This is a genomic window from Aeromonas sobria, from assembly GCF_050266975.1.
Lineage (GTDB): Bacteria > Pseudomonadota > Gammaproteobacteria > Enterobacterales > Aeromonadaceae > Aeromonas > Aeromonas sobria_B.
In genome coordinates this window covers 57,672-113,134 of the sequence record NZ_JBKISU010000005.1, presented here as the reverse complement: position 1 = coordinate 113,134, position 55,463 = coordinate 57,672, and the positions used below count along the sequence as shown (strand labels likewise).

Genomic DNA, 55,463 nt, shown 5'->3' with positions numbered 1-55,463 from the left:
TGCAACCCCAGTTCTGGCCGGTGATCCGCAAGGTGGCCAGCTTGCTCAAGGATGTGCCGGGGGAGATCACCGTCTCCGGCCACACCGATGATGTCGCGACCGAGAATGAACTGTTTCGCTCCAACTGGGAGCTCTCCTCCCAGCGGGCGGTGGCGGTGGCCCATCAGATGATCAGGGTGGAAGGTTTCGACCAGAGCCGACTCGTGGTGCAGGGCATGGCCGATTCCCAGCCCTTGATGCCGAACGATTCGACCGAGCATCGCCGCGCCAACCGCCGGGTCGAGATTGCCATCATGCAGGGCAAGGCGAGCGTATCGGACCCGATAGGAGTACCGAACGACTCGCAATAAACGAGGCTGAAGCGGGGGCCGCATCACGGGGGTACCATGGATTTTCCCCCGGCTTCATATTAAGATGCCCCATCCGAACCGATAGCTGCGGCTCTCTTTGATTGCCGCAGCTTCTCTTTATAAAGCAACCCAGGTTTCGACTATGAATCAAACTCCGATGACTGTGCGCGGCGCCGAGAAGCTGCGCAAAGAGCTCGAGTATCTGAAGAGCGAGCTGCGTCCGCAGATTATCGAAGCGATTGCAGATGCCCGTGAACATGGTGATCTGAAAGAGAACGCCGAGTACCATGCCGCCCGTGAGCAGCAAGGCTTTTGCGAAGGGCGCATCCAGGAGATTGAAGCCAAGCTCTCCAATGCCCAGGTCATAGATGTCACCAAGATCGCCAACAATGGCCGCATCATCTTCGGTGCCACCGTCAATCTGCTCAAGTCAGAGACGGAAGAAGAGGTGACCTATCGCATCGTGGGTGACGACGAGGCCGATATCAAACAGAACCTCATCTCGGTCAACTCCCCCATCGCCCGTGCGCTGATCGGCAAGGAGGTGGACGATGTGGCCATCGTCAAGACCCCGGCCGGTGATGTGGAATATGAAGTGTTGAGCGTCGACTACCTGTAACGGGTGGCTGGCAACGAAGAGGGGAGCCCGGGCTCCCCTCTTGTCATTTGCGGGCATCACTGCTCGGGCGGAGCATAAGCCTGGGTAAAGGTGCTCTGATGATGCTGGAATATCCAGCCCCGCAGCCGCTCCTGATCCGCCTCGCTCATCTGAAACTGAACGGCCCAGCCGATGACGATCTGACCCTTGCATACTTCCCTGATGAGGATGCCGCTGAGGGTGAGTGGCGCCAGTGCATCGAGCAGCAGGCTGGCATGGAGGACATCGCCCCGTTTGAGGGTTTCGGGCAGACGCTGGACGATGAGGCCGTTGAGGGAGAGGCTGGTGACCGGGTAATCGTTCCCCTTCAACTGCAGTGTCCCCTCCGTGGCCAGGCGCCAGGCCCTGGGGTGATCGTGGCTGAGTTCCTGAATGACGGGGGCGGCAATACGAGGTTCGAGGAAGCCATCATCCCCCTGGGTGAAATAGAGGGGGAAGCTGAGCTGATGCCCGGCGAAGCGTGCCTCCAGGGCGAGCATGTCCGCCCGTTGCAGCAGGCCAAGCAGGGGGGTATCCAGGTAGCCGCTCAGGGATTGCCCGGCGGCCGAGCCCTGGTCTTTCCCCAGCTCCCGCAACATGGTCAGTTCTTCGTCGGTGAGTATCTGCTGATGGTCCATGGTCGACACTTCCAAGTATTCATCGCAGGTTAAGGCCCTGACGACTACTTTGGCAAGCGACTTGGGAAGAGGGGAAACGGAAGGAGAGAGCGGCGCTCTCTCTTACTTGCGGGGCAGCTGGATCTTGGGTTCGTTGGCCTTGCGATAGATGGTCAGCACGTGGCCCATGCTCTGCACCTTGATGGCACCGGTCTCACGGACGATGGCATCCATGACCAGTTGCTTCATCTCGCGATCTTCGGCGGCGACTTTCACCTTGATCAGCTCGTGATGAGCCAGAGCGAGATCGATCTCGGCCAGTACGCCTTCGGTCAGACCGTGTTGTCCCAGCAGGACGACGGGTTTCAGGCTGTGGGCCAGGCCTTTGAGGTACTGTTTCTGTTTGTTGTTGAGCGTCATGGCAAAATTCTTCATAAGTCAGGGTTGAAAGGGGCGTATTCTACCCCCACTTAGCCCTTAATACTAATAACCCTTGTGGTTTTTTAAAGCCGATAACCATGACCCAGAAAAAACGTTCCCCCAGTTCAACTCGCTGGTTGAAAGAGCATTTCGACGATCAATATGTCAAGAAAGCCCAGAAACTTGGACTGAGATCCCGCGCCGTGTTCAAGATTGACGAGATCCAGGACAAGGACAAGCTGCTCAAGCCCGGCATGACGGTCGTGGATCTCGGAGCCGCACCCGGTGGCTGGTCCCAGTTTGCCATCGATCAGGTGGGTGACAACGGCCGCGTCATCGCCTGCGATATTCTGCCGATGGATTCCATCGCCGGAGTCGATTTCCTGCAAGGGGACTTTCGGGAGGAGACTGTGCTTGCCGCACTGCTCGAACGAGTGGGGCCGAACAAGGTGGATGTGGTCATGTCAGACATGGCGCCCAACATGAGCGGGACCCAGCAGGTGGATCAGGCGAGAGCCATGTATCTGGTCGAGCTGGCGCTGGACATGTGCAACCAGGTGCTGCGTACGAATGGCAGCTTCGTGGCCAAGGTGTTTCAGGGAGAGGGCTTTGATGCCTATCTCAATGAAATTAGACAACTTTTTACAGCAGTCAAGATACGCAAGCCGGACTCATCAAGAGCCCGCTCGCGCGAAGTGTACATTGTGGCTACCGGTTTTAAACTGTAGTACCCTACCTTTTAGCGTTAACTGTCAGTCTGCGAGGTTACTGATTTGAGTGACATGGCGAAAAACTTAATCCTGTGGCTGGTCATCGCCGTCGTGCTGATGTCGGTGTTCAATAGCTTCAGCCCCAGTGATACCACCAGTCGCCAGCTGGACTATTCCAGCTTTGTAAAAGAAGTGACCCAAGAGCAGATCCGCGAAGTGCGGATGGACGGTAAGGTCATCCATGGCGTCAAACGCACCGGTGAACGTTTCCAGACGATCATCCCGGCGCAGGATCCTCAACTGCTCAACGACATGCTCAACCACAACGTCAAGGTTGAGGGGATCAAACCGGAAGAGCCTTCCCTGATCACCTCCATCTTCATCTCCTGGTTCCCGATGTTGTTGCTGATCGGTGTCTGGGTCTTCTTCATGCGTCAGATGCAGGGCGGCGGTGGCAAGGGTGCCATGTCGTTCGGCAAGAGCAAGGCTCGCCTGATGAGCGAAGAGCAGATCAAGACCACGTTCGGTGATGTCGCAGGCTGTGACGAAGCGAAGGAAGAGGTCAAAGAGCTGGTGGATTACCTGCGTGATCCGACCAAGTTCCAGAAGCTGGGTGGCAAGATCCCCACCGGCGTACTGCTGGTCGGCCCACCCGGTACCGGTAAGACCCTGCTGGCCAAGGCCATCGCAGGTGAGGCCAAGGTCCCCTTCTTCACCATCTCGGGTTCCGATTTTGTGGAGATGTTCGTGGGTGTCGGTGCCTCCCGGGTGCGCGACATGTTCGAGCAGGCCAAGAAGTCTTCTCCTTGCATCATCTTCATCGATGAGATTGATGCGGTCGGTCGCCAGCGTGGCGCCGGTCTCGGCGGTGGCCATGACGAGCGCGAGCAGACCCTGAACCAGATGCTGGTCGAGATGGATGGTTTCGAGGGTAACGAAGGCGTCATCGTCATCGCCGCCACCAACCGTCCCGACGTGCTGGATCCGGCTCTGCTGCGTCCAGGTCGTTTCGACCGTCAGGTCGTGGTCGGCCTGCCGGATGTCCGCGGTCGCGAGCAGATCCTGAAAGTGCATATGCGCAAGGTCCCCTTGGCCGATGACGTCAATGCCGCCGTGATTGCCCGTGGTACCCCAGGCTTCTCCGGTGCCGATCTGGCCAACCTGGTCAACGAGGCGGCCCTGTTCTCCGCTCGCGAGAGTCGCCGCGTGGTCTCCATGTCCGAGTTCGAACGGGCCAAGGACAAGATCATGATGGGGTCGGAACGTCGCTCCATGGTGATGCAGGAGTCCGAGAAGGAGATGACGGCGTACCATGAGGCGGGTCACGCCATCATTGGTCGCGTGGTGCCGGATCATGATCCCGTCTACAAGGTCTCCATCATTCCCCGTGGCCGTGCCCTGGGGGTGACCATGTACCTGCCCGAACAGGATCGCTGGAGCCACTCCAAGCAACATCTGGAGTCCATGATCTCCAGTCTGTATGGCGGTCGTCTGGCGGAAGAACTGATCTACGGTGCCGAGAAGGTATCGACCGGTGCATCCAACGACATCGAGCGTGCCACCGACATCGCCCGCAAGATGGTGACCCAGTGGGGCATGTCCGAGCGCCTCGGTCCCATGCTCTATGCGGAAGAAGATGGCGAGGTGTTCCTCGGTCGCAGCATGGCCAAGGCCAAGCACATGTCCGACGACACCGCCCGCGTCATCGATGCCGAGGTCAAGCTGGTGATCGACCGCAACTATGATCGTGCCAAGCAGATCCTGATGGACAACATGGACGTGCTGCACTCCATGAAGGATGCGCTGATGAAGTACGAGACCATAGACGCCAAGCAGATCGACGATCTGATGGCCCGTCGCGAAGTGCGCGCACCGAGCAACTGGCATGACGAGCACGGCGATACGCCAAGTGGCGGCAGTGCCACCAAGACCGAACCTGAAGAGGTGAAGGTCGAGGAGCCGAAAGAGGCGAGCGTCGATATCGACAAAGCCAACGACGTGCCGGCCAAATAAGATCATTCACTCTGAAACCCCGGGCTTGCCCGGGGTTTTTTTCATTGATGCAAGATGGACCCTACCATGCAGTTGACCAGCAAGGGGCTCAGCCTCTCCCTCGAACGCCCCCACGTCATGGGGATCCTCAATGTCACCCCTGACTCTTTCTCGGACGGCGGTCGTTTCCATCAGGTAGAGCAGGCCCTCGCCCATGCTCGCCAGATGGTGGCCGATGGCGCCACCCTGATCGATGTGGGAGGGGAATCGACCCGGCCCGGTGCCCCGGATGTCGGCGAGCAGGAGGAGCTGGATCGGGTGGTGCCCGTGGTGGCGCGGCTCGCCCGTGAGTTGGAGGTGATGATCTCCCTCGATACCTCCAAGGCCGTGGTGATGCGCGAGGCCTGCGCCGCCGGCGGCCACCTCATCAATGATGTGCGGGCCCTGCAGGAGCCGGGGGCGCTCGACGCCGCTGCAGAGGCGGGCGTCCCCGTCTGCCTGATGCACATGAAAGGGCAGCCGAGGACCATGCAGGTGGAGCCACACTACGACGACTTGCTGGGGGAAGTGAGGGCCTTCTTCGACGAGCGGATCGCCGCCTGCCTCGCGGCAGGCATCCCCCGCGAGCGGCTGCTGCTGGACCCGGGTTATGGCTTTGGCAAGAGCTTGAGTCACAACTACCAGTTGTTGGCCTGGCAGCAGAAGTTGCTCGATTACGGGATGCCGCTCTTGGTCGGCATGTCGCGAAAGTCTATGATAGGTCACCTGCTCGGCCGCAGTGTCGATGAGCGCCTCGCCGGCAGTCTGGCCTGCGCCCTCATCGGGATGCAGCATGGCGCCCGCATCATACGGGTGCACGACGTGCGAGAGACCATGGATGCCCTGCGCGCCGGCTGGATGGTCATGACGGGACAAGATTTCATCTCCAGATAACAACGAGAACAGACAATGGCAAGAAAGTATTTTGGCACCGACGGTGTCCGCGGCAAGGTGGGGGAATACCCGATCACTCCTGATTTCGTGATGAAGCTGGGCTGGGCCGCCGGCAAGGTGCTCTCCAAGAAGGGCACCAAGAAGGTGCTGATCGGCAAGGATACCCGCATCTCCGGCTACATGCTGGAGTCGGCGCTGGAGGCGGGCCTCTCCGCCGCCGGCCTCAAGGCCATACTGATGGGCCCCATGCCCACCCCGGCGGTGGCGTATCTGACGCGCACCTTTCGTGCCGAGGCGGGCATCGTCATCAGCGCCTCCCATAACCCCTATTACGACAACGGCATCAAGTTCTTCTCCGCCGACGGTACCAAGCTGCCGGACGAGGTGGAGCTCGCCATCGAGGCCGAGCTGGACAGCGAGCTCAAGTGCGTGGAGTCTGCCGAGCTTGGCAAGGCCGTGCGCATCGAGGACGCCGCCGGGCGCTACATCGAATTTTGCAAGAGCACCTTTGCCTCCCATCTGAGCCTGGAAGGGCTGAAGATGGTGGTGGACTGCGGCCATGGCGCCACCTATCACATTGCCCCGTCCGTCTTTCGCGAGCTGGGGGCCGAGGTGATCGCCATGGGGTGCAGCCCTGATGGTCTCAACATCAATGACGGTGTCGGCTCCACCGCCCCCGAGGCCCTGGTGGCCAAGGTGCTGGAGTGCAAGGCGGATCTGGGCATAGCCTTCGACGGTGATGGTGATCGCCTGGTGATGGTGGACAGCACAGGCTACATCATCGACGGAGACGAGATCCTCTACATCATCGCCCGCGATGCGTTGCGCAATGGTCGCCTCAAGGGGGGCGTGGTTGGCACCCTGATGGCCAACATGGGCCTGGAGCTGGCGCTGCAGACGCTCGGCATTCCGTTTGCCCGGGCCAAGGTGGGTGATCGCTACGTGCTGGAGATGCTCAACGAGAAAGGCTGGCGCATCGGTGGCGAGAACTCGGGTCACATCATCTGCCTGGATCAGACCACCACGGGGGATGGCATCGTCGCCGCGCTGCAGGTATTGACCGCCATGCGCAGTGCCGAGATGCCGCTGGCCAAGCTGCGCTCAGGCATGAGCAAGTTCCCCCAGATCCTGATCAATGTACGTTTCTCCGAAGGGGGAGATCCCCTGACATCCGAGGCCGTGCTGAGCGAGGTGACCGCAGTGGAGCAAGAGCTGGCAGGCCGTGGTCGCGTCTTGCTGCGCAAGTCCGGGACCGAGCCGCTGATCCGGGTCATGGTGGAAGGGGAACATGAGGCTCAGGTGCGTGACATGGCAGAGCGCATCGCCCAGCGGGTAAAGTCGGCGTTTTAATGAGCTAACAGGGCGGTATTTATACCGCCCTGGTTGTATCTTGTTCAAACAATTCAAAAAATCAAAAATAGCGCTTGTCAGTTCAATGTCCTCTGGATATTATCTGCCTCGCTTTCGCAAGGGAGTTCGCCGATGGGAAATCGGAAGCCGTTTGTAGCAGCCAACTGGAAGCTACACGGTAGCAGGTCGCAGTTGGAGCAGTTCACCACCGCTTGCCTCAAGGGGTTGGATGACAAGGTTGATACTGTGTTGTGCCCGTCCCATGTGCATCTCGACTTCGCGTCGCGTCTGCTGAGTGATCAGCGTGTGATGAAGTTGGGGGCTCAGAACATGAGTCAGCACCAATCTGGCGCTTATACGGGGGAGATCTCGTGTGAGATGCTGATTGAGGCAGGGTGTCGTTACGTCATAGTAGGGCATTCCGAGCGCAGGCGTCTCTTTGGAGAGACCAGTTTCATCGTGGCGGAGAAGTTCGCTGCGGCCAGGTCGGCAGGTCTGATACCCATACTCTGTCTGGGGGAGTCAGGCGCTGCGAGGCAGGCAAGGCGCACCTTTGAGGTGATAGCCGAAGAGCTGGACATCGTCATAGAGAAGAATGGCGCGATGGCTTTCGATAATGCTATCATCGCCTACGAGCCGATTTGGGCAGTAGGCACAGGTAAATGCGCCACACCCGAGCAGGCACAAGAGGTTCATTCCTTTATTCGTGGTCGCTTGGCGGAGGATACTCCGGTAATAGGTGAGAACGTTAGAATCATCTATGGTGGGAGCCTGACACCGGCCAATGCGAGAGATTTGTTTGCCCAGCCCGACGTTGACGGCGGCCTGATTGGCGGAGCAAGCCTCGATGACCAGGCGTTTTTAGGAATTGTTGAAGCGGCAAAGGGTGCAAGTTAAATGTACGAGATTCTTTTAGTCGTTTATCTGCTGGTTTCCTTGACCCTCATCGGTCTGGTGATGATTCAGCAAGGTAAAGGGGCTGACATGGGCGCCTCCTTCGGCGCGGGGGCATCGAATACCGTATTCGGCTCCAGTGGTTCAGGCAACTTCCTGACCCGAACAACAGCGATTTTGGCAACTCTGTTTTTTGTCATCAGCCTGCTGCTGGGTTCTATGTCCAGCAACAAGGTAAAACAGGGAAGCGAGTGGGAAAATCTGCAACAAACCCAACAGGTTGAGCAGGTAGAAGCGCCGGTGAAGAAAGATTCCGACGTTCCCAATTGAGTGAGTTTTGCCGTGGTGGTGGAATTGGTAGACACGCTATCTTGAGGGGGTAGTGCTCTAGGGTGTGCGGGTTCGAGTCCCGCCCACGGCACCAATTAAGCAGTGAGCCTGGGTAACCAGGTATATTATGGCTCTTCATTCTTGTACGAAAAGTTTGATAAGGCTATAATCTCGCACGATTTCGGACGCGGGGTGGAGCAGCATGGTAGCTCGTCGGGCTCATAACCCGAAGGTCGTCGGTTCAAATCCGGCCCCCGCAACCAAATTTCACGCATTCCTTCGCTCAGGAAAGCGGTCGCTGCGAGGCGACAATCAGGGTAAAGCGCCAAGCCCCGATTTGACATCGGGGCTTTTTGTTATGTGCAATTTACTCTGAGTTTGTACTTCATCTGGGCTATATGCCCTTTTTTTGTTTTTTCGGAGGGTAACTTTGGCTACGTTGGAACAGCGTTTGACCGATCTGCTCGAGGCGCCGATCAAAGCCTTGGGTTTTGAACTTTGGGGTGTGGAGTTTATCCGTGCGGGTAAACACTCGACCCTGCGTGTCTTCATCGACAGCGAGCAGGGTGTGACCGTTGAACATTGCGCCGAAGTGAGCCGTCAGGTCGGTGCCATCATGGACGTTGAAGATCCCATCACCGAGGAGTATTACCTGGAAGTCTCCTCACCCGGTCTGGATCGTCCCCTGTTCAAGGTTGCCCAGTTCGAAAAATACGTTGGCCAGGAGGCGGCGGTGCAGCTTCGAATGGCAACAAATAACCGCCGCAAGTTCAAAGGCGTAATCAAAGCCGTGCAGGGGGATACCATCACCCTGACGGTAGACGGTAAGGACGAGCTGTTCGCTTTCACCAATATCCAAAAAGCGAACATAGTGCCGAACTTTGGTTAACGAGGCTATCGGATATGAATAAAGAAATTTTGCTGGTCGTTGACGCAGTGTCAAACGAGAAAGCCGTGCCCCGCGAGAAGATCTTCGAGGCGCTGGAAACCGCGCTGGCGACGGCGACCAAGAAGAAATACGAAGGCGAAATTGAAGTGCGGGTCGAAATCGACCGCAAGACCGGTGATTACGACACCTATCGCCGCTGGGTCGTGGTGGCCGATCAAGCCTCCATGGAGAACGCTTACGGTGAAATTACCCTGGAAGCGGCCCAGATCGATGACCCCGAGATCCAGGTCGGTGACTATGTAGAAGATCAGATTGAATCTGTGACCTTCGATCGCATCACCACCCAGACCGCCAAGCAGGTTATCGTGCAGAAAGTGCGCGAGGCCGAGCGTTCCCAGGTCGTTGACCAGTTCAAGGACAAGGAAGGCACCATCATCAGTGGTGTGGTCAAGAAGAGCAACCGTGACAATGTCATCCTGGATCTGGGCAGCAATGCCGAGGCGGTGATCTTCCGTGACGACATGCTGCCGCGCGAGACCTTCCGCCCCGGTGACCGCATCCGTGGCCTGCTCTACGCCGTGCGTCCCGAGGCCCGTGGCTCCCAGCTGTTCGTCAGCCGCTCCAGCCCGGACTTCTTGAAAGAGCTGTTTCGCATCGAAGTACCGGAGATCGGCGAAGAGATGATCGAAATCATGGGCGCCGCCCGTGATCCGGGCTCCCGCGCCAAGATCGCGGTCAAGACCAACGATCGTCGCATCGACCCGATCGGTGCCTGTATCGGCATGCGCGGTGCCCGCGTTCAGGCGGTTTCCGCCGAACTGAGCGGTGAGCGCGCCGACATCGTGCTCTACGATGACAACCCGGCCCAATACGTGATCAATGCCATGGCGCCGGCCGATGTGGCCTCCATCATCGTCGATGAAGACAACCACACCATGGACATCGCCGTGGAAGCCGCCAACCTGGCCCAGGCTATCGGCCGCAACGGTCAGAACGTGCGTCTGGCTTCCCAGCTGACCGGTTGGGAGCTGAACGTCATGACCGTCGAGGACATGCGTGCCAAGCACCAGGCCGAGAACGACCGCATCATGAACCTGTTCACCAGCACCCTGGACATCGACGACGATTTCGCCGGTCTGCTGATGGAAGAGGGCTTCTCTACCCTGGAAGAGATCGCCTTCGTCCCGGTCAACGAGCTGCTGGCCATCGACGGTCTGGATGAAGACATGGTCGAAGAGCTGCGCACCCGTGCCAAGGATGCCCTGACCACCAAGGCCCTGGCCAAAGAAGAATCGTTCGAAGGCGTCGAGCCTTCCGAAGAACTGCTCGGTCTCAAAGGCCTGGATCGCGAACTGGCCTATGCTCTGGCTGCTCGCGGTATCGGCAATCTGGAAGATCTGGCAGAGCAAGGCATCGATGACCTTGCCGACATTGAAGGGCTGACGGCTGAGAAAGCCGGTGAGCTGATTATGGCTGCTCGCAATATCTGTTGGTTCGGGGAAGAGCAGTCCAGTTAAGATCAAACGGAGGAAAATGAATGGCAGAAGTATCAGTCAAACAACTTGCCACTGACATCGACACACCGGTTGATCGTCTTCTCCAGCAGTTTGTCGATGCCGGTATCAGCAAGAACAAGGCCGACGATCTGGTCAGCGAGTCCGAGAAACAGACTCTGCTGGCCCATCTGAAGAAACAGCATGGAGGTGACGAGGTCACCGCACCTGCCCGCATGACCTTGCAGCGCAAGACCAAGAGCACCCTGAGTGTTCAAGGCACTGGCGGCAAGAACAAGGAAGTGCAGGTAGAAGTGCGCAAGTCTCGCACCTATGTAAGACGTTCGGCGCTGGAAGATGAACAGCGTCAGGCGGAAGCCGAGGAAAAAGCGCGTTTGGAAGCAGAAGAAAAAGCCCGTCACGAGGCCGAAGAGAAGGCTCGTCGTGAGGCTGAGGAGAAGGCTCGCCTGGCGGCTGAGCAGGCTCGTCGTGAAGCTGAGGAAAAGGCGCGCATCGAGGCACAATCAAAGGCCAGGCAGGCTCAGCAGCCCGCCAAAGCAGCCGGTAGCACAGCTCAGCAAGAGGCAGAAAAGATGGCCAAGCGCGAAGCAGAAGAACTGAAGCGCCAACAGGAACAAACAGCTTTGCAAAAAGCTGAGGAACTCGCCGCTCAGAAAGCCGAAGAGGCTCGTCTGATGGCGGAACAAAATGCGGCCCGCTGGGCCGAGGAAGAAGCCGCTCGCGCCAAAGAGAGCAGCGACTACCACCTGACCACCAACAAGCATGCTCAGGCAGCCGAAGACGAACTGGATCGCAAAGAAGAGACCAGCCGTCGCACCGCCGCCGCCGCCAAGGGTCCGAAGAAACCGGGCCGTCGCGAGGATGATCGCAACTCCCGCGATCCCCGTGCCCGCAAGGGCAAGCGTGGCAAGATGGCCATGCCCAACGCCATGAAGCACGGCTTCAACAAGCCGGCCGCCGTGGTCAACCGTGACGTCGTCATCGGCGAGACCATCACAGTGGCGGAGCTCGCCAACAAGATGGCGGTCAAGGGTGTCGAAGTCATCAAGGCGATGATGAAGATGGGCGCCATGGCCACCATCAACCAGGTCATCGACCAGGAGACCGCTCAGCTGGTTGCCGAGGAGATGGGCCACAAGGTGGTGCTGCGTCGCGAGAACGAGCTGGAAGAGGCGGTACTGTCTGATCGTGACGAGACCTCCGAAGCCAAGCCGCGCGCGCCGGTCGTGACCATCATGGGTCACGTCGACCACGGCAAGACCTCGCTGCTGGACTACATCCGCAAGGCCAAGGTCGCCGCGGGCGAAGCCGGTGGCATTACCCAGCACATCGGTGCCTACCACGTCGAGACCGACAGTGGCATGATCACCTTCCTGGATACCCCGGGTCACGCCGCGTTCACCTCCATGCGTGCTCGTGGTGCCAAGGCGACCGACATCGTCGTGCTGGTGGTGGCTGCCGATGACGGCGTCATGCCGCAGACCATCGAAGCCATCCAGCACGCCAAGGCGGCGGAAGTGCCCCTGGTGGTGGCGGTCAACAAGATCGACAAGCCCGAAGCGGATCCGGATCGCGTCAAGACCGAGCTGGCCCGTTACAACGTCATGTCCGAGGACTGGGGTGGCGATTGCCAGTTCGTTCACGTCTCCGCCAAATCCGGCGAAGGCATCGACGAGCTGCTGGAAGCTATCCTGATCCAGTCCGAAGTACTGGAATTGAAAGCGGTGGTCGATGGCATGGCCAACGGCGTCGTGATCGAGTCCTTCCTGGACAAGGGTCGTGGCCCGGTTGCCACCGTGCTGGTACAAGAAGGTACCCTGCGCCAGGGGGACATCGTCCTCTGTGGTCTCGAGTACGGCCGGGTGCGCGCCATGCGTGACGAACTGGGTCGCGAGATCAAGGAAGCGGGTCCGTCCCTGCCGGTAGAGATCCTGGGTCTGTCCGGGGTGCCGTCAGCCGGTGACGAAGCCACCGTCGTGCGTGACGAGAAGAAGGCCCGCGAAGTGGCGCTCTATCGTCAGGGCAAGTTCCGCGAAGTCAAGCTGGCTCGCCAGCAGAAGGCCAAGCTGGAGAACATGTTCGCCAACATGACCGAGGGCGAAGTGTCCGAAGTGAACGTGGTGATCAAGGCCGACGTACAGGGCTCAGTGGAAGCGATCTGCGATGCGCTGGTCAAGCTCTCCACCGAAGAGGTCAAGGTCAAGATCGTGGGCTCCGGCGTGGGTGGCATCACCGAAACCGACGCGACCCTGGCTGCCGCCTCCAGCGGCATCCTGGTGGGCTTCAACGTCCGTGCCGACGCCTCTGCCCGCAAGGTCATCGAGGCCGAGAACCTGGATCTGCGCTACTACTCCGTCATCTATGACCTGATCGACGAAGTGAAGCAGGCCATGAGCGGCATGCTGGCTCCCGAGTATCGTCAGGAGATCATCGGTCTGGCTCAGGTCCGCAGCGTGTTCAAGTCGCCGAAATTCGGCGCCGTGGCGGGCTGCATGGTCACCGAAGGTGTGGTCAAGCGCTCCAACCGTATCCGTGTTCTGCGTGACAACGTGGTCATCTATGAAGGCGAACTGGAATCCCTGCGCCGCTTCAAGGATGACGTCAACGAAGTCAAGAACGGCTACGAGTGCGGCATCGCGGTCAAGAACTACAATGACGTACGCGAAGGCGACCAGATCGAAGTTTACGAGACTGTTGAAATCCAACGGACTCTGTAAGCCGAGAGCAAGACAAAATAGGGGGCTGAGGCCCCCTTTTATCGCAGGATAGAATATGGCCAGAGAATTCAGCCGGACCAACAGGGTCGGCCAGCAGATCCAGCGCGAAATCGCGCTCATTCTGCAGCGCGAGGTGAAAGACCCGCGCATCGGCATGGTAACCGTCTCGGACGTGGAAGTGTCCAAGGACCTCAACTATGCCAAGGTATATGTCACCTTCTTGCAGCTCGACAGCGATGCCGATCGCATCAAGGAAGGGCTCAAGGGCCTGACCGAGGCGGCCGGTTACATCCGCAGCCTGCTGGGCAGCGCCATGCGTCTGCGGGTGGTGCCCGAGCTGCGTTTCTACTACGACCAGACCCTGGTCGAGGGGATGCGTCTCTCCAACCTGGTGACCAACACAGTGCGTGACGACAAGCGTCGCATGGCCGAAGCCGGCCGTGAAGACGAAGCGCCCGCCGCCGATGACAAGACAGAGGATAACGCCTGAGATGTCTCGTAGACGTCGTTTCAAGGGCCGTGACGTACACGGCATCCTGCTGCTGGACAAGCCGACCGGGCTGACCTCCAACGATGTGTTGCAGAAGGTCAAGCGCATCTACAATGCCGCCAAGGCTGGTCACACCGGCGCCCTGGATCCCCTGGCGACCGGCATGCTGCCGATCTGCCTGGGCGAGGCCACCAAGTTCTCCCAGTACCTGCTGGAGGCGGACAAGCGCTATGAGGTGACCGCCAAGCTGGGCGAGCGCACCAATACCAGCGATTCCGACGGCGAAGTGGTCTCCACCCGTCCGGTGAACGTGGCCGTTGGCACCCTGATCGAGGCCCTGGACCAGTTCCGCGGCCCCATCATGCAGGTGCCGTCCATGTATTCGGCCCTCAAGCACAACGGTCGCCCCCTCTACGAATATGCCCGCGAAGGCATCGAAATCGAGCGGGAAGCGCGCCCCATCACCATCTTCGAACTCAAGCTGATCGGCTTCGAGGGGGACGAGGTGAAGCTGGAGGTGCACTGCAGCAAGGGCACCTACATTCGCTCCCTGGTGGACGATCTGGGGGAAGTGCTCGGCTGTGGCGCCCACGTCACCGCCCTGCGTCGCACCCAGGTGGCCCAGTATCCGTACGAGCGGATGCTGACCCTGGGGCAGCTCGAGTGCATCTTCGAGCAGACCAAGGCCGAGAGCGTGCCGCCCCGGGAGCAGCTCGATCCCCTGTTGCTGCCGATGGACACGGCGGTGGCCTCCCTGCCCGAGGTGAACATGCTGGCGGTGATCGCCGCCTATGTGAACCAGGGTCAGGCGGTCCAGGTGCCGGGTGTCCCCGCCAGCGGCCAGGTCCGCATGACGGTCGGCCCCGAGCGCGAATTCATCGGCGTGGGCGAGATCGACGACGAAGGGCGGGTTGCCCCCAAGCGTCTGGTTCGTTATCACGACGAGGAGTAATGGCGGCAGGGCGGCGGGCGAGTTAGCCATTGCGTTACGGGTCCGCTGCGATTATGATACCGCCCTCATTTCACGGCTGAATTAGAGATTGGCTGTGAACCTTTAAACACTCTATCGGAGTAATACCATGTCTCTAAATGCTGAGATCAAAGCTCAAATCGTTGCTGACAACGCTCGTTGCGCCAACGACACCGGCTCCCCCGAAGTGCAAGTTGCCCTGCTGACTGCCCAGATCAACCATCTGCAAGGTCACTTCAAGGAGCACTCCAAGGATCACCACGGTCGTCGCGGTCTGCTGCGCATGGTTTCCCAGCGTCGCAAGCTGCTGGACTACCTGAAGCGTAAAGACGTTCAGCGTTACGCTGCTCTGATCGCCAAGCTGGGTCTGCGTCGTTAATCGACCACAGATTTTGCGAAAAGGGGAACCGCGAGGTTCCCCTTTTTTTTTGGTCTTGCCAAGTGGTTGTCTTGTCACTCAATTCATGTAACCGCTTACGTTTTGGTTCGGATCAAGTATACTTGCACGCGAATTTAAAGAGCCAAATTGTCAAAAGGAAATTCACGTGAATCCTATTGTAAAGTCATTCCAGTACGGTCAACACACCGTCACACTGGAAACCGGTGTGATGGCCCGTCAAGCCACTGCGGCCGTCATGGTCAGCATGGACGATACCTGCGTATTTGTGACCGTTGTCGGCAAGAAAGAGGCCGACCACGGCCGCGACTTCTTCCCGCTGACCGTCAACTATCAGGAGCGTACCTATGCTGCTGGTCGCATCCCGGGTGGTTTCTTCCGTCGTGAAGGCCGTCCCAGCGAAGGCGAGACCCTGATCTCCCGCCTGATCGACCGCCCCATCCGCCCGCTGTTCCCGGAAGGCTTCCTCAATGAGGTTCAGGTGGTTGCCACCGTCATGTCCGTCAACCCGGCCGTGTCTCCCGATATCGTTGCCATGATCGGTGCCTCCGCGGCCCTGGCCATCTCCGGCATCCCGTTCGGTGGCCCCATCGCCGCCGCCCGCGTCGGTTACATGAACGGCCAGTACGTGCTGAACCCGACCACCACAGAACTGCCCCAGAGCGATCTGGATCTGGTGGTTGCCGGTACTGCCAACGCGGTGCTGATGGTGGAATCCGAAGCGGCCATCCTCTCCGAAGAGGTGATGCTGGGCGCCGTGGTCTTTGGCCACGATCAGATGCAGGTGGTGATCAACGCCATCAACGAATTCGCCGCCGACGTGGGCACCCAGCCCTGGGATTGGACCCCGCCTGCCGTCAACGAGGCGCTGAAAGCCAAGATCGCCGAGCTGGCCACCGCCGAACTGGGTGAAGCCTACCGCATCACCGAGAAGGCCGTGCGTTATGCCGCCATCGGCGCCATCAAGGCCCGCGTGGTTGAGCAAGTCATCGCCTCCGGCGTGGAAGAAGACGCCAAGAAGATTGGCGAAGAGTTCCACAGCCTGGAGAGCCGCATCGTCCGTGGCCGCGTCGTCCGTGGCGAGCCGCGTATCGATGGTCGCGATCCCGAGATGATCCGTGCCCTGCACGTGGGCACCGGCGTGCTGCCGCGCGCTCACGGCTCCGCCCTGTTCACCCGTGGCGAGACTCAGGCCATGGTCGTCGCTACTCTGGGTACCGAGCGTGACGCCCAGAACATCGACGAGCTGACCGGCCACCGTGCCGACCGCTTCATGCTGCACTACAACTTCCCGCCGTACTGCGTCGGCGAGACCGGCATGATGGGCAGCCCCAAGCGTCGCGAAATAGGTCACGGCCGTCTGGCCAAGCGCGGCGTGGCCGCCGTGATGCCGAGCGCCGCCGAGTTCCCGTACGTGGTGCGTGTGGTCTCTGAGATCACCGAATCCAACGGCTCCTCCTCCATGGCTTCCGTCTGTGGTTCCTCCCTGGCGCTGATGGATGCCGGTGTGCCGATCAAGGCGTCCGTTGCCGGTATCGCCATGGGTCTGGTGAAGGAAGAAGAAGGCTTCGTGGTGCTGTCCGACATCCTGGGTGACGAAGATCACCTGGGCGACATGGACTTCAAGGTGGCCGGTACTACTCAAGGTATCACTGCGCTGCAGATGGACATCAAGATCGAAGGCATCACCAAAGAGATCATGGAGATAGCCCTCAAGCAAGCCCGTGGTGCTCGCCTGCACATCCTGAAGGTGATGGACGAAGCCATCCAGGCTCCCCGCAGCGAGATCTCCGATTTCGCCCCGCGCATCCATACCATCAAGATCAATCCCGAGAAGATCAAGGATGTCATCGGCAAGGGCGGGTCCGTGATCCGCGCCCTGACCGAAGAGACCGGCACCAACATCGAGCTGGATGATGACGGTACCGTCCGCATCTCCGCCGTGGCCAACGAGGCCGCCATGGAAGCCATTCGTCGCATCGAGGCCATCACCGCCGAGATCGAAGTGAACCGCATCTATGAAGGCAAGGTGGTGCGTCTGGCCGACTTCGGCGCCTTCGTCAACATCCTGCCGGGTAAAGACGGTCTGGTGCACATCTCCCAGATCACCGACGCCCGCGTCCAGAACGTGGCCGACCACCTGGCCATCGGTGACGTGGTCAAGGTGAAGGTACTGGAAGTGGATCGTCAGGGCCGTGTGCGTCTCTCCATCAAGGAAGCGAATGCACCGACCGAGGCCGCCGCACCGGTTGCCGAGGTGGCCGTTGCCGCCGCCGAAGAGCCTGCCGCCGAATAAGGCGAGTCCATGGTGAAGAAGCCGACCTCAGGGTCGGCTTTTTTTTGTCCGGATGTGGCTGGCGTCTTCTCGGTGCCGGATGGGTTGTTTCTTTTGAGACTCATTGTTATAAGGGACGACCGCCTTCAGCCGTCATAAGGAGATGCACCATGTCGTGGGCCTATCTCAGGCAGTTCCCCATCCTGGTCTGGATCGTCATTCTGGGTACCTTCATGGTGCGCACCAGTTTCTTCATGGTGTGGCCCTTTCTCTCCATCCTGCTCTACCGTGACCATGGGCTCTCGGCGACCCTGATCGGCCTCATCCTGGGGGCCACGGCGGCGCTCTCGACCCTGGTCAGCTTCTATGGCGGCTGGCTCTCTGACAAGTGGGGGCGGCGCAACATACTGCTTTTCGGCTGTCTGGTCTCGGCGGCGAGTTTCGTCCTGCTCGGCCTCTCCCATCAGGTGAGCTGGCTGGCGCTGGGGGTGATCGGCAGCGGCCTCTCCTACGGTCTCATCGATTCGCCGGGCAAGGCGCTGATGGCCGACAACCTGGCCGAGCCCAAGGCCCGCGAGCTGGCCCTGCACCTGCGCTACTTTCTGCTCAACCTGGGGGCCGCCCTCGGCCCCCTGATCGGGGTCAGCTATGGCCTGAGCGCCCGCCAGGAGACCTTCCTGCTGCTGGGGGCCAGCTATCTGCTGCTGGGCTTGCTCTTTGTCATGGGATTCAGACTGACCCCTCGTCAGGTGGCGAGTCCGGTGGGTCCCGGCATGCGCGCCGTGCTGCGGGTGCTCGGGCGAGATCGCGCTTTCCTGCTGCTGACCCTGGCCAACCTCCTGCTGATGCTGGTCTACGCCCAGTTCGAATCGCCGCTGATCCAGTACCTGACCCGGGCCGGCACCCCCGAGGTGGCGCGGCTGGTCGGTCTGCTGGTCACTGCCAATGCGCTCACCATAGTGCTGTTGCAGTTTCCGCTGCTCCACCTCACCGCGCGCTGGTGCAACAAACGCAGGTTGCAGCTCGGGGTGGCGCTGTTTCTCGGTGCCCAGCTGCTGTTCGCCCTCGGAGATACCGCCATCTGGTGGCACTGGATAGTGGCGGTGATCCTGCTGAGCGTGGGGGAGTGCATCCTTTTTCCCTTGCTCAATGTGCTGATCGATCAGATGGCACCGGCGCACCTCAAGGGCAGCTATTTCGGGGCGGCCTCCCTGTCCGGGCTCGGTGTGGCCATGGGGGCCCTGTTGGGGGGCTGGATGATAGCCCACTGGGGCGGCGGCTGGCTCTACGGACTCATGACCCTGCTCTGTCTGGCCATCCTGATCCTGTACGAGGCCAGCGCCCGGGAGCCTCGCCCCGAGGCGGTCAGCCCCTGTCCCGGGGAGGGATAGCGGGCGGCGGTGCCGGCATGGGACAGCCCGCAGGAGTCTGTCAGAAGGTGAGTACCTTGTCCGCCGCCAGGGTCCACTGGGCCAGCAGAGGCAGGCTGCCAATCTCGATGCCCTCGATGAGGGGCAGTGCCGTGATGCCGCGCGCATCGGTGCAGCTCTTGCACAGGCGAATGGTGCTGCCCTGGGCCAGCAGGATCTCCAGCATCTGGCGCAGGTTGTAGCCCTCGGCCGGGGCCTGGCCCGCGAGGGCTGCACCGACCGCATCGGACATCAGGAAGAGTTGCAGGCTGGCACCGCCCTGCTCGCCCAGGGCAATGGCGAGACGCAGGGCATTGAACAGGGATTCGTTGCCGTAGGGGGCGCCGTTGGCAATGATGAGGATATGTTGGGTCATGTGGGTCTCCTGATTGGAAGGGCCATTGTAGCCCGGCCGGATTGGGGTTGACGTGATGTCGCACAAACTCTGTCGTAGCGCTTTTCCCGTGGCTTGACCCTGGCGAGTGGGTGCGGTCTGATAGGCGACCATCAAACATGACAGAGGAGTGAGGTCGTTATGTGGAAGCTTGCGGGAGTCGGCATGCTGCTGTTGGCAGGTCAGGCTTATGGCAACCAGGAGGTGTGGTGTCAGGCCCGGCAGCAGGCGGTGGCAGAGCAACTGGCCAGTGCCCGTGCCCACGGCAACGGGGAGCAAGTGGCTGGGCTGGAGCGGGCATTGCGCAACATAGAGACCCATTGCACCGATGCCGGGCTGCTCGAGGAGAGCGACGAGCAGCTGGTTGAGCTCAAGGCCAAGGTGGATGAGCGCCTCAGCGAGTTGCAGAGCGCCAGGGTCACGGGCAAGCCGGACAAGATTGCCAAGAAACAGGGCAAGCTGGATGAGGCTCAGGCCAAGTATCAGCAGGCGCTGATCCACAATGGCGCGCTGCGTGCCCTTGTCGAGTCCAAGGGCAAGTAGGCGGAGCTATCTGTTGTCATCGGCAGATAACAATCAGGCCGGGCATGAGCCCGGCCTGATTGTTGATGCCATGGCGGATGGCATCAGCTGCGATGCAGCTTCACACACTGTTCATCAGCTGCGCTGCCTCTCCATATAAGCAGGCAGTCCGTGGGTCGCAGATGCTGATGCCGGTGTTACTGCCTGTGCAGCGTCACAAACTTGTCCATCAGCTGCTCTTGCGTCTCTACGTGAGCGGGATCCCAGATGATGCAGTCGATCGGGCAGACGCTGATGCAGGTGGGCTTCTCATAGTGGCCGACGCATTCGGTGCACAGATCGGGATTGATCTCGTAGATGGCCTCTCCCAGGCTGATGGCCTGGTTCGGACACTCGGGATCGCACATGTCGCAGTTGATGCACTTGTCGGTGATGAGCAGCGCCATCTCAGGCCGCCGAGTGGGGCTGGCGAGTATCCTGACGCTCTCCCAGATTGCGCAGCAGTATGCCGTAGTTGATGTCGACCTCTTTGGGGACGGGCACATAGACCACATGGCCGTTGCCCGGCGCGGTATCGATAAGTTCCCCCTTGCGGTTCTGCATCTGCTCCAGGTTGAAGCTGACGTTGCCCTGCGGCGTCATCAGCTCCAGGCTGTTGCCCACCAGAAACTTGTTCTTCACTTCCACTTCCACCATGTCGCCATCGCGACCGGTGATCTCGCCGACGAACTGCTGGGTGTCGGAGACGGAGTAGCCATAGTCGTAGTTCTGGTACTCGCTGTGGTTGTGGCGGCGCAGGAAGCCCTCGGTGTAGCCACGGTGGGCCAGGTTCTCGAGGGTGCCCATCAGGGTCGGATCGAACGGACGACCGGCGACTGCATCGTCGATGGCCTTGCGATAGACCTGGGCGGTACGGGCGCAGTAGTAGAAGGACTTGGTGCGCCCTTCGATTTTCAGGGAATGCACGCCCATCCTGGTCAGGCGCTCCACGTGCTCGACGGCGCGCAAGTCCTTGGAGTTCATGATGTAGGTGCCGTGCTCGTCCTCGAACGCCGTCATGAACTCGCCCGGACGGTTGGACTCTTCCAGCAGCACCAGGGCATCGGTCGGCTTGCCGGCGCCAAGGGTCGGATCCACTTTCTGCACGGCGATGGGCTCCTGACGGTGCACGATCTGGCCCACGTCATCTTCCTTGCCTTCGTGCACCTTGTACTCCCAGCGGCAGGAGTTGGTGCAGGTGCCCTGGTTGGGATCGCGCTTGTTGATGTAGCCGGAGAGCAGGCAGCGGCCGGAGTAGGCCATGCACAGGGCGCCGTGGACGAAGACTTCCAGCTCCATCTCCGGCACCTGCATGCGGATCTCCTCGATCTCGTCCAGGGACAGCTCGCGGGACATGATGGCGCGGGTCAGGCCCATCTGATGCCAGAACTTCACCGTGGCCCAGTTGACCGCGTTGGCCTGCACCGAGAGGTGAATGGGCATGTCCGGGAAGGCTTCGCGCATCATCATGATGAGGCCCGGATCTGACATGATCAGCGCATCCGGCTTCATCTCCACCACGGGACGCATGTCGCGGATGAAGGTCTTGAGCTTGGAGTTGTGGGGCTGGATGTTGGCCACCACATAGAACTGCTTGCCCAATGCGTGGGCCTCGTTGATGCCGAGCTGCAGGTTGGCGTGATCGAATTCGTTGTTGCGCACCCGCAGGCTGTAGCGCGGCTGGCCCGCATAGACGGCGTCGGCGCCATAGGCATAGGCGTAACGCATGTTCTTGAGGGTCCCGGCGGGGGAGAGCAATTCTGGTCTGAACATGATTTTCTCGCTGGTCTGATTGCAAATCAGGACGACGCCACCTGATGGCGCCGCAATGAGGCTGGCACTCTCCTCTATGGAGGTGATGCCATCCCGATAAGGGTGCGAGATTGTACTCGTCCCCAGGCCATCATGCAATTTGGCCTGGGCTGGCTGTGATCGACCGGACCTGGGAAGGGGGTCAAGGGGATGTGGCAGTCAAGCGCGATTCCTGTGGGGCTTGCTGAGGGGCAGGTGTCATGGCCTGGGCCAGCCAGGACCAGTCGAGCCTGGGCGTATCCGCCTTGAATCGCTGGTAGGCCTGGCCCTGCGCAACGGTCAGGAACAGGGTGCTCGGCAGGCCGAGGCGGTTGAGATAACGCACCATGACGTCCCCTTGGTAATGGCGCAGCCGTTGCTGCAGCTCGGGCAGCGTCAACCCTTGCTCCCGACCCCTCTCATCCCAGATTTCAAACATATGAAGACGCTCCATGCGACGCTATGGGGTGACTGTTTCGAAAAAGCGGGGGCAGGGCAATTGTCAGATCTGACAGGGGGAAAAGCGAAAACCCGGCGCAGGGCCGGGTTCTCTGAAGAATGGTGGAGGGAGAAGGATTCGAACCTTCGAAGGCAGAGCCGTCAGATTTACAGTCTGATCCCTTTGGCCGCTCGGGAACCCCTCCACAGGGGCATTGCTTTTTACAGGCCTTTCTTATCAATCAGGAAGATGGTGGAGGGAGAAGGATTCGAACCTTCGAAGGCAGAGCCGTCAGATTTACAGTCTGATCCCTTTGGCCGCTCGGGAACCCCTCCACGGGGTATTTTCCTGATTTTTGCACTTGAAATGGTGGAGGGAGAAGGATTCGAACCTTCGAAGGCAGAGCCGTCAGATTTACAGTCTGATCCCTTTGGCCACTCGGGAACCCCTCCTCAAGTGCGAGGCGCATACTAACAGATCCCACGGCTTTGTGAAGCCCCGATTTGCAATCTATGCAGAAAAATATGCGAGTCGCTTATTTTTTGATATCTAGCGTTCAAAATTCAATCTTTTCATAGGCTTCATGTCGGATTGATCGCAAGTGAACCCAGGGATCCCCCCCGGGTTTGGCCGCCCGAGCCCCGCAATGTGAATGGAGCAAACCAGGGTTTTATACTGGATTGCGCTCTTTTTTCTGTGAATGTGATGGGGAATGGGTTTGAGTGTGGACTTTGCTGCTACCTGATCTTAATCTCGCCATGTTATCTAACTGTTAACATGGAATGTGACCCTATGCAGCCTCTCGAAGTCGCCGTCCTGCGCGGCCAGTTTCCCGCCCTCAATCAGTTGATCGATGGCAAGTCCCCCCTCTTCTTCGACGGCCCAGGTGGTGCCCAGGTCCCTCATGCCGTACTGGGAGCCATGACGGACTACCTGGGACGCTTCAACGCCAACCTGGGCGGCACCTTCTTCTCCGGCAGAGAGACGGAGCAGCAGGCGCTGCGGGCCCGTCAGGGGGCGGCGACCCTGCTGGGGGCCGAGCATTGGCAGGAGATAGTGTTCGGTGCCAACTTCACCAGCCTCACCTTCGCCTTCAGCCGTGCCCTGGCACGGGAGTGGCAGGCGGGGGACGAGATAGTCGTCTCCGCCCTGGATCACTACTCCAACGTCTCCAGCTGGCAGCAGGCGGCGGAGGATAGGGGCGTCATCGTCCACCAGGCGCGGGTCGATGCCGGCACTGGTGGGCTCGACATGGCGCACCTGCTGAGCCTGCTCGGGCCGCGCACCCGGCTGGTGGCGGTGACGGCGGCCTCCAATACCACGGGCACCCTGGTGGACATTCCCGCCATCGCCGACGCGGTACACGGGGTTGGCGCCCTGCTCTATGTGGATGCGGTGCATTTCGCCCCCCATGAGCGCATCGACGTGCAGGCCTGGGATTGCGACTTCCTCGGCTGCTCCGCCTACAAGTTCTTCGGGCCGCATCTGGGCATCCTCTATGGCAAGCTGGCCCATCTGGAGCGACTGACCCCCTACAAGGTGGAACCGGCCAAGAATGTCTCCCCCTACAAGTGGGAGACGGGCACCCAGAGCTGGGAGGCCCTGGCGGGGCTTGAGGCCACCATCGAGTACCTGGCCTCCCTCTCCGGCCTGACGGCCCGGGAGGCTTCCCTGGAGGAGCGGCTCGATATCGGCTTCGCCCGCAGTCATGCCCACGAGCAGCAGCTGAGCGCGCACCTGCTGGCCAAGCTGGCGGAGCGTCCCTGGCTCACCCTCCATGGTATCCGGGGCACGGCGGGGCGCACCCCCACCTTCGCCCTCACCTCGCAGCGGCACACCCCGGCCCAGATGGCGACCCATCTCGGCGAGCATCAGGTGTGCAGTTGGGCGGGTCACTTCTATGCGCTCGGGCTGATAGCGGCGCTCGACGTCGGGGAGGGGGGGGTGCTGCGCATCGGCTGCATGCACTACAACACCCTGGCCGAGATAGACAGGCTGTTCGCCCTGCTGGACGCCATGGCGCGCTGAGCCGGGGCGCCGCCCTGAGAGCGACTAGCTGGCGATCAGCTGGTGGATCTGGTCGAGGGGCACTGTGTGGCGGGCCGCCCCCAGCTTGAGCGCCTCCTTGGGCATGCCAAAGACCACGCAGGAGGCCTCGTCCTGTGCATAGGTCATGGCGCCCGCGTCCAGCATCTCCTTGAGGCCGCGGGCGCCGTCATCCCCCATGCCGGTCATGATGATGCCGGTGGCATTCTTGCCGGCGTGCTTGGCGACGGAGCGAAACAGCACATCGACCGAGGGACGATGACGGTTGATGAGGGGACCATCCATCACATCCACGTGATAGTAGGCGCCGCTGCGCTTGAGCAGCATGTGCTTGCCCCCCGGCGCTATCAGGGCGAGGCCGGGGATCACCCTGTCGTTGTGGCACGCCTCGCGCACTTCTATCTGGCACAGGCCGTTGAGCCGGGCGGCGAAGGCGGCGGTGAATTTCTCCGGCATGTGCTGGACGATGACGATGCCCGGGCTGACCCTGGGCAGGGCGGTGAGTACCCGCTCCAGGGCCTGGGTGCCGCCGGTGGAGGTGCCCAGCGCCACGATCCGCTCCGTGGTCTGGGCCATGGCCTGGGAGGGGGCGGGCAGCCAGCCATCCATGTCTATCCTGGGGGGCACGGTGAGCGGCGGCTTGCCCAGTCGCTTGAGATTGGCCATGGCCGCGCCGCGCACCGCCATGGCCAGCTCGTGAGCGGACTCCTGCAGGAAGCCCTTCAGCCCCATGGTGGGCTTGGTGATGATGCTGACCGCCCCGGCCGCCCCGGCCGCCCCGGCCGCCATGGCCTGCAGGCTGGTCTCGGCCCCCCGGGTGGTGAGGGAGGAGCAGATCACCACAGGGGTCGGCCGCTCGGCCATGATCTTTTGCAGGAAGGTGATGCCGTCCATGCGCGGCATCTCCACATCCAGCACTATCACATCCGGCCAGGCCTTCTTGAGTTTCTCCAGGGCAAACAGGGGATCCGAGGCGGTGGCGATGACACTGATATCCGGTTCCCGCTCCAGCACGCTCTGCAACACCTGCCTGACCACGGCGGAATCATCGACCAGCATGACGGTGATCTGTTTCATTGGCTTGTCCTTGTTCGGTAAGAGAGCGACTACCTGAGGCCGGGTTCCGGTGCCAGGGGAGAGTGCCTGACCCAGACATGACCCGAGCCCAGCTCGAAGATCAGGGATCTGTGGCCTGTGCCCCCCAGATCGTGGGCGCTGACCGTCAGGCCATGGCGCCGAACCAGGCGCCAGGCCGCCGCCACATTCTGGCTGGCGATGTCCCGCGGGTGGCGATCGCAGAACTGGGGGAACATGTTGCCCCCGCCAAACAGCTTGGTCACATACTCCCTGGGGTCGCTCCCGGTCTCGTTTATCGCCGCCAGCAACAGGGCCAGGGCTTCATCTGCATACTTGCCATCCAGCCGCCCTCGGCCTGCCACTGGTGGCTGGCCGCCAGGGGGGCGGCCCGGCAACATGAAGTGGCACATGCCTCCCCAGTGGTGGTGAGGGTGCCAGAGCGTCAGGCTGACGCAAGAGCCCAACTGGGTGCGCATCTCCAGCGCCTCCTGGCTGAACAGGGCCTCACCGGGTTGCAGCTGCAGCGCCTTCATGGCCAGACTCAGGGCTTGCGGTAGATGGAAGGGGAGACGAGTTGCAGGCCGCACTGCAGGCCATGGAGGCTCTCGGCATGGCTGATGATGAGATAGCCTCCCCGGCGCAGCAGGGGCACCAGGCGGGCAAGCACCTGCTCCTTGGTCTCCCGGTTGAAGTAGATCATCACGTTGCGAATGAAGATGAGGTCGAACTGCCCCAGCTCCGGCAGCGGCTTGCTGAGGTTTATCTGGCTAAAGTGCACCCTCTCCCTGAGTTTGCGATCGATGAGAAAGGTGCCCTCCTGCAAGCCAATCCCCTTGAGGCAGTATTTCATCAGATAGGAGGTGGGGATGTTGTGGGCGCGATCCATGGCGTAGAGGCCCGCCCTGGCCTGGGCCAGGACCCGGCTGCTGATGTCCGAGGCAAGGATCTCCCAGGGAGCCGACGGCCGCCGTTCGGCCAGGGTCATGGCGAGGCTGTAGGCCTCCTCCCCGGAGGAGCTGGCGGCGCTCCAGATGCGCAGGGGTCGCCCCTGGGGAAAATCGGGCAGCACCTGCTGGCTCAGAAACTCGAAATGCTTGGGTTCGCGAAAGAAGTAGGTCTCGTTGGTGGTCAGCAGATCCAGGGCCAGCTGCAGCTCCTGTTTGGCGTCATCGTGCATGATGAGGCGAAAGTAATCGCCAAAACTTGGCAACTGGTAATGGGAGAGCCGCTTGGCGAGGCGGCTGCTGACCAGCGTCTTCTTGGCGGGAGAGAGGTCGATGCCGGCGGTCTGATGCAGCCAGCGCTGAAATTGACAGAACTCCTGATCGCTCAGGACGGCATGTTCCAACACGGGTTCTCTCCTCCCGTCACCGGGACGGGGTAGACGGGGCTGGCGGCTTGCATCTGGGTTCAAACGCGTCATAAATCACCCGTCTCATGGATCTTCGGCTGGCTTGCATGGTGGGGCGGGGAGGAGCTCCCCGCCGTTCGGATCAGAAACGGACGAAGTCGCCTTCCTCATAGGCGCGGCCATGGGCGGCCGAGAGATCCTGGGGGCCCCCCTCCTGGGCCTGATACCGGCTGCGACTGGTGCCCTTTTGTGGCGGCTGCCTGAGCTCGGTCACCGTCTTGTGCTGCACCAGGGTGAAGAACTCCATGGATTGCTGCAGCTGTTCGGCCTGGCCGCTCATCTCCTCGGCGGTGGCGGCCAGCTCCTCGCTGCTGGCGGCGTTTTGCTGGGTCACCTGGCTGAGCTGGCTCATGGCCATGTTGATCTGGCTGACCCCGGTGGATTGTTCCGCGGAGGCGGCGCTGATCTCCTGCACCAGATCCGAGGTCTTGTTGATGGAGGGCACTATCTGATCGAGCAGCTCTCCCGCCCGTTCCGCCATGTCGACGCTGCTGGAGGCCAGCTCCCCTATCTCCTGGGCCGCCACCTGGCTGCGTTCGGCCAGCTTGCGCACCTCGGCGGCGACCACGGCGAAGCCCTTGCCATGGTCACCGGCCCGGGCCGCCTCGATGGCGGCGTTGAGGGCCAGCAGGTTCGTCTGGTAGGCGATGTCATCTATGATGCTGATGCGCTTGGCGATCTGCTTCATGGCATCCACCGTCTGCTTGACCGCGTCCCCTCCCTCGATGGCCTCCTTGGCCGCCTTGCTCGCCATGCCGTCCGTGACCTGGGCGTTCTCGGTATTTTGATTGATGCTGGCGCTCATCTGCTCGATGGAGGCACTGGTCTCCTCCATGCTCGACGCCTGCTCGCTGCTCGACTGGCTGATGCTCTGGGCGGTGGCGCTCACCTGTTCCGAGGCGCTGGAGAGGTTGTCCGAGGCGCTGCGCACCTCTGTGACTATGGTGGTGAGGGCCGCTATGGTCTGGTTCAGGGCATCCTTGGTGGTACCGAACACCCCGGGATAATGGGCGTCTATCTTCTGGGTCAGATCCCCCTCGGCCAAGGCCTGCACCACCCGGATCACGTCCTTGAGGCTGGTGTCTATCACGTCGGCAATCTTGTTGATCCCCTCTCCCAGGTTCTTGAAGAAGCCCGCCTTGTCGGCGAGGGCCATGCGCTTGCTCAGCTCGCCATCGATCACCGCCTGGACTATCTCGGACACCTCCCGCTCGATGGCAACCTCCTTGGTGCGATCGCTCCACTCCACCACGGAGCCAAGGCGCTCGCCGTCATCGGCAAAGACGGGGTTGGCGACCAGGGAGAAGGTGCGGCCCCCGAGCAGGATCTGGGTGCGATAGGTGCTGGCGAGCTTGGCCAGCATGCCCCGTTGATGGCCGGGATTCTTGTGGAAGCTGTCGATGTTGCTGCCCATCAGCTGGCTGGTATTGAAGTGGGGCAGCTCGCTCTTGATGTCGTGCTCGGCCTCGACCAGCATGGTCTTGACCGACTCGTTCATGTAGATGATGTCGAGGTTGTTGTCGGCGATCATCACGTTGGTGGTGGCGCAGTCGAGGGCCTTCTTGACCCGCATGCTCTCGTCCGAGGCCTGTTTGGCGGCGGCATTGGCGGCCTTGACCTCGTTCTCGATGGCCACCTCGCGGGTGCGATCGTTCCACTCCACCACGGTCCCGAGCCGCTCCCCCTCGTCATTGACCACGGGACTCGCGATGAGGGAGAAGATGCGTCCCCCCAGGGTTATCTGGGTGCGGTAGGTCTTGTCGAGCTTGGCCAGCATGGCGCGCTGGTGGGAGGGATGCTTGTGAAAGCTGTCGATGTTCTTGCCCATGAGGCCGCTGACCTCGAACGCCGTCAGCTCCTTCTTGATGTCGCTCTCGGCCAGGGTCAGCATCTCCTTGATGGCCTCGTTCATGTAGATGATGTTGAGGTCGGTGTCGGCGATCATCAAGTTGGTGGTGGCGCCATCGAGGGCCTTGCGGACCCGGAAGTTCTCGGTGTGGGCGAGCTGGCTGGCCTGAGTCTGTGCCAGGTTGCTGCGCACCGTCTGGCCGAGGCGCTCGAGCAGCTGGTTGAACTCCTGGCACAGCGCCAGCAATGGGCCGCTCAGTCCGTCGAGGCGGATGGCTTGCTCGAACTGGCCGCTGGCGGCGGCGAGGTTGACGGCCATGGCATCCGTCAGGGTGTGATCGAGCTGGGACAACAGCCGTTCGTGGTCGTCGTTGCCAAACAACTTGCCGAAAAATGATTGAGTCATGAGCCTTATCCTTGTGCTGATACTCGAGTGATAAAAGTCTGTTGCTGCCTATTGGGTCACGGCGATGGCCGCATCCGGGCGATGGGTTATCTCATGGAGCAGGGCCATCTCGTCGATGGAGAGCACCTTCTGGGTGTTGAGCAGGATGACGAACTTGCCATTGACCTTGCCCATGCCGCTGATGAAATCGGAACGGATCCTGGCGCCGAAGCTCGGGGGCGGCTCTATCTCCTGCCTGGGAATGGTCAGCACCTCGGAGACGGCATCGACCACGACCCCTATGTCCTGGGACCCTCCCTCCTGGTCCCCCTCCTGACCCTGGGTCTCTATGATGACGATGCAGCTGCGGCGGGTGACCGTCGAGGCGGCATTGCCAAAGCGGGCGTTGAGATCGACCACAGAGACCACGGCGCCCCTCAGGTTGATGACGCCCCTGATGAACTCAGGCATCAGGGGGATGGGGGTGATGTTGCCGTACTCGATGATCTCCTTGACCCCCAGGATGTTGATGGCAAACATCTCCCCCTTGATGAGGAAGGTGAGGTACTGGGCATCGCCCTGGGTCGCCGCGGGCAGAGGCGTGGATGCCAGGGTCAGTTCGGTGGATGGATTCATGGGGCCTCCGGTCAGAAACGGACAAAGTCGGCGTCATCAACCGGCCCACCGTGGACCGGCTGCGCAGGTTGGGACGAGGTCAGGAAGTGGCCGCGAGGCTGGGCCGGCTTGGCCCGCGCCACGCTGGCGCCTCCCTGGCCCGCGGGGGCTCTGGCGGCCAGGATGAAGAAGTCCATGGTCTGCTGCAGCTCCTCCGCCTGGCTGCTCATCTCCTCGGCGGTGGCGGCCAGCTCTTCGCTGCTGGCGGCATTTTGCTGGGTGACCTGATTGAGCTGGTTCATGGCTTGGCTTATCTGGGTCACGGCCCCCGCCTGTTCGCCCGAGGCGGCGCTGATCTCCTGGACCAGGTCCGAGGTCTTGCGAATGGAGGGGACGATCCGCCCCAGCAGCTCGCCGGCGCGCTCCGCCTGCTCCACGCTGCTGCTGGAGAGTTCCCCTATCTCCTGGGCCGCCACCTGGCTGCGTTCGGCCAGCTTGCGCACCTCGGCGGCGACCACGGCAAAGCCCTTGCCATGCTCCCCGGCCCTGGCCGCCTCGATGGCGGCGTTGAGGGCCAGCAGGTTCGTCTGGTAGGCGATGTCATCTATGATGCTCACCTTGCGCGCTATCTGCTGCATGGCGCTCACCGTCTGCTGCACCGAGGTGCCGCCCTCGCCGGCCTCCTGGGCCGCCTGGCCGGCCATGGCATCGGTCTGGCGGGCGTTGTCCGTGTTCTGGTTGATGCTGGCGCTCATCTGTTCGACCGCCGTGCTGGTCTGTTCGACGCTGGCGGCCTGCTCGCTGGTGGCCTGGCTCAGAGACTGGGCGGTGACGCTCACCTGATTGGAGGCATTGCTCAGGCTGTCGGTGGCGCTGCGCACCTCGTCTATGATGCCGGTGAGGGAGGTGATGGTGTCGTTCAGGCCATCCTTGGTGCGACCGAAGACGCCGGGGTAGGGCTGCTCGATGCGCTGGGTCAGGTCGCCCTTGGAGAGGGCGGTGGCGATGCGCATCACGTCCCCCAGGCTGGTGTCCGTCACCTCGGAGAGGCGGTTGAGCAGCTCGCTCAACCGTTTCACATAACCCTGGCGCTCCGCCAGACTGATGCGGTAGCTGAAGTCCCCCTGCTCCACGGCGGCGCTCACCTGTTGCTCTATGTCATTGATGAGGGCCCCCAGCTTGTCGACCATGTATTGCATGGCCTCCAGCAGCTGGCCCGCCTCGTCCCGGGAGCTGACCTCCAGATGCACGTTCAGATCCCCCTCCGCCAGCTGGCGGGCGGCCTTGAGTGCCTGGTTGATGGGGTCCGTGATGCTGCGGATCAGGCGCAGGCCGAACCAGATGGCCGCCAGCAGCCCGACGCCGATGCCGACCATCACCATGGGCAGCAGGGTCTGGTAGGCGGACTGGGCATGGTCGAACTCCGTCTTGGCGACGTCGAGCTGCAGGTTGACCAGCTCGGTCACCTTTCTGCTGATGGGGTCGATGGCCTCATAGAGGTGGCCATCGAACTCATTGAGGGTGCCGGTCACCAGCCCCTGCCGGTTGGCCAGCAGCTGGGTGAGCCGGTCGATCTCCCGGTTTGCCGTCTCAAACAGCGCCAGAGCCTGGTCCGAGAGCCGCTGCTCGTCCGGGGTCAGGCTGGTGGCCTGATAGCGCTGCCACTCCTGGGCTATCTGCTGCTGGGCGGCCTGGATCTCCTTGAGGGCGGCATCGGCGCTGATGAGGCCGGCGTTCGCCTTGTTGACGTTGTCTACGATGGCGACGGCGTAGCGATCCGCTATCTCCTTGAGCTGCTTGAGGGGGACGACCCTGTCCTGGTAGACCCGCAGCACCCCCTGATTGCCCTGCTGCATCCCGTACAGTCCCAGGCTGCTCAGCAGCAACAGCAAGGCGCAGAGGGCGCCGAGCAGCAGGAAGAGGCGGGTCTTGATGGTGGCATCCTTGAACATGGCTCGCTCCTCCTCAATTGATACTGGGTTGGCTCTGGGGTGACCCGGTGCCAGTGTGGTTCAGCTGATGCAGTTCACGCCGGATGGCCGACTGGAGCAGGGCGGGGATATCCAGGATCAGGGCGATGTCGCCTCCCCCCAGAATGGTGGAGCCGCTGATGCCGCTCAGCTGGTTGTAGAGCTTGCCGAGGGGCTTGATGACTGTCTGCAGCTCGCCGAGCAGCTCGTCCACCACCAGCCCTGACTTCTGGCCGCCGTGGCTGACCACCACTATGTTCTCCCTGCGTCCCGGCTGGCCCGAGAGCGCGAAATAGCGTTGCAGCCGCACGAAGGGCAGCACCTCGCCGCGCAGGTTGATGTAGTCCCGGCCCTGGGTGTCTTGCAGCGCCAGCTCGGTCAGCTCGACGCATTCGATGACCATGTCCAGGGGGATGACATAGTGGGCGCTGCCGACCCGCACCAGGAAGCCGTCTATGATGGCCAGGGTCAGGGGCAGACGGATACGCACCAAGGTGCCCTTGCCCGTCTCGCTGTGCAGCTCGACGCTGCCGCGCAGGGCCTGGATGTTGCGCTTGACCACATCCATGCCGACGCCGCGCCCCGACAGCTTGGTCACCTCCTCGGCGGTGGAGAATCCCGGCTCGAAGATGAGCTGATACACCTCCTGATCGCTGAGCTGTTGTCCCGGGCTCAGGAGGTCGCGCTCCAGGGCCTTTTTCAGGATCCGCTCCCGGTCGAGGCCGGCGCCATCATCCCGGATCTCGAGCACTATACTGCCCGAGTCATGAAAGGCGTTGAGGGTCAGGGTGCCCTGGCTCGGCTTGCCCGCCAGGCGGCGCCGCTCGGCCGATTTGATGCCGTGATCCATGGCGTTGCGCACCAGGTGCATCAAGGGATCGCCAATCTTCTCCACCACCGACTTGTCGAGCTCGGTGTCGGCCCCCGAGATGTGCAGTACTATGTCCTTGCCCAGCTCCTGGCTGACGTCTCGCACCACCCGTTGGAAGCGGTTGAAGGTCTCGCCGATGGGCACCATGCGCAGGTGCAGGGCACCATCCCGGATCTCCTCGACCAGCATGGTGATGACGGAGGTGGCCTCCTGCAACTGGCTGTCGCGGCAGCGCTGGGCCAGCAGATTGGCCCCCGAGCTGGCCACCACCAGTTCGCCGACCAGGTTGATGAGATCGTCGAGCTTGTCGGCGGGCACCCGCACGAAGCGCTGCTCCCTGCTTTTTTGCTCCTTGCCCTGGCTCTGCTTCCTGAGGGCGGCATCGACCACCACCTCGTCCACCGCCCCCTGGGCGACCAGGATCTCGCCGAGCCTGGGGGAGGGGTCTTCCCCCCTCTGCAGGCAGAGGCCGGCGTCCAGCTCGGCCTGGGTGAGGGCCCCCGATTTGACCAGCAGCTGGCCCAGCCGCTCGCTCTCCTCGGGCAGGGCCGCCATGAACGCCAGGTACTCCTCCACCTTGCTGTCTGGGGGCAGTATGACGATTCGGCAGTCATCGCGAACGAACTCGAACACCTCGGCGATGCTCTCCTTGCTGGCGCTGGAGTCGAAGTCGATCTCGTAGCCGAGGTGGCAGAGCTCGGGGTCGAACCCCTGCCAGGGGGGGATGGCCCCGGTGATGGTCTCCATGGTCACTATCTTGCCCAGGGTGGCGAGATAGCGCAGGAAGGAGGTGGGCTCCATGCCGCTCTTGAACACGTCCGTGCCAAAGCGCAGGGAGATGTGCCAGAGCCCGCTGGTGGTCCGGGGGGGCTCGCGCTCGATGCGTGCAGGCCCGCCGCCGTGCAGCGGGGGGAGGGCATCTTCCCGGGGTTGCCAGACGAGCAGGCGCTCGCGCAGCGCCGCCTCCCTGGCGAGATCCCCGGGGGTCGGATCTTCCCCTTGCTCGACCACTGTGCTGACCAGCAGGTTGATGTGATCGCAGCTCTCCAGCAGCACCTTGATGAGGGGGGCCGAGATGGCGAGCCTGTGGTTGCGCACCTGATCGAGGATGTCCTCGACGATGTGGGTAAAGCCGATGATGGGGGTCAGCCCGAACAGGCCGGCGGATCCCTTGATGGTGTGAGCGGCCCGGAACACGGCGCCTATGAGCTCGTCATCGCCTGGTGTCGATTCCAGGCTGAGCAGGGCGGACTCCATCTCCACCAGCAGCTCTCTCGCCTCGACGAGGTAGGTTTGTAGCGCCTGATCCAGCTCCATGCTCGGGCTCCTTGTCGCCTAGTCATTGAGGGTATAAAGCAGCAGGGTGGGATCGCCGAAGTAACCCGAGAGGTTGCACAGCTCGATCGCCTCCAGCACCACCTGGCTGTGAAACAGCAGGTGCAGGCTGCCCCCGCGGCGCCCCGCCTCCTGTTTGGCGGCGATCAGCAGTTGCAGACCGGCGCTGTCGATCTCGCTGACCCCGGAGAGATCCATCTCTATCTCCCTGGGTTGTTCGAGCCATTCGCTCATCTGCTCCTTGAGCTCGCTGGCGTGATAGATGGTCATCTCACCCTCCAGCCTCATGGCAATCTTGTCTGGCAGTGACGTTGCGTGCAGCGGCATAGGACCTCCTGACTAGGGCATGATGAGCTTGGCGACGGCGGCCAGCATCTGTTCCGGCTGGAAGGGTTTGACCACCCAGGCCTTGGCGCCGGCGGCCTGGCCCTCCTGCTTCTTGCTGTCCTGGGATTCGGTGGTCAGCATGATGATGGGGGTGAACTTGTAGCTGGCCAGCTTCCTGGCCTCCTTGACGAAGCTGATGCCATCCATGTTCGGCATGTTGACGTCGCTGATGATGAGGTTGATCTTCTTGCCATCGAGCTTGCTCAAGGCATCCCGGCCGTCACAGGCATCGATGACATCGTAGCCCGCGGTCTTGAGGGTCATGCCGACGACCTGACGAATGGTCGCCGAGTCATCCACGATTAAGATGGTCTTGCCCATAGCGCTCTCCTAAAAAAAGGTGATGTCCGTGTCTGTCTTTTGGGAAGGGGTCTGCTTGCCGTGGTGAAGGTCTCGCTGCTCGTCGGTGGCGTAGGAGAGTTCCATGTCCGCCAGCCAGCGCTGGGCGTCGATGGCGATCCGCTCGTGGGCAGGGGCGCGTTTGGCGTGGAGGAGGTGGTCGTACAGGCTCTCCATGTTCTGCCGGACATGGCTCAGGATCTGGCTGACCCTGTCCTGGAACTGGAGTGAGACGATGAGCTCCGAGATCTCGGCATGAATGCCGCTACTCTCGTGCTGCAAGAGGGCGGCGGATTCTGCCAGGCTGGCGGTGGCTTCATGGAAGCGGGTCAGCACCTGCTCGATGGATTGCTCCGAGTGGGCGACGGATTCGTGATCCCGGGCCGCCGCCGACTCGGCTATCTGGAACACCTGGGCGATACCGGTGTTGATGGTATCGACCTTGCCGGACATCTTCTTGGCGGTCTCGCTGGAGAGGCGCGAGAGGGTGCGTACCTCGTCGGCCACCACGGCAAAACCGCGGCCCGCCTCCCCGGCCCGGGCCGCCTCGATGGCGGCGTTGAGGGCGAGCAGGTTGGTCTGGGACGCTATCTTGGCCACATCCAGGGCCATGGCATTGAGCTCCTGGGTGTAGGCGGTGAGCCCCTTTATCTCCGCCAGCATGGCGTCGCGGTTCTGCTGGGTCGCCCGCATGCTGGCCAGCACAGCGCCCAACTGGCGCTGACTCTCGGCCAGCACGGCCGCCATCCCTTCCGAGTTCTCCCCGGCCAGGTCCCCGGCCGCATGGTGGGAGGCGGTCACCGCCTCCTCCAGCTTGGTGGAGATGCCGACGAAGCGTTCGGTGAGGCTGATCATGGCTCCCTCGCTCTGCTGGCGAGAGCTCTCGATCTGCTTGGTCCAGATGGGGACGGCCTGTTCGCAGACCTGCTCCAGACCGGCCAGGGCGGCGCCACTGCTCTGGGCATGCTGCTCGGGAGCCTGGGGCAACGGGGGGGCGGCTTGGGCTCGGCCAAGCCAGAGGCCGATGCCCAGCGCCAGTACCAGGTTGATGGCCAGGTAGGGATAGGGCAAGCCCTGGGTAGCGAGGCAGAGCAGGACGCCGTTAGCGGCAGCCAGGGCGAGCACCCAGAAAAAGGGAGCCCGATTGGGTAAGAAAGTGCTGTGTTTTGCCATACATGAGCTCATCCGTGAACACGAGGTGGGCGATCGACACTGGGGTGGTAGCGCACTGTCTAGTTATTAATTACCGATCGCTCAGTAATGGTAGCCCAAAAAGAAAAAAGGCAAGGGATCAGCAAGATAAAGAAACAAGGGGCGGGTCTGGCGAGAGGAGGCAAGCGGAGGATGGCGTTGCGCCATCCTCTTTCGGGTCTTGTTTAGCGGGGGCGGTCGGCCTGCTGGCAACCCGCGACGGCGCTGGCGATGAGCTCGAGCCCGGTCTGCTGGCAGGGGGGCAGTTCGTCGTCACACTGGGCCAGTGGCGTGACCCGATCGCCCCACTTGATGAGGGCGGCGCCCCAGGTCAGGCCGGCGCCAAAGGCGGCGGTCAGCAGATAGCTGTCCGGTTTGACCCGGCCCTGCTCCAGCGCCTCGCACAGGGCGATGGGCACGGTGGCGGCCGAGGTGTTGCCGTACTGGGCTATGTTGACCATCACCTTCTCCATGGGGGCATCCATCCGCTTGGCCAGGGTCTCGATGATCCTGAGGTTGGCCTGATGGGGCACGATGAGATCGACCTGCTCCGGGGTGATGCCGGCCTGGGCCAGCACGGCGCCCGTGGCCTCGCCCATGCCCCGCACGGCGCGCTTGAAGATCTCCTGCCCCTCGAAATTGAACGCGAACAGGCCGTCAATCTCGGCGAAACGCTCGCGATCTGTCCCGAAGTTTGGGATGTGCAGGATCTCGCGGGCCTCGCCGTCACAGCCGAGCTTGTTGGCAATCAGGCCGCTCTCCCGCTCGCTCGCCTCTATGATGACGGCGCCGGCGCCATCGCCGAACAGCACGGCGGTGTCGCGCTTGGCCCAGTCCAGCAGCTTGGTCAGCCGCTCGGCGCCAATCACCAGCACCCTCTTCATCATGCCGGTCTGCACCAGGGCGGTGCCGACGGAGAGCCCGTAGACGAAGCCGGTGCAGGCGGCATTGAGATCGAACACCGCCGCCTTGTGGGCGCCCAGGGCCTGCTGCACGGCGGAGGCACCGTTGGGCACCAGCGTGCCCGGGGTGGCGGTGGCGAGAATGATGCCGTCGAGCTGGCTCGCCTCGAGGCCGGCGCAGGCCAGGGCGCGGCGGGCGGCCAGGGTGGCCAGGGCCGAGCAGCTGACATGGGAGACCCTACGGGCCTTGATACCGGTGCGGGAGTGGATCCACTCGTCCGAGGTCTCCATGATGGTGCTGAGGTCATCGTTGCTCAGCACGGCGGGGGGCAGGCACTTGCCCCATCCTGTGATATTGGCAAAAGTCATGGCGTTACCACTTGTCTCTGGGCCCCTGGCGAGGCGCGGCATGGGGCGGAAAATCGCGCAATTATGACGGAGCGGCTGCCATCTGTCATCCCGATGCCCGGATCCGGCGAGCCGGGAGCTGGTCAGGTTCGGGTTGGGGCCGGGGACGTGCTGGATTAAGATGGAGCCGACGACAAGGAGTCCACCGTGAGCCCAAGCCTGAACCCGAATGTGAACCTGAATCTGTTGCCCACCCTCAAGGTGCTGCTGGCGACCCGCAACCTCAGCCGGGCGGCAGAGCAGTTGCACCTGAGCCAGCCGGCCATCAGCAAGCAGCTGGGACAGCTGCGGGAGGCCTTTGGCGATGAGCTGCTGGTGCGGGAGGGGCAGCGCTGGCTGTTGACCCCGAGGGCCGAGGCGCTGGCCGTCGAGCTCGGGCAGGCCCTGGGCGCCCTCGAGCGGCTCTATGCCCCCGCCACCTTCGTCCCCCAGCGCTGCGAGCGGGTGTTTCGGCTCGCCTCGTCGGATTATGTGGCCCAGTACATCCTGCCCGAGATCTGCGCCGAGCTGGCGCGTCAGGCGCCGGGGGCGGCGCTGGAGTACAGCCTGTGGGACAAGCGCCAGTTGCCCGAACTGTGGCGATCCGAGCTGGATCTGGTGTCCACCATCACGGATCTGGTGCCGGATCAGATCCGTGGCCTGCACCAGGGAGAGGACAGGCTGGTGGTGTTGATGGGGCGCCATCACCCCCTGGCCGGACGCCCCCTGACCCTGGCGGATTATCTGGCCTGGCCCCATCTGCAGGTGAGCGGTGGCGGGGACAAGGACAGCCCGGTGGAGCAGGTACTGGCGCCCCAGGGGCTCTCCCGGCGCTGGTTTGCCCGGGTGCCGTTTTTCCAGGCGGCCCTCGAGGTCTTGCTGCGCACCGACTGTCTGATGACCACCCCGGCCCATATCGCCTGGCAGCTGAGCCAGCAGCACGAGCTCTGCTTCGTGGACCTGCCGTTTGCGACCCGCTGCCAGCAGTACCACCTGATGTGGCACCAGCGCCATCATCAGGATCCGGCCCATCGCTGGTTTCGCGAGCTCGCCTTCCCCTTCCTGCGCAACCATCTGCAACGCACCCTCAAGGCGAGCCGGGCCTGGCTCTGATCCCGGCGCCACTATCATCCTGGGTTATGGGATCTATTCATAACTTTCACTACAGGCATGGTTCACCCGGCGCTACCTTGACCCCAGACAATCGATTGGAGTAGATGAGATGGAGTGGAGCAGCTGGTTGGCCCTGGTGGCCATCTGCGTGATGGGGGCCATCAGCCCGGGGCCCAGCCTGGCGCTGATCATTCGCAACACCATGCAGGGAGGGCAGGGCCACGGTGTGGCCACCGCGCTGGGCCACGGTCTGGGGGTCGGCATCTATGCCCTGATCACGGCCCTCGGTCTCGCCATCCTGCTTACCCAGACCCCGCTGCTGTTCGATCTCATCCGCTACGGCGGCGCGGCGTTTCTCGCCTGGCTCGGGATCAAGGCGCTGCTGGCCAAACCCGCAGGGGGTGAGGCCGGCCGCGAGGAGGGGCATCCGCCCCGGGGCCGTCAGGGGGCGTTCGAAGGCTTTATGGTGGCCTTCCTGAATCCCCAGCTCGCCATCTTCTTCATCGCCCTGTTCAGCCAGTTCGTGCACGTCGACACCGGCTGGCGCGAGGGGGGCATCATGATGCTGACCGCCGGCGGCATCGATGTGCTCTGGTACGTGCTGGTGGCCCTGCTGCTCTCCCGCGGGCCTGTCCTCTCCTGGCTCAAGGCCAAGTCGTCCGTGATCGACAAGGTCAGCGGCCTGGTGCTGCTGGGGCTGGCCCTCAAGGTGGTGATCTAGACCCGCGTCGGGTGCCAGCGTGGTCGGCACCATCTCTTTGCGCCCTTCTCCCCTGGCGGGAGAAGGGCTGGGGATGAGGGGGCAGCCAAACCGCGTACCGAGTCAATCCTGCATTCTGCGGTGATCTTAAGCGGGATCAAGGCGGGGGGCGCCGGGGCTCGTTAGAGTGGCGGGCATTTCTCGTCCGCCTTCAGACCAGACCCATGCAGGATCACACCCAGACTAACCGCCTCGAGCTGCTGGCCCCGGCCAAGAACCTCGCCTACGGCATCGAGGCCATCAACCATGGCGCCGATGCCGTCTACCTGGGCGGCCCCGCCTTCGGTGCCCGCAGCGCGGCGGGCAACTCCCTCGAGGACATCGAAGCCCTGGCCCGCCACGCCCACCGCTTCGGCGCCCAGGTGTTCGTCGCCTTCAATACCTTGCTGCACGATAGCGAGCTGGAGCAGGCCCGGCGCCTGACCCATCAGATCTACGAGGCGGGGGCCGATGCGCTGATCGTGCAGGACATGGGGCTGCTGGCGCTCGATTTGCCCCCCATAGCGCTGCACGCCAGCACCCAGACCGACAACCGCACCCCGGAAAAGGTGAGATTTCTGCAGGACGTGGGCTTCTCCCAGGTGGTGCTGGCCCGCGAGCTGTCCCTCGAGCAGATCCGTGCCATCAGCGCCCAGACCCAGGTGCAGCTGGAATTCTTTATCCACGGCGCCCTGTGCGTCTCCTACAGCGGCCAGTGCAACATCAGCCACGCCCGCACCGGGCGCAGCGCGAACCGCGGCGAGTGCGCCCAGCTCTGCCGGCTGCCCTGCTCCCTGCAAACGCCCATGGGGGAGGTGCTGGTGGAGAACAGCCACCTGCTCTCCTTGAAAGACATGGATCAGAGCGCGAACCTGGAGGCGCTGATCGCCGCAGGGATCCGCTCCTTCAAGATTGAGGGGCGCCTCAAGGGGCTGGATTACGTCAAGAACGTCACCGCCTGGTATCGCCAGAAGCTGGATGCCATCCTGGAGCGCCGCCCCGATCTGGTGGCCGCCTCCGCCGGTCGCTGTAGCTACGGTTTCACACCGGATCCCAAAAAGAGCTTCAACCGGGGCAGCACCGACTACTTCCTCCATGGCCGACAGCCAGGCATCGACTCCCCCAGAAGCCCGAAATACCTGGGGGAGCCGCTCGGCCGCGTCAGCAGGGTGACCCGAGATGGCATAGAGATAGACGGCAAACCCATGACCCTCAACAACGGCGACGGCCTCGGCTTCTTCAAGCCGGGTGGGGAGCTGGTGGGGATGCGCCTGAACAAGGTGGACGGCAGGCGTTTGCTGCTGTCCGAATCCATGCCGGGTCTCCAGGTGGGTACCGAGATCTTCCGCAACCACGATCAGGCCTTCAGCAAGCAGCTCGAGAAGGGGAGCGCGGATCGCCGCATCCGGATCGATATGCGGCTCTCTGAGTGCGATGAGGGATTGCGACTCGAACTGGTCGACGAGCAGGGTATAGGCGCCGCTGTCACGCTCCCCTGCGACCAGCAGCCGGCCGACAACCCGGCGCGGGCGCTGCAACAGGCCCGCGACCAGCTAGGCAAACTCGGCAACACCCTGTTTGTGGCTCGCCAGATTGAGTTGGCAGTAACGAGGCCCCTGTTCATTGCCGCATCCATGCTCAACGGCCTGCGCCGGGACGGCATTGCCGCCCTGGAGGCGGCCCATCTGGCTGCCTACCGGCGACCCGAGCGGCGCATCCCCCTGCGAGGCGCCGTCTATCCCCAGCATCGGCTCTCCTACCTCGGCAACGTGCTCAACGGCGCGGCGGAGCAGTTCTTTCGCGAACACGGGGTGGGGCGCATCGCCCCCGCCTATGAGGCGAACCAGGAGCAGCGGGAAGTGGTGCTGATGACCACCAAGCACTGCATCCGCTACAGCCAGAATCTCTGCCCGAAGGAGGTGCCCGGCCTCAAGGCCGAGCCCCTGGAATTGAAGATGGGTAAAGACAGTTTCCGCCTGCGCTTTGACTGCCACCGCTGCGAGATGCAGGTGATGGGCAGCCTCAAGCGCTGATGGCCTGTGCGGTCACCCTTCTGGGCATACCTTCTGGGCATAGGGCGGCAGCGGATTTGATGGCAGTATGGGGCGCTGCCTTGTCACGGATATCCCGTGATGAGGCGCCTTCCCCAGCCTTCTTCTGACAAAGGATCCGTCATGAACATCAATGCACTGCCGTTTTGCACCACCAACTGGGCCGACGTCCCGCCGACCGAACACCAGGGAGAGCGCGGCGTCGCCCGCTGGCACAGCCAGCAGTTCGGGGATCTGCGGGTGCGAATGGTGGAGTACTCCCCCGGCTATCTGGCGGATCACTGGTGCAGCAAGGGCCATGTGCTGCTCTGCCTCGAGGGGGAGCTGCACACCGAGTTGCAGGATGGCCGCGTCTTCACCCTGACGCCGGGCATGAGCTACCAGGTGGCGGATAACGCCGAACCCCATCGCTCCTACACCGAGCAGGGCGCCCGCCTCTTTATCGTCGACTGAGCCGCCCTCTCTCCCGCGTCCCCTTCAGGAACTTGCCATGCTTGAACTCAGACCCAACTGTGAATGCTGTGATCGGGATCTGCCCGCCGACACGGCGACGGCCTACATCTGCTCCTTCGAGTGCACCTTCTGCGCCGAGTGCAACGATCAGTATCTTCACCTGATCTGCCCCAACTGTGGCGGCGAGCTGGTCAGGCGCCCGCGCCGCCCGGCGGCCAAGCTGGTGAACAACCCCGCCTCCCTCAAACGCGTCTTCAATCCGGCTCTGAAAGCGACACTGGGCAAGGGGCGCTAGTTAGCGCCCCTCACAGGGCGTGCAGCGCCCAGCCAGAGAGATACAACCCCAGGCCGAACACGGCATGGTTGAGCAGGCTGTGAACCCGGGTCGACGCGGGATTCGGCATGCGGGAGGCGGCGATGCCCGCCCCCATGCAGGGCTGCATGACCAGAAAAGGGGCCGCCACGGTGACAAGACCCAGGACGAGGGCCGGGCCCGGGGTGGGCGCCAGCAACCAGCCCTGACCCTGGATGGCGATCAGCAGGGCGGCGAAGGCGATGCCGATGAGGTAGTGGGCGCTCCAGCCGATGAGACCTTCTGCCGGGATGGGGCTGGCCGCCCCCATGGCCTCATGACGGAAGCGGCCCTGGCCCATGTGGCCCAGCCAGCGCCCCATCATGGCGTAGCTCGGCAGCGGCATGCCAAACAGCGGCTTTCGCGCCACCCCCCACAGATCCATCAAGGCGGTTGCGCCGATCCCGATGAGCAGCACGGCGAGCGGAGTGTTCATGGTTTTTCCTTCCCTTGTGTTGACACTGACGCTAGCGTACGACTTCAAGTCGACTTGAAGTCAAGGGGAGAGTATGGACATTTCCGAGGTGGTGAAGCGGTCCGGGGTGCCCGCCTCGACGCTGCGTTTTTACGAGGAGAAGGGGCTGATCCAGCCCCTGGGCCGTCAGGGGATCCGGCGCCAGTTTGCGGCCAGCGTGCTGGAGCGTCTGGCGCTGATCGCCCTGGGGCGGGCCGCGGGTTTCTCTCTGGACGAGATTGCGCAGATGTTCGGGGAGGGCGGGCAGCCCGAGATAGACAGGGAGCGACTGCTGCACAAGGCCGAGGAGCTGGATCGCACCATAGGGCAGTTGACGGCCATGCGCGACGGTCTACGCCATGCCGCCATCTGCCCGGCGCCGAGCCATATGAGCTGTCCCACCTTTCGCCGCCTGCTGGGGGCCGCCGCCCGTGGCGTCATCCAGGGGCGCAAACCGCCGCGCCCCTGAGCCGGGGGCCCTTCAGCAGTCGATCCCCTCGAGCGCCAGCAGGGCCTGCTTGATGGGCAGGCCCCCCGCATAGCCGGTCAGGCTGCCGTTTTGCCCTATCACTCTATGGCAGGGCACTATGATGGAGAGCGGATTGCGGCCGTTCGCCGCCCCCACCGCCCGCACTGCGCTCGGCTTGCCGATGGCGCGGGCGATGTCGCCGTAGCTGCGGGTCTCCCCGTAGGGGATGTCGCACAGCGCCTGCCACACCGATTGCTGAAACGCCGTGCCTTGCGCCGCGAGGGGCAGGGTGAAGCGCTGCAAGCGGCCCGCGAAGTAGTCCCGAAACTCGGCAAGGAAGGGGGCCAGGGCCTGCGGGTCTTGCCGCCAGGCGTCCTGGATGAGGGGAGGGCGCTCGCCGGCCAGAAAATCCACGCGGCACAGGCCGCGCTCCTCGATGGCCACCAGCAAGGGGCCGCAGGGGGTGGCCAGCAGATCGTAACGGATCATGATGTCGTCTCCGGGTTGTCGGGGCGCGCCACCTTGGCGCCTCCCGCAGGGGATGTGGAAGTAATGCCCAGCAGCGCCGGGGCCGTGCTCATGGCGTGCCACAGCCAGCTGGCGCCATAGCCGCGCCAGGGGTGCCAGGGTGCGCTTCGTTCCAGCACCTCCTTCACCGGCAGCTTGTCACCGCCCCCCAGCGCCTTTTGCAGCACGAGATCCGAGGCGGGGAAGGCGTCCGTGTCCAGCCCGCAGCGCAGCCGCCAGTACGCGACCGTCCAGGGGCCTATGCCCGGCAGCGCGAGCAGTTGCTCGTCCCTTGCCGTGGCGAGGGTGAGTGCACCGCTCGCGAGCGCCGAGGCCACGCCCTGCAAGGTGCGGATGCGGCTGCCCGGCATGCCGATGCCGTCCAGATTGAGCGCGCACAGCTGCGCCGGGGTCGGCAGCGCCGCCTCGCCAAACTGCGCCTCTGTGCGCGCCACCAGCCGGCCCATGATGGTGATGGCGCCCTTCACCGACACCTGCTGGCCGACGATGGCGCGCAGCAGGACTTCATAATCGCTCCAGCCCGCAGGCAGGCGCACCCCGGGACTGTGCGCCGCGAGGCGCGCCAGCAATGGATCCTGCGTCAGGTGCGCGCTGATCTGGGCGAGATCCGCATCCAGATCCCACATGCGCCGCACCCGGTGCAGTATGTCCGGCAACGCGCGCGGCGCTACGCCACGCAGCGTCACGTTCAGGTAGTGACCGTCCCCGGGTTCGACCCGGATCCAGCCCGTCTGCCCCCGATAGTCATAGCGCCGCTCGTAGCCCTTTTCATCGACCCGCTCCAGCCCGGGGATGGCGCGCAGCCGGTAGAACGCCAGCATGGCGGACACGTCATAGGGGGGGCGATAACCGAGGCGCAGCGTGAGCGGCGCCTCCTCCCCGGGGGGCTGCCCGAGCGCGCGCTCGGCCCGAGGCGCCATGGCGTAGGCGTGCTGCCAGGCATCATTGAAGCGGCGAATGCTCGCAAAGCCCGCCGCGAACGCTATCTCTGTGATGGGCAGGCTCGTCTCGGTCAGCAGGCGTTTCGCGAGCAGCAGGCGGCGCGTCAGCTCCACCTGGCTCGGTGCCACCCCGAGGTGGCGCTCGAACTGGCGGCGCAGCGTGCGCTCGGTGACGCCGAGCGTGCGCGCAAACGCGGGCAGGGATTGCTCCGTGAGCGCGCCGCCGTCTATCCCCTTGAGCGCAAGCTCAAGCACCTCGGGCAGGCGGCGACCGGATCCGGGCGCGAGTTCGGGGCGACAGCGCAGGCAGGGGCGCAGCCCATGCTGCTCCGCGCTCGCGGCGCTCGGGAAGTAACGCACGTTGCGCTCGTGCGGTGCGCGCGCCGGGCAGATGGGGCGGCAATAGATGCCGGTGGACAGCACGCCGGTGAAGAAGCGGCCATCGAAGCGCGCATCGCGCGCGAGGCGCGCCTCCAGGCACTGGGCGCGGCTCAGGCCGATGCGGGCGTGTTCGTGCTGCTCGCCGTCATCGGTGGTGTTGCGCTCGCCCGGATCATGGGGCATGCCCGAAGCGGTGGTCGCCGAACGTGAACTGGCCATGGCGCGGCTCCTCTGGTGGTGGGGCTGGGCTGGATTGTCTGCCCATGGGGCGTGCGAGGGGGTTGGGGCCCGCTTCGCACTCGGTTCAGGGGCAGAGTAAGCGGGTGCGGGGCGAGATACTAGCCAGGATCGGACAGCAATGTAAAAAAACAGACGCCCGCAGGCGTCTGTTGCATAGATTGATGGCGTCGTGCATCAGGGCATCAGGGCAGATAGCGCTGCTCCAGGTGCTGGCGCAACCACCGGGGATTGAAACAGACGCCCGCAGGCGCCTGCTGCATGGGTTGATGGCGCAGGGCATCAGGGCATCAGGGCAGGTAGCGCTGCTCCAGGTGCTGGCGTAACCACCGGGGATTGAGCGCCTCGCCACTCGCGCGGCGCATCAGCTCGTCCGTGTCGAACGCGCGGCCGTGTTGCCACACATTATGTTGCAACCAGCCGAACACGTCGGCGAGTCGCCCCTCGGCCACCAGGGTGCCGAGGGACGCGCCGAGCGCACGCTCCAGCGCGAAGCGCAGCTGCGCCGCGTACATGGCGCCGAGCGTGTAACTCGGGAAGTAGCCGAACGAGCCGTCCGTCCAGTGGATGTCCTGCATGCAGCCATCCCGGTAGTTGTCCTTCGTTGACAGCCCGAGCCACTGCTGCATCTTCGCATCCCACAGCGCGGGGATGTCCGCCACCTCGATGCGCCCCTCGATGAGATCGCGCTCCAGCTCGTAGCGCAGGATCACGTGGGCCGGGTACGTCACTTCGTCGGCATCGACCCGGATGAGACCAGGCTCGACGCCGAGGTACAGGCGCGCCAGGTTCTCGGGGGCGAGGGCGGGTTGGGTGCCGAAGTGGCGGGCGATGTGCGGCGCTATCAGGTTCAGGAACGCAGGATCATGGCCGAGCTGCATCTCGCAAAACAGGCTCTGGCTCTCGTGAATGCCCATGGATCGCGCCTCGGCCACCGGTTGGCCCAGCAGTGCGCGCGGCAATCCCTGCTCGTAACGGGCGTGGCCCGTCTCGTGCACTATGCCCATCAGGCTGGAGACGAACTCGTCCTCGTTGTAGCGCGTGGTGATGCGTACGTCCGTCGGCACGCCGCCGCAGAACGGGTGACTGCTCACGTCGAGGCGGCCGTGGGCGAAATCGAAGCCGAGCAGTGCCATCACCTCCTGGCCGAGCGCCTGCTGGCTCGCGATGGGGAAGGGGCCCCGGGGCTGCAAGGGTTGCGTCTGGCGCTGGCGCGCCGTCACGTTCTGGATGAGGCCCGGCAACCACTGGCCGAGCTCGCCGAAGATGACGTCCAGCCGCGCGCTCGTCATGCCGGGTTCGTACAGCGCCAGCATGGCGTCATAGGGACGCACCGCGAGCGCCTCGGCGCGCAAGCTGGCCACCTCCCGGGACAGGCGCACCACCTCCTCGAGGTTCGGGGCAAAGCCTGCCCAGTCGTTCTCCTTGCGCTGGCGGCGCCAGGCGTGCTCGCAGCGGCTGCCCGCCAGGGACAGCGCCTCCACCAGATCCCCCGGCAGCAGGGTCGCATCCCGCCACTGGCGCTTGATCTCGTGCAGGTTCGCCCGTTGCAGCTCGCTCAGGGGCTCGGCCTCGGCTTCGGCGATCCACTGGGCCAGCTGCGGCGCCGTGCGCTCGGTGTGCAGCAGCAGATCCAGCTCCGCCATGGCCTCGGCGCGCGCCTCGTTGCCCCCCTGGGGCATGACGGCGGCCTGATCCCAGCCGCAGATGGCGCCAAGGTGGGAGAGGCGGTAGAGCCGCTGCTGGTGTTGCTCCAATCGTTGATATGACATAAGGGGTCCTTGTTATTGTGGTTGGGTCCTGGCTGCCATCCGGCAGGCCCGCTCCTGGCAAGGACGGGCGTCCCGATGCTAGCACCGGCCGCGGCGACGGGCCAGCACCCGCCCGGTCAGCCGAGGCGCTGCTGGTGGCGCTCCCGGTTCTGGGCCTTCTTCTGCTCGCTCTTGCGCAGCAACACATAGAGGGCACCGCTGCCGCCGTGGTGCGGCTGGGCGCTGTGGGCCGCCATCACGCTCGGCAGACAGGGCAGCCAGGCGCTGATCTGGCTCTTGAGTCGCCCCCGTTTTTCGCCCTCAAGGGAGGGGGCTGACCGGGCTGGCCCTTCGCCCCGGCCATGGAGGATCAGCAGGCAGCGGATGTCGCGCCGCTCGCAGTCGCGCAGGAAGTCGACCAGGGCCCGGCGCGCTGTGGCGGCGCAGATCCAGGCTGCCTTGCAGCGCGTATTTGCCGAGGCGCAGCTTCTTGTAGACCCCCTCCTGCACGCCGTCGCGCTTGAAGCCGACGATGGCGTGGGGGTCGAGGGCGGGGGCGGGATCCAGGGAGAGCAGGTCCATCTCGTCGCTGCTGCCATGGGCGGCGGCGTGGCGCCGGGCGAGCTGGGCCTCGCTCGCGCCGACTGCGCCGGGCTGGGTGCTGATACGGTCGTGGCGCATGGGTTTCACATCGGCCACTTCCTGCAGGAAGAGTGAGCGTTCGTCGTTATCGGACACGGCAGGCTCCTGGAGAGTAGGAATGAGCCTTGCAGTCTAGCGTTAGCGATGCCGGGAGAGAATCGTCAGCGATGCCGGGCGAGCAGGAACCGCGCAGGGGAGCGCAGCCAGCCCGGCTGGGGGAGGGGGCCAGGTCGTCGACCCAACAGGGGGCCTGGGCCCCCTGCTGGGTCGGTGGCGGGTAGGCGCTTCAGTGATGGGGCGCCTTGGGAGAGGGCTGACCCTGCTCCACCGGCGGCTGCGCCTTGTGTACCTTGTAGATGAAGTAACCGGCGTAGAAGCTGATCAGCGCCACCGTCACCAGTATGACCAGCATGGACATCCACCCCACCGGGTGGCCAAACATCAGGTTCAACCAAAAATCCATCTCATCCGCTCCTGCCATTCGTCGATGACAGGCATGATAGATACCTCTTTATGGGGCAGAGATGATCTCGATCAACTCCCATGCTGCTTATTTAATCGCTGGCTGACCCTGTGATGGCGCGCACAGACCCGGATTGGGTCAGGGGCTCGATGCGCCAGCCCGCCCCCTCGAGCAGGGCCAGCAGTCCCTGCTCTCCATACAGGTGCAGGGCACCGACCACCACGAAGCTCTCGGTGGGCAGGGCGGGCAGGCGGCGCAGCCAGTCGTGATTGCGGCGGGCCAGCAGGGTCTGCTCCAGCCACTGTTGCAGCGCCGGGGGGGCCATCTCCTCCCTGAGCAGGGCGATGAGCCGCGCCTCGTCCCCGTCCTGCCAGGCGGCCAGGATGGCGGCGAAGCTGGTGCCGAGCTCGGGCAGCTCGTCCAGAGTGGCGGCCAGCATCAGATCCTGATGCTCTGCCACGCTGGCGAGGTAGCCGAGCTGCTCGGTCAGGGTCTCGAGCCCCTGCACCGGCTTGCCTCCTTGGGCGGCGCGGTTGGCGAAGTGCTGATCGATACCGTACTCGCCGCTAAAGGGGCTCTTCGCCAGGGCCTGCTGGGTCAGACTGATGGCGGCAAACCAGGGTTGCAGGCCGTCCAGGCTGGCTGGCGGCAGGCCCAGCCGGCTCGCCGCCTCCTGGGTGCGCCGATAGAGCGCCGGGGGGATAGTGTCCGCCAGGGTCTGTCCCGGCGCCAGCCGGGTCAGGCTCGCCACCTGCTGCCATTCGTCGACCGGGATGGCCGCCATGTCCACCTCGAGCACCAGGACGCGGCTCTGGGCCCAGGCCCGCTCTATGGCGCCTGGCAGGGGGTAGCTGCTCGCCTGGGCGGCATGGATGGAGCCCAGCAGCCAGAACTGCTGATCTCCCTTGCTGAGGTGATAGAAGGCGGGTTCGGCCAGCAGACGGGTCGGCAGCAGCAGCCAGAGCAGCAGGGGCAGTAGCAGGCGAGGGACGGACATGGCACTCCTTGATGGATGGCAGTTTGCACATGATTCGGGTGATGGCTTGGGTCTATGATAAGGCCTCATTCCTATCAGCCAAGAGGTTTCCCATGCCCCACCTGCGTTTTCGCGCCGTCGACATCGAGGTCTTGCAGCGCATCAGCGCCCCCCTGGTCGCGGATCTGTGCGCCCTGACCGGCGGCAAGCCGGAGTTTGTCACCCTGGAGTCTCTGGGGAGCCGGTTTGTGCGTGACGGCCAGCCGGAGGCGGGCAACCCCTTCGTCGAGCTGCTCTGGTTCGCCCGCCCCCAGGCGGTGCAGGACGAGGCGGCGGCCCTCATCACCCGCCATCTCAAGCAGGCCCTCGGCGAGCAGACCCATGTGGTGGTACAGGTGATGGCCATCGACAAGTCCGCCTACTACAGCAATGGCGAGCACTACTGATCGAGCCTCGTTTTGCCTATGTCGGGCAGGCCAGCTAATAAGGTCCCCCTTATTACGACAGCAATGGCGAGCACGACTGATCGAGCCTCGTTTTGCCTATGTCGGGCAGGCCAGGTAATGAGGTCCCCCGTATTACGACAGCAATGGCGAGCACGACTGATCGAGCCTCGTTTTGCCGATGTCGGGCGGACCAGGGGATAAGGTCCCCCTTATCACGACAGCAATGGCGAGCACGACTGATAGGGTGATCTGATCCGGCTGGTGCAAGCCGGGCAGCCCCGGGCAGCAGCGATAGCGGTATGCCGGGACCGGATGCCAGTCCGGATCAGGCCGACTTGCCGAGGATCAGATCCAGCCAGCGGCTTGGCAGGAGGCGGCGCAGCCAGGCAAACAGCCGGGTGGGGAAGGTGACCGGGTAGCGGTGCCTGGGGCGCGGGCTGGTGAGCGCGTGGAGCAGCGGCGGGACGCAGGCCTCGCTTGGCAGGGTGAAGCGCCCGCTCGGCCCCTCTTTCTCCAATCGCGCCAGGGTCTGGTCATAGTCGGCACTATGGCGGCTGGTGGCGGGATCTATGTGGCGCAGGAAGGCGGCGCGGGCGTTGGCCCGAAATTGGGTGTCGATGGGGCCTGGCTCTATCAGGCTGATGTGGACGCCGGTGCCGGCCAGCTCCAGGCGCAGGGTGTCGGTATACCCCTCCAGGGCGAACTTGCTGGCGTTGTAGGCGCCACGATACTTCATGGCGACCAGCCCCAGCACCGAGCTGTTTTGCACGATGCGCCCCTCGCCGACCGCCACCATGGTGGGCAGGATCTGGCGGATCAGGTGGTGCCAGCCAAACAGATTGGTATTGAACTGGGCCCGCAGGGCGGCAGTGGGCACGTCTTCCAGGGCGCCGGGCTGGCCGTAGGCGCCGTTGTTGAACAGGCCGTACAGGCGGCCTCCTGCCAGGGCCAGGGCGGCCCGGGCGCCGGCCTCTATGCTGGCCTCGTCATCGAGATCCAGCTGCACCGCGAGCAATCCCTCCTCTCTGAGGCGGGCCACGTCCTCCGGGCGTCTGGCCGAGGCGATGGCGGTCAGACCGGCGCCCTGAAGCGCCCGGGCGGCGGCCAGACCGATGCCGCTGGAGCAGCCGGTGATCAGCACGAAACGGGACATGACACTCTCCTCATGGATGGGAAAGGGGACATGGTAGCGTGCGGCGCCAAAAAACAAAACCGGGCCAATTGGCCCGGTTTTTCTTTATCGTCAGCGGCTTACAGAATGGTAAACGGCATGATGATGTGGAACTTGACGTCATGCTCGGAGGTGAACATGTTCGGGTAGTACCAGCTGCCCTTCTCGTCCTGCTTGTTGTTGTAGTCGGTGTAGTGCAGCTTGAACAGGGTGCCCTTCAGCTTGCCATCTTGCACCGTGTACATGACGTCGAAGTTGGCGGCCCACTCTTCACCGTCCTTATCCAGGCTCTTGTCGCCGTTCTGAGCACCCCAGCCATAGGCACCGGAGACACCGACGGTCCAGCCGGGGGCGCCGACCAGGTCATCCAGGGAGCGGGTCACCCCGGCAAACAGGGCGATCTCGCCGTTCTCGTTCCAGTCGGAGCGGGAATCCCACCAGATCTCGTTCGCGCCCTGGGAGTTGGCATAGCCTGTGGTCAGACGGGGCAGGTAGTTGCCCAGGTCGCCGTCGGCCTTGGTGTAAAGCGCCTCGGTACGGAAACCGTACGGGCCCATGGCCCAGCTGGCGGTCAGGGCCTGTTGCCATGCCAGACCGTCGTAGTCGTCGTTGTCCGTGGTGGAGCCGTAGAACTGGTAGCTGGTGTTCAGGCCGCCCAGTACGTCAAACTTGTGGGCCAGCTTGAAGTGGTAGCTGTCCATGTAGCCTTGGGATTGACCGAAGGAGCCGGTGATGGCGGTGCCACCCTCGAAGGTGTAACGGGCGGCCAAGCCGTGGATGTAGTCGATCTCGTTTTCGCTGTTGAAGGCGACATCGCTGCCGGCATACATGGTCTTCTTGGAGAAGCCTGCAGTCTCCTTGAACCAGGGCGCCTTGTACTCATCGGCGATGGCGTAGGTCAGGTAGAGGCCACCGAAGTTGCCCTCGATCTGGCCACCACGGTAGGTACCGGGCTGATAGGACCAGTTGACCCCCAGGATACCCGGGACGTAGAGCTGGGTCAGACCCCCCTTGGCGGTGACAGCGTCACCGAACTTGAATTTCAGGGCCGCGTTGGAGAGGCTGAAGCCACCCTCGGGCACGCCGTCCATCTTGTCGCCCCACTTCTTGCCGATGAAGGAGAATTCGTTCTCCTCGTTGACACCGTTGCTCTCGTCGACGGAGAGGTCATAGGCGCCGAAACCGCCGACATCCACACCGACCACATCCCAGGCGTAGCCGGAGTTGTAGTTCAGGGCGAGCTGGGTGGTGGCATGGCTCAGGTTGGAGTGGTACTTGCCATCACCGTCTTCACCACCCTGGATGCGCTGACGGTCGCGCTGGAAGTAGAAGAGGCCACCGTTGAGTTTGCCCTCTTCGTAGAATTTGCTGGCGGCGGCCTGATAGGCGGGGCCAGCGTCGTCGGCTGCGAATGCCAGACCGGGGGCGAGCAGGGCGGCGATGACCGCACTGCTCAGGGCAGCACGTTTGAAGATCACTTTTTCCATTTCGAATTGCTCCTGATTTTATGGACTTAGCTTTTTTATCCGGCGATCTGGCGTGATGCCGCCGCGCGGTTTTGGCATTGCAATCAAGACCCCGAAGGGCAAAAACGTTTCTGTCGCTGTCCTGCCTCGATGACTTGGCGTATCGATGACGAACAGACTTGGCACTATGCAAACTTTATTTTTTTGTGTACCGACCTTGGCGTGCCGGTTGATTTCAAGAGTACGTTCGCGGTGCGAAATATCAATCAAAAGTTCCAGGCTCGTTTCAAAACTATGACAGAGTGCAAATAATTGTATCATTAAGCCGTTATTCGTCGAGAGGGCGCCATCGCTGGTCTAATAACGCTTTCATGGTTAATTATGTGGCCGGATGCGGCGGGAGAGGGGGGGCGCCGAACTTTCTCTGTTAACGCGAATTTAACAGTTGATTTTGCGCCACGAAAAAAGACCGCGCGAGGCGGTCTGTCGAAAGCAAGGGGGCGGGGCCTCAGCCCTGGTGGCCGAGGATCCTGGGGATCTGCTGGGCCTGATGGTGGATGTGGCCCGAGACCTGCACCGCCAGCTGGCTGACCTGGTGGGCATGCTGGCTGATCTTGCCGATCAGCGCCGCGAAGGTGGCGAGCTTGTGCTCCTGGCTCTTGGCGTTGTCCGCCCCCTGCAAGGCGATGACCGCCGTGCTGCGCGCCATGTCCCGCACCTGCTGGGTGGTCTGGCGCAGCTGCTCGGCCTGCTGGCGCTGCTGGGCCGACTCGTTGCGAATGCGGCCGAGGACCGAGGTGATCTGCTCCCCCGAGCCGGTGAGCCGCTGCAGTATCTCGGTGATCTGCGCCAGGGAGCGCTGGGTGTCGGCGGAGAGATGACGCACCTCGTCCGCCACCACGGCAAACCCGCGGCCATGCTCTCCCGCCCGCGCCGCCTCGATGGCGGCATTGAGCGCCAGCAGGTTGGTCTGCTGGGCGATGTGGTTGATGACATCGACGATGGCGGTGACGTCTTCCACCGAGCGGCGCAGCTGGGCCAGGGCGTCGCCGCTCTCATGGATGGCGAGGCCGGTCTGCTCGGTCGCCAGCAGCATGCCCCCCACCAGTCGCTCGCTGTCGGTCATGGACTGCTCGTTGTGCTGGGCATGGAGGGCGATATCCGCGGCCACCTGGTGCACCTCGCTGGCGAGCTGGTTCAGCTCGTTCATCATCTGCTCCCCCTCTCCGACCGCCTGCTCTGTGGTGTGGGTGCTCTGGTGAATGTCCTGCACCTGGCTGACCATGCCCTGCAGGCTGAGGGAGACGGCCTCGAGCTGCTCCTCCTTGTGGGCCTGCTCCTGCTGCTTGTGGGCCAGCAGGCGGTTGTAGCTCGCCACTATGTCCGCCAGCTCGTTGCGCTCGCGCCCCTGGGGCAGGGGTTCGGCCAGGCCGGTCTGCTCGAGCTGGGCGAAGGCGGCGCGCAGCCGGATCAGGGGGCGCACTATCCAGCGGCGCTGGCACCAGGCGAACAGCAGCGCCGTCAGCACCAGGCCGAGGGCCAGGCTGCCGAGCACGGTGGCCAGATGCTGATTGACCCTATGACGCTCGGCGCCGAGGGCGTCCCCCATCCGGGTCATGGCCGCCAGCATCTGCTCGAGATCCCGATTGACCGCCTCCCGGGCCTGCTGCTGGCGGGTGAGGGCCTGCTGGCTGTTGGTCAGCTCCTGGGGATAGCGGCGCAGCAGGCTCTGCAACTCGCTGCGAGGCTGCTGGCCAAGATCCCGGCGCTCTGGCTCCCCCAGGGTGAACTCATCCTGGGCGGGGGCGGGTTCGAGCAGCCCCAGCAGCGGCAGGGCGGCGAGGGCATCGGCCTGACGGCTCAGGCTGGCGAGCTCGAATTGCAGGGCCTCGAGCTGCTTGGCGCTGCCCTGGGCCATGTATTGCTGGCGCAGATGAATGAGGTGGGGCAGGGCGGCCAGCAGATCGGCGGCCCCCTGGCGATAGTCGGCGGCGGCGGGCGCCTCGCTGCCCTGGCCGTAGCGCAGCAGCGCCTTGGCCTGGGCGGTCAGCTCCCGTTCGGCGTTTTGCAGCAGCTCCTGGCTGTTGCCCGACAGCTTGCCGGCGGCCAGATAGTCGCTCTCTATCTTCTTGCCCATCCGATCCAGCTGCCCCTTGAGCGCCTCCACGGGGGGGCCCGACATCTGCTCGAGCTGGCCGATGGCGAGGCGGCGCGCCCCCTCGGCACTGGCCAGGCGCACGGGGTCGCCGCTGGCGAGGTAGTCGCGCAGGGCCCCCTGCAGCGTGGTGGCGAGGCGCAGCTCCAGTCGCTCGTGCAGGCGCTGGCTGGATTCACTGCGGTCGAGCTGGCGCCAGCCATAGCCCAGGGCGGTGGCGAGCACGCAGGCCAGCAGCAACAAGATGAGGGCGGCAAGGGAAGAGTAACGGGAGATATTCACCAGAAGAGTCCTGCTTGAACGACGAACGGCGCCAGCTTAAGCAGGATTGATGGCAGTTTCATGACAGGGGTCAAAACGGCCTGCGCGTGGAAACCTGACCCCGGGATCAGCGGTTTGCTGCTGCCTCTGGGTCAGCCGCTTGCTGCCACCTAGAGGGACAGTGGCTTGACCTTGGTCGGCCCCGCCCTGAGGCCCGGCAGGGCGCCGCCCGGGATCGGCCGTCAGGGTCAGCGGTTTGCTGCTGCCTCTGGGTCAGCCGTTTGCGGCCGCCTCGGGGGACAGTGGCTTTACCTTGGCTGAACCAGCCTTGAGACCCGGCAGGGCGCCGCCCGGGATCGGCCGTCAGGGTCAGCGGTTTGCTGCTGCCTCTGGGTCAGCCGTTTGCGGTCGCCTCGGGGGGCAGTGGCTTGACCTTGGTCGGCCCCGCCCTGAGGCCCAGCAGGGCGCCGCCCAGGATAAGGCTGCCGGCCAGCACGTGGCGCAGGGTCAGGGTCTCGCCGTTGAGCCAGACCAGCAGCAGGGTGCTGAGCAGGGGGGTGAGGTAGGCCAGGGCGCCGATGCGGCGCGGATCCCCGTCCCGCAGCGCCAGATACCAGGTGACGAAGGCCGCCCCCATGGGGCCGAGGGCCAGACCCATGATGAGCCCCCAGTCGCCGCTCGGTATGGTCGCCAGAGGCAGGGGGCCCTCCAGCCCCCGGGCCAGCAGCAGGGCCAAGAGCCCTGCGGGCAGGCAGGCCGCCGCCGTCACCACCGCAGGGGCGGGGGGCAGGCGGCGCGACAGCACCGAGTAGCCGCCCCAGATGATGGCGGCCCCGAGCGCCAGCAGGTAGCCGGGCAGGTGGGCCGATTGCAGTTGCAGCTCGCCATCGACCATCACCAGCACGCTGCCGGCAAGGCCGAGCAGGCCCGCCAGCAGGTGTCGCCCCTGGAGGGGGTGGCCCGGCAGCAGCAATGGGGTGAACAGTATGATGAACAGCGGCCAGAGGTAGTTGATGAGGTTCGCCTCCAGCACGGGGGCGTGGCGAAAGCTCATGAACAGCAGCAGGTGATAGCAGAGCAGGGCCGTGATGGTGACCAGCCAGGTCTGGGGGCTGGCGCGCCACTGGCGCCAGAACGGCAGGGCGAGGGCGCCGCAACACAGCAGTACCAGGCCCACCAGTACCAGGGGGGAGACGCTGGTGACCCGGGAGGTGAGGGCGGCCAGGGAGGCCCACAGCAAGATGGTGAGCAGGGCGAAAGCGGTGGAGCGATCGCGCAGGGGCGAACCAGACATCTTCCAATCCTTGTGAGAGAAGCCAACGAGGGGGCCAGTCTAGCAGACGGGCCCCCTCGATTCCTATGCTCGCCCCTCCTCGGGCGAACGCCTTCCATTGTTTCTCATGCCCGTCCCTGGTCAAGGACGGGCCTCTTTCGTTGTTTCCTGTGCTCGACGTCTCAAAGAGGGATGCCCGGCGGCGCACGCCGGGCATCCCTCAGGTGTGCCGACTCAGGGTTGGCGCACCGCCGCGGGGGCCGTCATCCCCAGGGGCTGGCGACGCACCCCCCAGATG

Annotated in this window: 54 protein-coding genes, 5 tRNA genes and 1 pseudogene (2 of these 60 cut by a window edge); 27 read left to right on the top strand and 33 right to left on the bottom strand. The window is 63.4% G+C overall.

The features are described 5' to 3' along the window. Both ACLHZ1_RS04505 and greA read left to right on the top strand, forming a co-directional pair. Positions 1-350 carry the 3' end of a flagellar motor protein MotB gene (locus tag ACLHZ1_RS04505; protein ID WP_427261133.1) on the top strand. It extends 562 nt beyond the left edge of the window, so only the last 350 of its 912 coding nucleotides appear in the window; the start codon falls outside the window, past its left edge; the stop codon is at positions 348-350. 142 nt (positions 351-492) lie between these two features. Further along, a complete protein-coding gene (gene greA / locus ACLHZ1_RS04500; RefSeq protein ID WP_427261132.1) occupies positions 493-969 on the top strand; it encodes a transcription elongation factor GreA in 477 nt (158 codons plus the stop codon). A gap of 56 nt (positions 970-1,025) precedes the next feature. On the opposite strand, the gene ACLHZ1_RS04495 is transcribed toward greA, so the two are convergent. Together ACLHZ1_RS04495 and yhbY are read right to left on the bottom strand one after the other, a co-directional pair. Beyond that, a complete protein-coding gene (locus tag ACLHZ1_RS04495; protein WP_427261131.1) occupies positions 1,026-1,625 on the bottom strand; it encodes a PilZ domain-containing protein in 600 nt (199 codons plus the stop codon). Positions 1,626-1,727: 102 nt separating this feature from the next. Then, on the bottom strand, positions 1,728-2,024 hold the full coding sequence (gene yhbY, locus ACLHZ1_RS04490) for a ribosome assembly RNA-binding protein YhbY (RefSeq protein ID WP_041995693.1): 297 nt from the start codon (positions 2,022-2,024) through the stop codon (positions 1,728-1,730). A 98-nt stretch (positions 2,025-2,122) separates the two neighbouring features. Between yhbY and rlmE the strand changes: the two genes are divergently transcribed. The 16 genes from rlmE to ACLHZ1_RS04410 all read left to right on the top strand — a co-directional run bounded on the left by rlmE (position 2,123) and on the right by ACLHZ1_RS04410 (position 18,876). Then, the gene (gene rlmE / locus ACLHZ1_RS04485; protein ID WP_041995696.1) at positions 2,123-2,752 is read left to right on the top strand and encodes a 23S rRNA (uridine(2552)-2'-O)-methyltransferase RlmE; all 630 of its coding nucleotides are present in this window, start codon (positions 2,123-2,125) and stop codon (positions 2,750-2,752) included. Positions 2,753-2,797: 45 nt separating this feature from the next. Next, the gene (gene ftsH / locus ACLHZ1_RS04480; RefSeq protein WP_427261130.1) at positions 2,798-4,747 is read left to right on the top strand and encodes an ATP-dependent zinc metalloprotease FtsH; all 1,950 of its coding nucleotides are present in this window, start codon (positions 2,798-2,800) and stop codon (positions 4,745-4,747) included. A gap of 66 nt (positions 4,748-4,813) precedes the next feature. Further along, positions 4,814-5,659: a dihydropteroate synthase gene (gene folP, locus ACLHZ1_RS04475; RefSeq protein WP_427261173.1), complete on the top strand. Its 846-nt coding sequence runs from the start codon at positions 4,814-4,816 to the stop codon at positions 5,657-5,659. A 15-nt stretch (positions 5,660-5,674) separates the two neighbouring features. Beyond that, the gene (glmM, locus tag ACLHZ1_RS04470; protein WP_427261129.1) at positions 5,675-7,009 is read left to right on the top strand and encodes a phosphoglucosamine mutase; all 1,335 of its coding nucleotides are present in this window, start codon (positions 5,675-5,677) and stop codon (positions 7,007-7,009) included. Between the two features lie 132 nt (positions 7,010-7,141). Beyond that, the gene (gene tpiA, locus ACLHZ1_RS04465) at positions 7,142-7,906 is read left to right on the top strand and encodes a triose-phosphate isomerase (RefSeq protein ID WP_427261128.1); all 765 of its coding nucleotides are present in this window, start codon (positions 7,142-7,144) and stop codon (positions 7,904-7,906) included. Further along, positions 7,907-8,233 carry a preprotein translocase subunit SecG gene (gene secG, locus ACLHZ1_RS04460; RefSeq protein WP_041995708.1) on the top strand — a complete coding sequence of 109 codons (327 nt, stop codon included), beginning with the start codon at positions 7,907-7,909 and terminating at the stop codon, positions 8,231-8,233. A 9-nt stretch (positions 8,234-8,242) separates the two neighbouring features. Beyond that, positions 8,243-8,327: transfer RNA gene (locus ACLHZ1_RS04455), tRNA-Leu, on the top strand. A 92-nt stretch (positions 8,328-8,419) separates the two neighbouring features. Beyond that, positions 8,420-8,496 (top strand) — tRNA-Met (locus ACLHZ1_RS04450). A gap of 167 nt (positions 8,497-8,663) precedes the next feature. After that, positions 8,664-9,122 carry a ribosome maturation factor RimP gene (rimP, locus tag ACLHZ1_RS04445; RefSeq protein ID WP_408795149.1) on the top strand — a complete coding sequence of 153 codons (459 nt, stop codon included), beginning with the start codon at positions 8,664-8,666 and terminating at the stop codon, positions 9,120-9,122. A gap of 14 nt (positions 9,123-9,136) precedes the next feature. Further along, on the top strand, positions 9,137-10,639 hold the full coding sequence (nusA, locus tag ACLHZ1_RS04440) for a transcription termination factor NusA (RefSeq protein ID WP_041995713.1): 1,503 nt from the start codon (positions 9,137-9,139) through the stop codon (positions 10,637-10,639). A gap of 20 nt (positions 10,640-10,659) precedes the next feature. After that, entirely contained in the window at positions 10,660-13,353 is a 2,694-nt protein-coding gene (infB, locus tag ACLHZ1_RS04435) for a translation initiation factor IF-2 (RefSeq protein WP_408795151.1), read from the top strand. A gap of 55 nt (positions 13,354-13,408) precedes the next feature. Next, on the top strand, positions 13,409-13,843 hold the full coding sequence (rbfA, locus tag ACLHZ1_RS04430; RefSeq protein WP_041995719.1) for a 30S ribosome-binding factor RbfA: 435 nt from the start codon (positions 13,409-13,411) through the stop codon (positions 13,841-13,843). A gap of 1 nt (position 13,844) precedes the next feature. Then, a complete protein-coding gene (gene truB, locus ACLHZ1_RS04425; protein WP_427261127.1) occupies positions 13,845-14,795 on the top strand; it encodes a tRNA pseudouridine(55) synthase TruB in 951 nt (316 codons plus the stop codon). Between the two features lie 127 nt (positions 14,796-14,922). Beyond that, positions 14,923-15,192, top strand: coding sequence for a 30S ribosomal protein S15 (rpsO, locus tag ACLHZ1_RS04420; protein WP_005298162.1), 270 nt, complete (start codon positions 14,923-14,925; stop codon positions 15,190-15,192). Between the two features lie 166 nt (positions 15,193-15,358). Continuing rightward, complete coding sequence (pnp, locus tag ACLHZ1_RS04415) at positions 15,359-17,506, top strand: polyribonucleotide nucleotidyltransferase (RefSeq protein ID WP_408795158.1); 2,148 nt, start codon at positions 15,359-15,361, stop codon at positions 17,504-17,506. A 149-nt stretch (positions 17,507-17,655) separates the two neighbouring features. Continuing rightward, positions 17,656-18,876 carry an MDR family MFS transporter gene (locus ACLHZ1_RS04410; protein WP_427261126.1) on the top strand — a complete coding sequence of 407 codons (1,221 nt, stop codon included), beginning with the start codon at positions 17,656-17,658 and terminating at the stop codon, positions 18,874-18,876. Between the two features lie 40 nt (positions 18,877-18,916). Here the strand turns inward: ACLHZ1_RS04410 and ACLHZ1_RS04405 are convergent, their stop codons facing one another. Further along, positions 18,917-19,270, bottom strand: coding sequence for a DsrE/DsrF/TusD sulfur relay family protein (locus ACLHZ1_RS04405; RefSeq protein WP_408795163.1), 354 nt, complete (start codon positions 19,268-19,270; stop codon positions 18,917-18,919). Between the two features lie 159 nt (positions 19,271-19,429). On the opposite strand from ACLHZ1_RS04405, the gene ACLHZ1_RS04400 reads away from it, so the two are divergent. Then, the gene (locus tag ACLHZ1_RS04400) at positions 19,430-19,831 is read left to right on the top strand and encodes a DUF1090 domain-containing protein (protein WP_427261125.1); all 402 of its coding nucleotides are present in this window, start codon (positions 19,430-19,432) and stop codon (positions 19,829-19,831) included. Between the two features lie 176 nt (positions 19,832-20,007). Here ACLHZ1_RS04400 and ACLHZ1_RS04395 read toward each other — a convergent pair whose 3' ends face one another. The 6 genes from ACLHZ1_RS04395 to ACLHZ1_RS04370 form a co-directional block, all read right to left on the bottom strand. Further along, a complete protein-coding gene (locus tag ACLHZ1_RS04395) occupies positions 20,008-20,256 on the bottom strand; it encodes a YfhL family 4Fe-4S dicluster ferredoxin (protein ID WP_408795168.1) in 249 nt (82 codons plus the stop codon). Between the two features lies 1 nt (position 20,257). Continuing rightward, complete coding sequence (gene yegQ, locus ACLHZ1_RS04390; RefSeq protein WP_427261124.1) at positions 20,258-21,622, bottom strand: tRNA 5-hydroxyuridine modification protein YegQ; 1,365 nt, start codon at positions 21,620-21,622, stop codon at positions 20,258-20,260. Between the two features lie 181 nt (positions 21,623-21,803). Continuing rightward, positions 21,804-22,079, bottom strand: coding sequence for a hypothetical protein (locus ACLHZ1_RS04385; RefSeq protein ID WP_427261123.1), 276 nt, complete (start codon positions 22,077-22,079; stop codon positions 21,804-21,806). Between the two features lie 120 nt (positions 22,080-22,199). Next, positions 22,200-22,284 (bottom strand) — tRNA-Tyr (locus tag ACLHZ1_RS04380). A gap of 45 nt (positions 22,285-22,329) precedes the next feature. Beyond that, positions 22,330-22,414: transfer RNA gene (locus ACLHZ1_RS04375), tRNA-Tyr, on the bottom strand. Between the two features lie 32 nt (positions 22,415-22,446). Beyond that, a tRNA-Tyr gene (locus ACLHZ1_RS04370) sits at positions 22,447-22,531 on the bottom strand. A gap of 340 nt (positions 22,532-22,871) precedes the next feature. On the opposite strand from ACLHZ1_RS04370, the gene ACLHZ1_RS04365 reads away from it, so the two are divergent. Beyond that, the gene (locus tag ACLHZ1_RS04365; protein ID WP_427261122.1) at positions 22,872-24,107 is read left to right on the top strand and encodes a cysteine desulfurase-like protein; all 1,236 of its coding nucleotides are present in this window, start codon (positions 22,872-22,874) and stop codon (positions 24,105-24,107) included. Between the two features lie 24 nt (positions 24,108-24,131). On the opposite strand, the gene ACLHZ1_RS04360 is transcribed toward ACLHZ1_RS04365, so the two are convergent. From ACLHZ1_RS04360 to ACLHZ1_RS04310, 11 genes are all read right to left on the bottom strand, one after another. Then, positions 24,132-25,202, bottom strand: coding sequence for a protein-glutamate methylesterase/protein-glutamine glutaminase (locus ACLHZ1_RS04360; protein WP_427261121.1), 1,071 nt, complete (start codon positions 25,200-25,202; stop codon positions 24,132-24,134). A 29-nt stretch (positions 25,203-25,231) separates the two neighbouring features. Then, a complete protein-coding gene (locus ACLHZ1_RS04355; protein ID WP_427261120.1) occupies positions 25,232-25,735 on the bottom strand; it encodes a chemotaxis protein CheD in 504 nt (167 codons plus the stop codon). Between the two features lie 8 nt (positions 25,736-25,743). After that, a complete protein-coding gene (locus ACLHZ1_RS04350; RefSeq protein WP_427261119.1) occupies positions 25,744-26,553 on the bottom strand; it encodes a CheR family methyltransferase in 810 nt (269 codons plus the stop codon). Positions 26,554-26,695: 142 nt separating this feature from the next. Continuing rightward, positions 26,696-28,780 carry a methyl-accepting chemotaxis protein gene (locus ACLHZ1_RS04345; RefSeq protein WP_427261172.1) on the bottom strand — a complete coding sequence of 695 codons (2,085 nt, stop codon included), beginning with the start codon at positions 28,778-28,780 and terminating at the stop codon, positions 26,696-26,698. A 135-nt stretch (positions 28,781-28,915) separates the two neighbouring features. Continuing rightward, on the bottom strand, positions 28,916-29,482 hold the full coding sequence (locus ACLHZ1_RS04340) for a chemotaxis protein CheW (RefSeq protein WP_427261118.1): 567 nt from the start codon (positions 29,480-29,482) through the stop codon (positions 28,916-28,918). Positions 29,483-29,493: 11 nt separating this feature from the next. Next, the gene (locus tag ACLHZ1_RS04335; protein ID WP_427261117.1) at positions 29,494-31,413 is read right to left on the bottom strand and encodes a HAMP domain-containing methyl-accepting chemotaxis protein; all 1,920 of its coding nucleotides are present in this window, start codon (positions 31,411-31,413) and stop codon (positions 29,494-29,496) included. Positions 31,414-31,426: 13 nt separating this feature from the next. Next, positions 31,427-33,619 (bottom strand): chemotaxis protein CheW, encoded by a 2,193-nt coding sequence (locus ACLHZ1_RS04330; RefSeq protein WP_427261116.1) that lies wholly within the window; start codon positions 33,617-33,619, stop codon positions 31,427-31,429. 18 nt (positions 33,620-33,637) lie between these two features. After that, positions 33,638-33,925: an STAS domain-containing protein gene (locus tag ACLHZ1_RS04325; RefSeq protein ID WP_427261171.1), complete on the bottom strand. Its 288-nt coding sequence runs from the start codon at positions 33,923-33,925 to the stop codon at positions 33,638-33,640. A 51-nt stretch (positions 33,926-33,976) separates the two neighbouring features. Next, entirely contained in the window at positions 33,977-34,345 is a 369-nt protein-coding gene (locus tag ACLHZ1_RS04320) for a response regulator (protein ID WP_408795197.1), read from the bottom strand. Between the two features lie 9 nt (positions 34,346-34,354). Beyond that, a complete protein-coding gene (locus ACLHZ1_RS04315) occupies positions 34,355-35,536 on the bottom strand; it encodes a methyl-accepting chemotaxis protein (RefSeq protein ID WP_427261115.1) in 1,182 nt (393 codons plus the stop codon). A gap of 203 nt (positions 35,537-35,739) precedes the next feature. Next, positions 35,740-36,825, bottom strand: coding sequence for a ketoacyl-ACP synthase III (locus ACLHZ1_RS04310; protein WP_427261114.1), 1,086 nt, complete (start codon positions 36,823-36,825; stop codon positions 35,740-35,742). 186 nt (positions 36,826-37,011) lie between these two features. On the opposite strand from ACLHZ1_RS04310, the gene ACLHZ1_RS04305 reads away from it, so the two are divergent. The 5 genes from ACLHZ1_RS04305 (at position 37,012) to ACLHZ1_RS04285 (ending at position 41,494) form a co-directional block, all read left to right on the top strand. Next, the gene (locus tag ACLHZ1_RS04305; RefSeq protein ID WP_427261113.1) at positions 37,012-37,956 is read left to right on the top strand and encodes a LysR family transcriptional regulator; all 945 of its coding nucleotides are present in this window, start codon (positions 37,012-37,014) and stop codon (positions 37,954-37,956) included. Between the two features lie 109 nt (positions 37,957-38,065). Continuing rightward, positions 38,066-38,677, top strand: a complete 612-nt coding sequence (locus ACLHZ1_RS04300; protein ID WP_427261112.1) for a LysE family translocator — start codon at positions 38,066-38,068, stop codon at positions 38,675-38,677. Positions 38,678-38,880: 203 nt separating this feature from the next. Further along, entirely contained in the window at positions 38,881-40,728 is a 1,848-nt protein-coding gene (locus tag ACLHZ1_RS04295) for a peptidase U32 family protein (protein ID WP_427261111.1), read from the top strand. A 141-nt stretch (positions 40,729-40,869) separates the two neighbouring features. After that, positions 40,870-41,199 carry a DHCW motif cupin fold protein gene (locus tag ACLHZ1_RS04290; RefSeq protein WP_427261110.1) on the top strand — a complete coding sequence of 110 codons (330 nt, stop codon included), beginning with the start codon at positions 40,870-40,872 and terminating at the stop codon, positions 41,197-41,199. Between the two features lie 37 nt (positions 41,200-41,236). Further along, positions 41,237-41,494: a DUF1272 domain-containing protein gene (locus ACLHZ1_RS04285; RefSeq protein WP_427261109.1), complete on the top strand. Its 258-nt coding sequence runs from the start codon at positions 41,237-41,239 to the stop codon at positions 41,492-41,494. A 10-nt stretch (positions 41,495-41,504) separates the two neighbouring features. Here ACLHZ1_RS04285 and ACLHZ1_RS04280 read toward each other — a convergent pair whose 3' ends face one another. Next, positions 41,505-41,987, bottom strand: a complete 483-nt coding sequence (locus ACLHZ1_RS04280) for a DUF2938 domain-containing protein (RefSeq protein WP_427261108.1) — start codon at positions 41,985-41,987, stop codon at positions 41,505-41,507. A gap of 73 nt (positions 41,988-42,060) precedes the next feature. Between ACLHZ1_RS04280 and ACLHZ1_RS04275 the strand changes: the two genes are divergently transcribed. Beyond that, positions 42,061-42,474: a helix-turn-helix domain-containing protein gene (locus tag ACLHZ1_RS04275; RefSeq protein ID WP_427261107.1), complete on the top strand. Its 414-nt coding sequence runs from the start codon at positions 42,061-42,063 to the stop codon at positions 42,472-42,474. Between the two features lie 12 nt (positions 42,475-42,486). Here the strand turns inward: ACLHZ1_RS04275 and ACLHZ1_RS04270 are convergent, their stop codons facing one another. The 6 genes and pseudogenes from ACLHZ1_RS04270 to ACLHZ1_RS04245 form a co-directional block, all read right to left on the bottom strand. Then, positions 42,487-42,963, bottom strand: coding sequence for a methylated-DNA--[protein]-cysteine S-methyltransferase (locus ACLHZ1_RS04270; protein WP_427261106.1), 477 nt, complete (start codon positions 42,961-42,963; stop codon positions 42,487-42,489). Next, positions 42,960-44,507: an AlkA N-terminal domain-containing protein gene (locus tag ACLHZ1_RS04265; RefSeq protein ID WP_427261170.1), complete on the bottom strand. Its 1,548-nt coding sequence runs from the start codon at positions 44,505-44,507 to the stop codon at positions 42,960-42,962. Before ACLHZ1_RS04265 ends, ACLHZ1_RS04270 begins: the two co-directional genes overlap by 4 nt. 344 nt (positions 44,508-44,851) lie before the next feature. Continuing rightward, complete coding sequence (locus ACLHZ1_RS04260) at positions 44,852-46,333, bottom strand: carboxypeptidase M32 (RefSeq protein WP_427261105.1); 1,482 nt, start codon at positions 46,331-46,333, stop codon at positions 44,852-44,854. Between the two features lie 116 nt (positions 46,334-46,449). Next, positions 46,450-47,050, bottom strand: a pseudogene (smrA, locus tag ACLHZ1_RS04255) (DNA endonuclease SmrA). 190 nt (positions 47,051-47,240) lie between these two features. Then, positions 47,241-47,417, bottom strand: coding sequence for a DUF3149 domain-containing protein (locus tag ACLHZ1_RS04250; protein WP_427261104.1), 177 nt, complete (start codon positions 47,415-47,417; stop codon positions 47,241-47,243). 91 nt (positions 47,418-47,508) lie between these two features. Beyond that, a complete protein-coding gene (locus ACLHZ1_RS04245) occupies positions 47,509-48,414 on the bottom strand; it encodes a TraB/GumN family protein (protein WP_427261103.1) in 906 nt (301 codons plus the stop codon). 92 nt (positions 48,415-48,506) lie between these two features. Between ACLHZ1_RS04245 and ACLHZ1_RS04240 the strand changes: the two genes are divergently transcribed. After that, a complete protein-coding gene (locus tag ACLHZ1_RS04240) occupies positions 48,507-48,839 on the top strand; it encodes a DUF1904 family protein (protein WP_427261102.1) in 333 nt (110 codons plus the stop codon). 325 nt (positions 48,840-49,164) lie between these two features. Here ACLHZ1_RS04240 and ACLHZ1_RS04235 read toward each other — a convergent pair whose 3' ends face one another. From ACLHZ1_RS04235 to ACLHZ1_RS04210, 6 genes are all read right to left on the bottom strand, one after another. Then, the gene (locus tag ACLHZ1_RS04235) at positions 49,165-49,992 is read right to left on the bottom strand and encodes an SDR family oxidoreductase (RefSeq protein WP_427261101.1); all 828 of its coding nucleotides are present in this window, start codon (positions 49,990-49,992) and stop codon (positions 49,165-49,167) included. A gap of 98 nt (positions 49,993-50,090) precedes the next feature. Beyond that, positions 50,091-51,497 (bottom strand): OprD family outer membrane porin, encoded by a 1,407-nt coding sequence (locus ACLHZ1_RS04230; RefSeq protein WP_427261100.1) that lies wholly within the window; start codon positions 51,495-51,497, stop codon positions 50,091-50,093. A gap of 18 nt (positions 51,498-51,515) precedes the next feature. Then, a complete protein-coding gene (locus tag ACLHZ1_RS04225) occupies positions 51,516-51,797 on the bottom strand; it encodes a hypothetical protein (RefSeq protein WP_427261099.1) in 282 nt (93 codons plus the stop codon). A 187-nt stretch (positions 51,798-51,984) separates the two neighbouring features. Then, the gene (locus ACLHZ1_RS04220) at positions 51,985-53,913 is read right to left on the bottom strand and encodes a methyl-accepting chemotaxis protein (protein WP_427261098.1); all 1,929 of its coding nucleotides are present in this window, start codon (positions 53,911-53,913) and stop codon (positions 51,985-51,987) included. 373 nt (positions 53,914-54,286) lie between these two features. After that, positions 54,287-55,186, bottom strand: coding sequence for a DMT family transporter (locus ACLHZ1_RS04215; RefSeq protein ID WP_427261097.1), 900 nt, complete (start codon positions 55,184-55,186; stop codon positions 54,287-54,289). 213 nt (positions 55,187-55,399) lie between these two features. Next, positions 55,400-55,463 carry the end of a GntP family permease gene (locus tag ACLHZ1_RS04210; protein ID WP_427261096.1) on the bottom strand. The gene runs 1,439 nt beyond the window's last position, so 64 of the gene's 1,503 nt are visible here — the last part of the coding sequence; the start codon falls outside the window, past its right edge — the gene reads right to left on this strand; it ends in the stop codon at positions 55,400-55,402.

Coding starts and splice junctions, on each gene's coding strand:
- ACLHZ1_RS04260 (WP_427261105.1), bottom strand. CDS start 46,333: ATGTCATATCAACGATTGGAGCAACACCAGCAGCGGCTCTACCGCCTC.
- rlmE (WP_041995696.1), top strand. CDS start 2,123: ATGACCCAGAAAAAACGTTCCCCCAGTTCAACTCGCTGGTTGAAAGAG.
- tpiA (WP_427261128.1), top strand. CDS start 7,142: ATGGGAAATCGGAAGCCGTTTGTAGCAGCCAACTGGAAGCTACACGGT.
- glmM (WP_427261129.1), top strand. CDS start 5,675: ATGGCAAGAAAGTATTTTGGCACCGACGGTGTCCGCGGCAAGGTGGGG.
- ACLHZ1_RS04335 (WP_427261117.1), bottom strand. CDS start 31,413: ATGTTCAAGGATGCCACCATCAAGACCCGCCTCTTCCTGCTGCTCGGC.
- rpsO (WP_005298162.1), top strand. CDS start 14,923: ATGTCTCTAAATGCTGAGATCAAAGCTCAAATCGTTGCTGACAACGCT.
- ACLHZ1_RS04265 (WP_427261170.1), bottom strand. CDS start 44,507: ATGCCCCATGATCCGGGCGAGCGCAACACCACCGATGACGGCGAGCAG.
- ACLHZ1_RS04215 (WP_427261097.1), bottom strand. CDS start 55,186: ATGTCTGGTTCGCCCCTGCGCGATCGCTCCACCGCTTTCGCCCTGCTC.
- ACLHZ1_RS04320 (WP_408795197.1), bottom strand. CDS start 34,345: ATGGGCAAGACCATCTTAATCGTGGATGACTCGGCGACCATTCGTCAG.
- ACLHZ1_RS04310 (WP_427261114.1), bottom strand. CDS start 36,825: ATGACTTTTGCCAATATCACAGGATGGGGCAAGTGCCTGCCCCCCGCC.
- ACLHZ1_RS04250 (WP_427261104.1), bottom strand. CDS start 47,417: ATGGATTTTTGGTTGAACCTGATGTTTGGCCACCCGGTGGGGTGGATG.
- secG (WP_041995708.1), top strand. CDS start 7,907: ATGTACGAGATTCTTTTAGTCGTTTATCTGCTGGTTTCCTTGACCCTC.
- ACLHZ1_RS04240 (WP_427261102.1), top strand. CDS start 48,507: ATGCCCCACCTGCGTTTTCGCGCCGTCGACATCGAGGTCTTGCAGCGC.
- ACLHZ1_RS04495 (WP_427261131.1), bottom strand. CDS start 1,625: ATGGACCATCAGCAGATACTCACCGACGAAGAACTGACCATGTTGCGG.
- ACLHZ1_RS04280 (WP_427261108.1), bottom strand. CDS start 41,987: ATGAACACTCCGCTCGCCGTGCTGCTCATCGGGATCGGCGCAACCGCC.
- ACLHZ1_RS04400 (WP_427261125.1), top strand. CDS start 19,430: ATGTGGAAGCTTGCGGGAGTCGGCATGCTGCTGTTGGCAGGTCAGGCT.
- ACLHZ1_RS04365 (WP_427261122.1), top strand. CDS start 22,872: ATGCAGCCTCTCGAAGTCGCCGTCCTGCGCGGCCAGTTTCCCGCCCTC.
- greA (WP_427261132.1), top strand. CDS start 493: ATGAATCAAACTCCGATGACTGTGCGCGGCGCCGAGAAGCTGCGCAAA.
- ACLHZ1_RS04325 (WP_427261171.1), bottom strand. CDS start 33,925: ATGAGGCTGGAGGGTGAGATGACCATCTATCACGCCAGCGAGCTCAAG.
- ACLHZ1_RS04410 (WP_427261126.1), top strand. CDS start 17,656: ATGTCGTGGGCCTATCTCAGGCAGTTCCCCATCCTGGTCTGGATCGTC.
- ACLHZ1_RS04330 (WP_427261116.1), bottom strand. CDS start 33,619: ATGGAGCTGGATCAGGCGCTACAAACCTACCTCGTCGAGGCGAGAGAG.
- yegQ (WP_427261124.1), bottom strand. CDS start 21,622: ATGTTCAGACCAGAATTGCTCTCCCCCGCCGGGACCCTCAAGAACATG.
- ACLHZ1_RS04300 (WP_427261112.1), top strand. CDS start 38,066: ATGGAGTGGAGCAGCTGGTTGGCCCTGGTGGCCATCTGCGTGATGGGG.
- infB (WP_408795151.1), top strand. CDS start 10,660: ATGGCAGAAGTATCAGTCAAACAACTTGCCACTGACATCGACACACCG.
- yhbY (WP_041995693.1), bottom strand. CDS start 2,024: ATGACGCTCAACAACAAACAGAAACAGTACCTCAAAGGCCTGGCCCAC.
- rbfA (WP_041995719.1), top strand. CDS start 13,409: ATGGCCAGAGAATTCAGCCGGACCAACAGGGTCGGCCAGCAGATCCAG.
- ACLHZ1_RS04270 (WP_427261106.1), bottom strand. CDS start 42,963: ATGATCCGTTACGATCTGCTGGCCACCCCCTGCGGCCCCTTGCTGGTG.
- ACLHZ1_RS04295 (WP_427261111.1), top strand. CDS start 38,881: ATGCAGGATCACACCCAGACTAACCGCCTCGAGCTGCTGGCCCCGGCC.
- nusA (WP_041995713.1), top strand. CDS start 9,137: ATGAATAAAGAAATTTTGCTGGTCGTTGACGCAGTGTCAAACGAGAAA.
- ACLHZ1_RS04290 (WP_427261110.1), top strand. CDS start 40,870: ATGAACATCAATGCACTGCCGTTTTGCACCACCAACTGGGCCGACGTC.
- ACLHZ1_RS04225 (WP_427261099.1), bottom strand. CDS start 51,797: ATGATACAATTATTTGCACTCTGTCATAGTTTTGAAACGAGCCTGGAA.
- ACLHZ1_RS04235 (WP_427261101.1), bottom strand. CDS start 49,992: ATGTCCCGTTTCGTGCTGATCACCGGCTGCTCCAGCGGCATCGGTCTG.
- ACLHZ1_RS04360 (WP_427261121.1), bottom strand. CDS start 25,202: ATGAAACAGATCACCGTCATGCTGGTCGATGATTCCGCCGTGGTCAGG.
- ACLHZ1_RS04355 (WP_427261120.1), bottom strand. CDS start 25,735: ATGAAGGCGCTGCAGCTGCAACCCGGTGAGGCCCTGTTCAGCCAGGAG.
- ACLHZ1_RS04340 (WP_427261118.1), bottom strand. CDS start 29,482: ATGAATCCATCCACCGAACTGACCCTGGCATCCACGCCTCTGCCCGCG.
- ACLHZ1_RS04285 (WP_427261109.1), top strand. CDS start 41,237: ATGCTTGAACTCAGACCCAACTGTGAATGCTGTGATCGGGATCTGCCC.
- ACLHZ1_RS04275 (WP_427261107.1), top strand. CDS start 42,061: ATGGACATTTCCGAGGTGGTGAAGCGGTCCGGGGTGCCCGCCTCGACG.
- ACLHZ1_RS04345 (WP_427261172.1), bottom strand. CDS start 28,780: ATGGCCGTCAACCTCGCCGCCGCCAGCGGCCAGTTCGAGCAAGCCATC.
- ACLHZ1_RS04315 (WP_427261115.1), bottom strand. CDS start 35,536: ATGGCAAAACACAGCACTTTCTTACCCAATCGGGCTCCCTTTTTCTGG.
- folP (WP_427261173.1), top strand. CDS start 4,814: ATGCAGTTGACCAGCAAGGGGCTCAGCCTCTCCCTCGAACGCCCCCAC.
- truB (WP_427261127.1), top strand. CDS start 13,845: ATGTCTCGTAGACGTCGTTTCAAGGGCCGTGACGTACACGGCATCCTG.
- ACLHZ1_RS04385 (WP_427261123.1), bottom strand. CDS start 22,079: ATGTTTGAAATCTGGGATGAGAGGGGTCGGGAGCAAGGGTTGACGCTG.
- ACLHZ1_RS04395 (WP_408795168.1), bottom strand. CDS start 20,256: ATGGCGCTGCTCATCACCGACAAGTGCATCAACTGCGACATGTGCGAT.
- ACLHZ1_RS04230 (WP_427261100.1), bottom strand. CDS start 51,497: ATGGAAAAAGTGATCTTCAAACGTGCTGCCCTGAGCAGTGCGGTCATC.
- ACLHZ1_RS04245 (WP_427261103.1), bottom strand. CDS start 48,414: ATGTCCGTCCCTCGCCTGCTACTGCCCCTGCTGCTCTGGCTGCTGCTG.
- ACLHZ1_RS04405 (WP_408795163.1), bottom strand. CDS start 19,270: ATGACCCAACATATCCTCATCATTGCCAACGGCGCCCCCTACGGCAAC.